This is a genomic window from Paenibacillus endoradicis (assembly GCF_024721975.1).
The window spans coordinates 115,343-173,013 of sequence record NZ_JANQBB010000010.1; the positions used below are offsets into that span (position 1 = coordinate 115,343).

Sequence of the window (57,671 nt, forward strand, 5' to 3'; positions counted from 1 at the left end):
TGCATTCTTTGAAGTTGGAGGTTGGGATGATGATATTACATTTGGTGGCGGAGGAATAGAGCTTTCCATTCGATTGAACCAAATTTATCCTCAACTCTATAATCAATTGTATTCACCCATATGTGTTTTATTGCATGACTATGTCACGAGTATGGAACATCTTGTTTCTAAAAGGGAGAAACAATTAATTTCTCATACTAGACTTAAAAATAAATACCCTGAATGGAATCGATATATAGAGAAATGGCTGGATCGCTCTAAGAATAGAGAAATGATACAAATTCGTAACGATTGGAAACCAGAAAGTGAAATAATACTTCAAAGCTTAGAAGCAGAAATTACACTGCGCAACCTCAATAAGTCTAGTAAATATACGCAGGAGAGATTATTTTTGTCTAACCCTGATCATATGGTTGAGCATTTGCAGACTAGGCAAAACGACTATCAAATTGTTATATTCGGTGCAGGCGAACTTGGACAGCGAGTATATAAATTATTCAGTAGTACGATTAATGCAAATCTGGTATTTGCAGATAATAACCAAGATTTATGGGGGAAGGAGATTAATGATATAAAAGTATTAAGTCCACATGATCTCACGACAACAAATAATTTTGTGTATATAGCATCTCAATGGAGAGAAGAAATAGGTATACAGTTAAGGGAAAAAGGATTTGTAGTTAGTTCTAATTATTCATATGTACTTATTTGAAAAATTCTGCATAATTGTTAAGCGAGGTATCGGATTATGAATGTCGTAATTGTTACAGATAATCAATATGCACAGTACGCTGCAGTAATGTTAACATCTCTGTATGAAAACACTAAACAGAGCAATCGTATTGTATTGTATGTAATATTTCATGATTTAAGTATGAGTAATCAGTCACAGTTATTAGATCTTGTGAAATATTACAAAAGTGAAATTAACTTTATAGAAGTGAAAGATAATTTTGGTGATTTTCATGAAGGAGCATATGTATCAAGGGCAGCATACTTGAAAATCAATATCCCTCAATATTTACCTCAATCAGAGCAAAAAGCACTATATTTGGATGGAGACATTATTGTTACATCGGATATCTTACAATTTAATGATATTAATCTGGGTGATCACTATTTAGCTGCTGTATCGGATGATAATATGTTCTTGGCAGATGATCTGGGGATATCAGTGGAGTCTTATTTTAATTCAGGAGTAATACTATTTAATCTCGAAAAATGGAGAGATAATGATATCTCCAGTCAAATTTATGAATATGTAATGAGTCCATATAATAAAAGAAATACTTGTGATCAGGATGCTTTCAATTTTGTGTTATGGGATAAATGGTTAAAATTAGACAGAAGGTATAATTATTTATTAACCAACCATATCGATATTGAAGAACCGATTGTTTTTCACTATGCTGCAAGAGATAAACCGTGGCATGTATTATATAGTGGGAAATATAAAGAGTTATTTCTCGATTACGAGAAAAAATGTATATGGCAAGACTATAGTAGACAAGATATGGATTTGTTAATGAATCATAAAATAGTTATTTATGGTGCATCAACTGCTGGAGTTAGTGCATATGAACAGCTTAAGGAGCATTCTCTAGAGATACAATTTTTTGTTGATGGCGACGAACAAAAACATAACACGATGAAAATGAACAAGCCGATTTATGAAATTTCTGTCTTAAAAAGTCTAGAGAATAGTTATGTTGTCATCGTTCCTTCAACTAGTTACTATGATGAAATGAGAGTAGCGCTTGAGTCATATTCATTCTATCCGCTTAGAATTTGCAATAAAATTTTTTTGAAGGATGAGTTAGGGGTCGTATAATATGGTATTCAAATTCACGGTTATAATCTCGAATTATAATTATGAGAAGTATATATCAGAGGCAATTGATTCGGTGTTACATCAAACATATCAGAATTTTGAGCTGATTATCGTCGATGATGGATCAGTAGACAATTCAAAAACTATTATAGAAGAATACCGCAGGCAACATCCTGATCAAATAAAAGCTATTTTTAAGAGTAATGGAGGGCAAGCCTCTGCATTTAATGCGGGGTTTTCCATATCAGACGGTGATATTATTACATTTTTAGATGCAGACGATTACTGGTATCCAGACAAATTGGAAACTATTGCTTACTACCATCAATTGAATAAAGGAGTACAGCATAATTTGCTCATAAATAATGAAAAGAAATTTACTTTATTAGAGGATGGAGTGACGAAGCAAAAAAAAGGTCTTGAATTGTTTGGTTTCTTGGGAACGATACCTACCTCAGGATTATCCTTTAATAGAGAAGTGTTAAAGTTGATTTTCCCTATCCCGGAAAAGGATTATAGAATATGTGCTGATTTATATGTGAAAATATTATTTCTTAATTATCATGATATCTATTCAATTGATACCCCAAAAGGTTGCTACAGAACTCACGATTCAAATCAATGGTTTATTAATCAAGCTAACGCGGAAGTATACTATAGAATAACGCTTGAAAAGCTTAACGAAGTTAGAATAAAAGAAAACAAGAGTCTCATTGAAAAAAATAGTGAAGCAGAGTCCGTGGGTCGATTTTTATTAGATGGTTTGGCACTTAATAGTGAAGAAAAATATGTAATCTATGGTACAGGTGAATTAGCAAAATACTTCTATAATGAAAAAAAACGTGACATACGAGTCAAATGTTTTTCAAGTAGCTTTGTACAGGAAGAAGGGACTTTTTTATTTGATCAAGAGGTGAAACCCTTTAATTATTTGCTTAATAATCCGAAGGAGTACGATAAAATTATCATTGCAAGTACCCAAGTAATTGAAATTAAACAATTTTTACTTGAAAATGGATTTGATGAATCAAAATTAATTATCCCTAAGTTCTGAGAGGAGTACGCAATGTTAGCATCTGTACTAATTAATAATTATAACTATGCAGATTATTTGGAAGAGTGTATTCAGTCTGTTCTCGATCAAACATATGAAGATATTGAGATTATTGTTTACGATGATGGGTCTACTGATAACTCGTTAGACGTATTATCTCAATTTAGTAATATAAAAGTTATTTTAAAAGAAAACTATGGGAAAAGTCATAACCTTAATCAAATGAACGCAGTGTATCAAGCTTATCAACAATCAAAAGGGGATTATATTTTTTTGCTTGATAGTGACGATTTGTTCAAAGAGGATAAAATAGAGAAAATAATAAGTGCTTTTAAAAGTCATCCCCATGTAGAGGCAATTCAACATTCACTTGAAGAAGTGAATAAATATAGTGAATCGCTACATTCCATTGTACCAGTATTAAAAGATGTAACGAATTACAAAGAATACATATATACCACTGAAAGTTTATTTCATTTGTTTTCTACCACAAGTGCCTTGGCGTTTAGAAGGAGTTTCTTGCAAAGGGTATTGCCTTTGAAAGAGGATGAATTATCTTATATTTGGATGGATACAAGACTTATGCAGCTGGCCACTGTCCACTCTCAGATATTTACAATTAGAGAACCGTTGACATATTATCGGAAACATGGAAAGAATGCTTGGTCTTCTTTAGGGGATCTGGATGTGCACGACAAATATACTCTTCAATTATATGAATTTTTTAATTCAGTTGCTGTAGAAAATAATCTCCCAAGGTTAAAATATTCTGTGAATAACTTTTTAGAAAATACATTTTTCTATAACAATACTGATGTGAAAAAATGTGATGAGTTTATCTCTAATAATGAGTATTGGATATGGGGAGCTGGAGAAGCGGGACAAAGTGTTTGTCATGCGTTAAGGAAGCAACAGGGGGAGCTACTTGGATTTATTGATAGTGATCTTAGAAAGCAAAATCAATTAATCATGGATCGAAAAATATATGCTCCGGAAGACGTGTATTATAAGAAAAATATTAAAATTATTGTATCTCCTTATCATGCATATGATGCCATTAAAAAAGTTCTGAAAAACAAAGAAATAAGTGAAGGGCTTCAATTTATTGATCCTTTTATAAGAAAAGAATAGGTGATAACAATGAATATTTCAGCAGTAATACCAGCGTACAATGCTGAACATTATATTGAGAAAGCTGTTCTAAGTATCGTTAATCAAACCGATCCTGTTCATGAAATTATTATTGTGGATGACGGTAGTAATGATAGGACCGTTGACATTGTGAATAGGTTACAACAACAATATAAATATATTCAGCTATTTCAGCAAACCAATGCAGGGGCTTCGGCAGCAAGAAACAATGGTATCTCAAAAGCTTCAGGTAATTGGATCTTATTGTTGGATGCTGATGATGAATGTGATGCTGACCTAATAAGAAAATACAATGAGAAAATAAACGAAGAAAAGTATGCCGCTATATATAGTGGTTTTGTTCAAATTAATGAAACTGGTGAGCAGATCTCAGATACAATTAGTGGATATGAATTATTAGGTGAGGAAGGATTTTGTCAGATGTTTCTGAGAAATCCAATTATCTCACCCTCATCAAGTGTAATTAAGAAGTCTGTTTTTTACCAACTTGAAGGATTCGACACAACGATAAAGTATGTAGAAGATGTCGATTATTGGTTGAGAATATTATTGAATGGTATGAATATAGGATATATATCACAACCTCTATCATTTATCCGTAGGCATTTAAACAATACAACGGCTAATATTAATTCTACTAGGGAAGGTGAGAAGCGATTATTAAATAAATTTGGTCTTCCCGCACTTCAGAAGGCAGTTTATGCAAGAAAATATGCTGTGGAGGATAATCATCTAGATTATATTAGTTTCTTAATGCGATATGAGAAGTGGCAGGAAGCTAAGCAATTATTAGCTACATTGAATATTGAATCATCCCATAGTAGATATGTCTCTTATTTATTTACTAAAGCACTTGTAGCATTGCACTTTGAAGAGTATCTAGTCGCTCAAGAAATCTACTTGAGTGTTATTACTCGGGATGCAACTCATGGGGCAGCCTTGAATAATATAGGGGTATTGTATGCAATGAATGGTCAGCTTGAAGATGCTAGAGAGCTATTACAACAAGCATTTCAACATTTTCCTGAATATATGGATGCCAAGCATAATATTGAGCAGTTAGATGTAGAAAATCCTATATATCGCTTCACAAAACGCGAGTTAAGAAAAAACTTGTTAAGATATTCTTAACATAGGGGAAATGTTATGAATGGATCTATAAAGCCGCCCAGTTACTAATAAAAGATCCAGGAATTATTGATGTTGGAAACCTCATAGTGGAAGATATTAATGTAACTAATACTATTCAAGTTAATTTGTTTATATCATAGTGATGAAGAAATGAGTACAATTCCATTATTTATAAAAGAACTGTTTAAAGATATTTCGTATAAATTCTATTTGGGGCACCATAATGGCAATTTATTAAAAGAAACAGTTTTATACGCTATGGCGGAATAAATATAGTAAGTAACCTATCTGTGAAGGTGTTGAACGATACCAAATGCTCACGAATAAAAAAATTTTTATTACTGGCTCTACACGCGGTATTGGTCGAGAAACAGCAATAGTGTGTGCAGCGCATGGTGCGACATTGATTTTGCATGGTCGAGATATGGTAACGCTAGAGAAATTAAAAGAAGAGATCATTAGTCAATACGGAGTCACTGTTCATATTTTAGCTTATGATGTGCGAGATACAAGTGAAATCAAAAATGCATTTGTATGGATCAAGAAAAATGTTGGTAGATTAGATGTACTCGTCAATAACGCAGGTGTCTTAGATGATGCACTTTTAGGTATGATTAATGAAGGACAAATGTCGAATACATTTGCGATTAATATCGAAGCGGTTATTTATCATATGCAGTTTGCTTCAAGATTAATGGCGAAGCAAAAGCATGGCTCAATTATTAATGTTAGCTCCATTATAGGCAAAACCGGTAATGCAGGACAAACCGTATATGGAGCAAGCAAAGCAGCAGTTATTGGCGCAACCTATTCAGCCTCCAAGGAGCTAGGATCACACAATATTCGTGTCAATGCCGTAGCACCAGGCTTTATTGATACAGATATGACAAAACAATTAACAGAAGATAAATATGCTCAGCGTATTAGTGAGATTAGAATGAATCGGATTGGAAAGCCGGAAGAAGTAGCAAATACGATTCTTTTCTTAGCCTCTGATCTATCTTCATACATAACGGGTCAAGTTATTGGCGTTGACGGTGGTATGGTTATTTAATCTATAGCTTTTGTAATGGTGGTGAAGCAATGTTGAGATTTACTAAAATCACTGAAAATGATCTAGAACAGGTGTTAGAATGGCGTACAAGTGAACATGTAACAAAGTATATGTATACTGATGTTGAAAAAAATATGGATAACCAACGAAAATGGTTTGATAGCATTTCAAAAGATAATAAGCAGTGCCATTGGATGATCCATTACAAAGAAAATGCGATTGGTATTATTTCTTTGAATAATATTGATCATAAACATCGTAAAGCAACCTTTGGCTATTATATTGGAGATTTGAATTACTCAATTATTGCGGGTCGAATTCACCCTTACTTATATAATTTTGCCTTTTTTGAATTAGACTTAAACAAATTATATGCCGAAGTTATGGATGGAAACGATGGTATGATGAAAATGCATCTCTATTATGGTTTTTCACATACAGCAACATTTAAGGAACATATTTATAAATATAATCAATATCATGATATCGAGTATTTTGAGCTACTTTCCTCAACATGGAAAGAAAAGTGTGTAAAGTTTCATAAGCATAAAGCCGAATTTATATTATAATAGAATGTAGATTAATAGAATGCTGATTTAGTATAACAATTATAGGACCATGTTAGGTAGGGATACATATGAATGAAGAGAAGCTACGCATGATTTTCGCAGAGGCATTAGAAATTGAGCTTGATCAGGTGACGGATGAGTTATCTTATAATTCCATTCCGCAATGGGATTCCCTTGCTCATATGGCATTAATCACTGAGATTGATGATCAGTTTGATACAATGCTAGATACGGATGATGTACTAGATATGAACACATTTGCCAAGGCAAAAGAAATTTTAGCAAAATACGATGTACAATTCTAATGAAGGGGGTGTGGTATTAATACCATACCCTTTTCTTATATATCGTTGAACGGAGGGCTTTTATGTTTTTCGAAAACTTCAACTATGATAACAAAGTAGCAATTATTACGAATGATACACAATATACATATGAACAATTACATCTATTAACGAAGGAATACTCATTACACTCCACGCAAAAAGAGCTCGTGCTATTACTGTGTGAAAATAATATACAATTTATCGCTGCCTATATGGCTGTATTACAAGCTGGTCATGCTGTAATGCTAATGGGAGCAAACACCAACAAGCAATTACTGGATAGTATTGTTACAACCTATCAACCGAAATGGATTATAGGATCGATTTCATTTGCAGATTATGTTCAAATGGGGAATGTTTCAGAGCGAACTTTATTTGCATCGTATGTCATACACTCAGATCTAGCATTATTATTGAGCACATCTGGCACAACGGGTAGTCAGAAGTTTGTTCGCTTATCTTATGCAAACCTACAAACAAATGCGGAATCAATTGTTACGTATTTGCAGATTGAACAAGATGAACGAGCGATTTTAAATCTACCATTATCGTATTCTTACGGGCTGTCTATATTGAACAGTCATTTACAAGCAGGGGCAACCGTATTATTAACAGAAGAAAGCGTCATGGCTAAGACTTTCTGGCAATTTGTCGAAGAACATCAAGCCACTTCTTTAGCGGGAGTACCCTTCACCTATCAGATGTTAAGTAGAATTGGTTTCTTTAAGATGGAGCTGCCTCATTTGAAGATGTTGACTCAGGCGGGGGGACATCTGGAAGAACGTTTGGTTAAGCTATTTGGAGAGTACGCGGAGCAGCATAATAAGAAGTTTTATATTATGTATGGTCAGACGGAGGCAGCTCCACGGATGTCGTATATTCCTACCGACAAGTTGTTAAGAAAAGCAGGATCTATCGGCATTGCTATTCCTGGAGGACAATTCGAGTTAGCTCCAGAAACGAATGAATTAATTTATAAAGGTGCTAACGTCATGCTAGGTTATGCTGAGACATTGGACGATTTAGCTAAAGGCGATGAGAATAAAGGAATATTACATACTGGAGATGTAGCTGAAGTAGATGCTGATGGTTATTATACAATTACTGGTCGGATGAAGCGGTTCGTAAAATTATTCGGGTTGCGTATTAATTTGGATGATGTAGAGCGAAAGTTAGTATCAATTGGAGAGCAACCAGTCGCATGCACCGGTAGCGATGATAAATTAGTAGTCATGATCGAATCTGAATTGTTATTAGCTGATGTGAAACGATGCTTGGAAAAGATGTATAAGCTGCATCATTCTGCGTATAAAATTATCGTTGCAGACGCTATTCCAAGAATGGCAAATGGTAAAACAGATTACAAAGCGATAAAGGATGAGATGTTATGATCTATCCCTATAATGACGAGCAGCAGACGAAACAGCAATTATTAGTAAACGAATTAAATAAATTAACAAGGCATCATATGAAGAATAGTGCTGCTTATAAAGCGATGATCGAGAAGACTTCAGGCTATCAAGAAGCGACATCATTAGATGAAGTACCTTATTTGCCAGTGCAATTATTTAAGCTAATGGACTTATTATCTATACCTGCTGAAGATGTTATAAAGGTGTTAACATCAAGCGGTACATCAGGACAGCAAGTTTCAAAGATTTATTTGGATAAAGAAACTTCCGTTAGTCAGACGAAATCTTTAGTTGATGTGATAAAGCCAATACTTGGCGCTAAGCGGCTACCAATGGTTATTTTGGATACTAAATCTGTACTGAAAGATCGTCGTTCATTCAGTGCTAGAGGAGCGGGTATTTTAGGCTTTGCTAATTTTGGTAGACGTCATTTTTATGCTTTGAATGATGATATGACCGTAGATTGGACTGGCTTACAAAACTTTTTGGAAGAATATAAGGGTTCCAAGCTTTTATTGTTCGGATTTACTTTTATGGTTTGGAAGCATGTTGTTCAAGAAGCAAAACTACAAAATATTAAGATAGATTTTGGAGACAGTGTACTTATACATGGTGGCGGCTGGAAAAAGCTGCAGGATGAAGCTGTTGACCCACAAACTTTCAATGATGAAATAAAACAAGTGCTTGGTATTGGGAAAGTGCACAACTATTATGGCATGGTTGAGCAGGTTGGTTCGATTTTTGTTGAGTGCGATCATGAACATCTGCATACGCCGAATTTTGCTGATGTATTAATTAGAGACCCGCTTACTTTTGACCCGCTTGCCTATGGCCAACAGGGATTAATTCAAGTGTTAAGTTTATTACCGAGAAGTTATCCTGGTCATAGCTTATTAACCGAAGATTTAGGAACGATTCATGGTGAAGATGATTGTCCGTGCGGATGGAAGGGTAAACATTTTAGTGTAGCGGGACGAATTCCAAAGTCGGAATTAAGAGGCTGTAGCGATACTTTTGCCTTTGGGATAGGAGGCGTAAAATAATGAGGTACTACTGGCCACACCATAATGGAGAAGAAGCGTTACAGCATCTACAACATCAAAGAACATTAGCTGCTTTTAATAACGATGCTCTATCTTTCATTCAAGAATTATCAAAGCGTTTTGTGAAGATGCGGAAGTTTCCAGAAATTGTTGCACTTGGATTTTGGATGCGAAAAGCTCATATGAATCAGCTGCAAACGTCATGGGAACAAGAAATCATTGGTAGTGTTGTAAAAGCAAGAGGAACGGTATTTCATTTAGCACCTTCGAATGTAGATACGATCTTTATTTACTCGTGGATTTTATCTTTATTAGCAGGTAATCGCAACATTATTAGAATTTCTAGTAAAGAGCAGCTACAAACAAATAGATTGCTTACGGAAATTTTGGCTGTGCTAGCAAAACCGGATCATGAAGAGATTGCTAAGAGAACAATCGTCTTATCTTATCCACATCATAATGCAACGACCGAAAAGCTAAGCATGCTTTGTCATACTCGTGTCGTGTGGGGCGGAGATGCTACAGTAAGCGCGATTCGCAAGCTTGCACTAGCACCGATGGCCAATGAGCTCGTATTTGCAGATCGTTTCTCAATGTCAGTCATTAATGCTGAAATTGTTAATACGCTGGATAACGAAGGTTTGCAGCAATTAGCTGAACGATTTTACAATGATTCTTTTTGGTTTGATCAGATGGCGTGCTCTTCACCGAGATTAGTGATATGGACAGGTACTCAGCACATAGTTGAACAGGCACAACGCTTGTTCTGGATGCAGGTTGCACAAGTTATCCAAGCCAAAAATTATGAACTTGCAGCCGCTACGCAAGTCCAAAAGTTAGCTACTGGATTATGGCTAGCAACGGAGCAAGAAACGATGAAAGTTGATTATCAAAACATGTACTCGCGTATTCAGCTTAAAGAATTAACTGCCAATTTGCGAGAAAGACATTGTGGTGCGGGCCTCTTTTATGAAACAAGACTTGAAAACCTATTTCATATTGCCGATATAATAATTGATAAAGATCAGACACTTTCTTACTTTGGCTATGCTAAGGAACAATTAATTGAGATGATTGATCTGTTTTCCAATAGAGGTATTGACCGTGTTGTCCCGATAGGTCAGGCCTTAGACTTTCATGCGGTTTGGGATGGTCAGTCCTTCTTGCGCTCATTTACAAGAGAAGTCGTAATTATATAAGGTATTGTTAGAGATAAGTAGAGCCTTATTCTTAATATTCATTATGTTTCGGAATGGGATGTGTGTAGATGAAAACAATTATTATTATTCAGGCACGAATGGGATCTTCTCGTCTACCTGGGAAAATTCTCAAACCACTAGGACGTGTGGATAGTTTAACTTATGTCACAGAACGTTGTCGAAAAATTCATGGTGTTGATGAAGTGATCGTTGCCACATCAAACCTACCACAGGATGATGAGGTTGAAGCATGGTGTATAGAACATAATATAGCCTATTATCGAGGTTCAGAAGACGATGTATTGGCTCGTTATATGCAATGTGCTCACCGATATAATCCTGATTATATAATGAGAGTAACATCAGACTGCCCATTTATTGATTATGAGATCGCCTCGGAAATGGTTGCACTAATGAAAGAGCATCAAGTCGATATTATAGATTTGGCGAGTGATCTGCCACGAGGGCTTGCGGTAGAAATTATTGCTTACAAAGCATTGCAATACATATATGAGCATAGTCGTGAGCAACGTCATCGTGAGCATGTCACCTATTATGCTTACGAGTATAAGGAGCAATTTACAAGAGTAGATTACATAGCTCCTACGAATCGCCACTATTCTGAACTTCGTATTACGCTAGATACAGCAGAAGATTACGCATTGCTTTCTAATGTTGCTGATTATTTTTCTGCAATAGATGTTTCTAGTAGCGATGTCATTCAATATTTATTAGCTCATCCTGAAGTTGTGCAATTGAACGCACATATTGAGCAAAAGCCGGTGACGTAATGAACATATTAATTCGTACAGATGCATCCAATGAGATTGGTAGTGGACATGTTATGCGTTGTTTAACAATAGCCTATCATCTCCAAAACTTCGGGCATCATGTTACATTCTGGATGGATCCGTTACTAGGACATATGATCGATCTTGTAGAAAAACTAGGCTATGTTGTTATTCAGAAGGAGCAATCTGTCGATATATTAATTGTAGATCATTATCAATTAGATATGACGTGGGAGCAGCAGATGAGAAAGTTCGCACGGAAAATTGTTGTTATTGATGATTTGGCCAATCGTAAGCATGATTGCGATCTGTTATTAGATCAAAATGTCATAGCCAATTATGAGCATCGTTATGATGAACTAGTTCCTATACATTGCAAAAAGCTATTAGGACCGAAATATTTGATTATGCGAGATGAATTTATTAAAGAGCGAGCAAAGCAGACGATACGTACAGGTGAAGTAAATCGTCTACTTGTATTTATGGGGGGCAGTGACCCTACCAATGAAACGATGAAAGTGTTACAAGCTTTGACAGAAACGACAACGGCTTTCCAACATGTTGATATTGTTGTTGGAATGAGCAATGTTTATCGAACAGAAATAGAAGATCTTTGTCGTCAACATCATTATAGTTATCATTGCCAAATTAACTATATGGCTAAATTAATGAGCAGCACCGACTTTTCAATAGGAGCGGGTGGCTCTACAACATGGGAAAGATGTTATGTAGGTCTTCCTTCAGCAAGTACAATTGTCGCTCATAATCAATTAGAATCAACTGAGATGGCGGAGCAGCTATCTGCCATAATCAATTTGGGATGGCATGAACAAGTGACATCTCAAACTTACGTAAAATTATTAGATTCCTTACCGAGTCAAGGCGAGAGAATTAGACATATAAGTGAGCAGGGATTGAAAATAACGGCGAGCCAAGATCAACCGAATCCTTGGTTACAAGAAATGGTGGAAAGTCATTATGATTAAAATTGGAACGAGAGAAATAGGGCATCATGCAAAACCGTTCATTATCGCAGAAATGTCGGGAAACCATAACCAGTCATTAGAAAGAGCATTGCATTTGGTAGAATTAGCTGCAGAAGCGGGGGTTGATGCCGTTAAGCTGCAAACCTATACTCCAGATACGATTACACTAGATGTTCATACCAATGAATTTTTCATTTCCAATGAGAAAGATTTATGGAAAGGACAATCGCTATATAACTTATATGAGAAAGCATATACACCTTGGGAATGGCATAAAGAAATATTCGACAAATGTAATGAACTTGGCATACTTGCCTTCAGCTCGCCATTTGACGAGACAGCAGTTGATTTCTTAGAGAACTTGAATGTACCTGCTTATAAAATAGCATCCTTCGAAAATGTAGATATTCCATTAATTCGTAAAGTTGCTAGAACAGGTAAACCGATTATTATCTCTACAGGCATGGCTACAGCAGCCGAGCTGGATGAAGCAGTAAGAACAGTACGTGCAGAAGGAAATGAGCAAATTGTGCTTCTCAAATGTACAAGTACGTACCCAGCTTCACCAGCTAATTCAAATCTAGCAACAATCCCGCATATGAAGGAGCTATTCCAAACGGAAATTGGCTTATCCGACCATACGATGGGGATAGGAGTATCGGTAGCTGCTGTAACATTAGGTGCTACTGTTATTGAGAAACATTTCACAACATCACGTGCAGAAGGCGGCGTTGATTCTACATTCTCGATGGAGCCACATGAGTTGAAATTGTTAGTGGAAGAAACAGAAAAAGCATGGCAAAGTATTGGACAAATTCAATATGGTCCAACAGAAGCAGAAAAACCTTCTGTTAACAACCGTCGTTCCTTATACGTTGGTGAGGATATGAAAGCTGGAGATTTATTTAATGAGTCCAATCTTCGTAATGTTCGTCCAGGTTTAGGTTTGGAAACGAAATATTACGATTTAATAATAGGCAAGAAGATTAAAGTTGATGCAGTTAAAGGAACGGCTGTAAGCTGGGATTTATTATTATGAGTAAGAGAGAACAATTTCTACCCTACGGGCAACAATGGATCGATAATGAAGATATAGAAGCGGTGGTTACAACATTACGTTCTCCTTATTTGACTACAGGTCCTAATATTCAACAATTCGAAGAATCAGTCGCAGCGTACGTAGGTGCAAAGTATGCGGTAGCCTTTGCGAATGGAACTGCTGCGCTACATGGAGCATGTTATGCTGCAGGTATTACCGTAGGCGATGAAGTAATAACTACGCCGATTACTTTCGCGGCTAGTAGCAATTGTGCTAAATACATGGGAGCAGATGTTGTATTTGCAGATATAAATAAGGACACGTATAATATCGATCCTGCAGATATCTCAAGAAAGATTACAAGGCGAACAAAAGCTATTATCCCTGTAGATTTCACAGGACAACCATGCGAGATTGACGTTATTATGGACATCGCGAGAGAAAATCAGCTTGTCGTCATTCAAGATGGTGCGCATTCGCTTGGTGCTGAATATAAGGGTAAGAAGATCGGCTCTCAAGCTGATATGACGATGTTCAGTTTTCATCCAGTCAAACCTGTGACTACAGCAGAAGGCGGCGTAATTGTAACAAATAATGAGCAATACTATGAGAAGTTAAAATTATTCCGTAGTCATGGTATTACGCGAACACCTTATGCAGAGGAGCAAGGCGAATGGTACTATGAAATGGTGGATTTAGGCTACAATTATCGTATGACTGATTTGCAAGCGGCACTTGGTAGCTCGCAAATGAAGAAGCTAGATTCATTTATGAAACGACGCCGGCAGTTAGCAGCACTCTATACAGAACTAATGAAGGACATTCCGGGTATTCGGGTGCCCTCTCAACTGGCAGATACTAATTCCGGCTGGCATCTCTATTCTATTCAGATTGATCAAGAAGTAACTGGAAAGAGTCGCAAACAAATATTTGAAGCAATGCGTGCTGCAAATATTGGAGTACATGTACATTATATTCCTGTATATTGGTTCCCTTTTTATAAACAACTGGGATATGAGAAGGGATTATGTCCAATAGCTGAACAATGGTATGCAGGGGCATTAACACTACCACTTTATCCGAAGATGTCAGATGAGGATGTAAAGGATGTTGTTCATACATTAAGTACGGTATTACAAGATAGGATGAATACAGATGAATGAATTACAGCAGATGGATCAATTATTTGATCGATTATTCCCGTTGTTCAGAAGCATTACTGGGGAAGGTGTTAGACAAACGCTAGGTATTCTAGGCGAATACTTACCTTTAACAGTAGAAGAAGTGCCAACGGGTACAGAAGTATTTGATTGGACAATTCCAAAGGAATGGGTCATCCGTGAGGCATGGATCAAAGATTCCGAGGGACGGGAAATTATTAATATTAAGAATAGTAATTTGCATGTTTTGAATTATAGCGAGCCTATTGATAGAATCGTATCTTTGAGCGAGCTGAAAGAACATGTGTTTACTATTCCTCATCTACCAGACGCCGTGCCCTATGTAATATCTTATTACAAAGAACGCTGGGGATTTTGTATGTCTTACGATCAGTTAACTACGCTAGAGGAAGGTCAGTATCATGTCTATATTGATAGTGAAAAAATTGATGGCGTCTTAAATTATGCAGAGTCTATATTGCCAGGAAAGTCGACAAAGGAAGTATTAATTACTTCGTATATTTGTCATCCATCAATGGCAAATAATGAATTAAGCGGCCCTATTGTTGCTGCATTTTTATATAATCGCTTGAAAAATTGGGAACAACGCGAATTTACCTATCGCTTTGTATTTCATCCTGAGACTATTGGTTCTATTGCGTATTTAGCAAAGTATGGGCAACATTTGCATGAAAATATGTACTCTGGTATGGTTCTTACCTGCTTGGGTGGTAAAGAAACACCGTTAAGTTATAAAATGGCTCGCAACGATAAAACCCCAATGAATGAATTAGTACAGTTTCTCGTGAAGCATGAGAAGCGAAAGATGACAATTCGTCCATTCACTCCGCTCCATGGATCAGATGAACGACAATTTTGCTCACCAGGTTTTAATCTACCAATGGGTCAATTTTCTCGGATGATATATGGAAATTATGCAGGATATCATAACTCTCTTGATACGAAGGAGACCATGACCATTGAAGCTTTGCTGCAAAGCGTAGATGAATTAGAAGAGATTTTGCAGCTACAGGAGCTTAATGGTTATTACCATAATCTAAAGCCATTTGGCGAACCAAAGCTTAGTAAATATGATTTGTACCCAGATATCAATTCACCACTTAGCTGGCGTGGATCTACAACTACATTAATTGATAATCGTCAACATTTGAATCAAGTATTAATGATTTTAAACTACTCGGATGGCGAACATTCTTTAGTCGATATAGCTACAAAAATGCAATATCCATTAAGTAATTACCAAGTATCTATAGATAAATTAAAGGAAGTGAAATTAATTGATGGTCCATTTTGTAACAAGGAAGGGGTTGCCTGGAGATGAAGGTAGTATTGTTGACAGGATCCCATCCAAGACATTTGCATGTCGTCAATCAATTAGTTAATACCGGTTATGTGGTGGGACATGTTATTGAACAACGTGAAGAGTTTGTTCCTCAACCACCTAGTGGTTTAGAAGAGCAGGATCGACTTAACTTTATTCGACATTTTGCTGATCGTGATTATTCCGAGCAGACATTTTTTGCAGGAAACGATTTTATACTGGAGTCCGTTCCGACGTTGAACGTAACAATGGAATCGTTGAATCATCAAGCAACAATAGATTGGGTCACATTATTAGATGCAGATCTAATGATTAGTTATGGCGTACATAAATTAAGCGATGAGTTACTGGCAGCCGGTCCAACGGATGCTTGGAATATTCACGGGGGCTTATCTCCATGGTATCGTGGTAATACGACATTATTTTGGCCTTTTTATAATTTGAAACCGAACTGGGCGGGTATGACCATTCACAAATTATCTTCTCGCTTAGATGCTGGAGATATTCTCCATCATTCCGTCCCAAAGTTAGAATATGGTGATGGAATACATGATGTAGCCAATAGAGCCGTTATGCAAGTAGCAGAGGATTTGAAAAATATATTGAAGACATTCGATTTGTCTGAATTGAAGTATAGTAAACAAAAGAGTGCAGGTAAGCTCTATGTCACGACAGATTGGCAACCACAACATTTGAGAGTTGTGTATCAATTATTTGATAACGATATTGTTGATCATTTTTTAGATGGTAAACTTGGGTATCTCGAACCACCTTTGGTTAAAGCATTTATTGATTAGTTGAAGTTACTACAAATCAATCAAAGGAGAATTAAAATATGATGATGAGTGAGAAATATGAAACACGGCTTCAAAAGTTAATAGAACAATATGATTTTAAATTTGATAAGACCTTAAATTATTATTTTCGTTTTAAAATGCAGCAATTGCTGCTTAATGAATTAAAGCATGAACGCGTGGCTATTTGGGGAGCAGGTGGTTTCACATTTAGTCTTTTTAGTAATATTAGGAAAATACCGGAATGTATTATAAGTGTAATTGATAATGATCCTGATAAAACGGATACGTATTTTATTACTCTTCCGGTAAAGAATATAGCTTCGCTATTAAAAGATCAGATTACTACCATTGTACTTTCTACTGAAATAAGTAATGGTGTCATCAAGGAACAAATAGAAAATGAATTTCCAAATCGATTTAAGATTATTGATCCTATAGAAATACTGAGATTTATTAATATTGTTGAAGAGCCTAATATATATAAACAAGAAAAGGGTTTTATAGGTATTAATGCTCTCAAAAATGATTATCTTCATAACAAAGATCATTTAGATAATGAACAGAAGGTTAATCTATTAAGAGACCTAGTAGCTTGGTATTTAGTTTACAGAGACTTTGAACATGCATTCCGCTACTTAGACGAGATGATACAACTGTCACCTTTTCATAAGTCAATAAAGGAATTTAAAAATAAGATTCAAGATATGCTTGTTGAAATTAAGCAAATCATTAAATCCTCTACAATCCAAAGAAAGTTTATGTTTATGATTGATGGTATGAGATATGAGGATATGGTATCAGATGATTTTACAGCAGTAAAGCAACTACGTGATAAAAGTGCTGTATATTCCAATCTATTTGCATCCTCCACATATACTAAGGCATGTGTCATTTCCATGTTTCAGGAGGATTATATTTTAGATACAAGCATTTTAGAGATCAATGAGTTTGATTTAGATCGTTCGAGATTTATTAATTATTTGTGGGATGAGGGTTACACGTTTGTTCATAATTTCACAGTTGAACCCTTAGTTACCCAATCTAAAAACAAACAGTTAAAATACTTTGTACACCCCGAGGAAGAATATAGATCATATCAAGAGCACTACTTGGCTACTCCTTATTATATTTGGAAGTTACTTCTTTACTTGTGTGATGAGAGATCTGATAAAGAGTTTTATTTTGTTCATTTGCACGAGGCGCATGCTCCATATATGTCAACGCATATGAATGGAGAAATTAATCCTGCATTTTTCTTTATGAAATATGATGATCCTAAAGTCAAAAAAAATCCGGAAAAGATTAAAGATCAATATACTGATTCAGTCGCCTATATTAATAGACAGCTAACCAACTTATTTGATTTTCTAGGAAACCATACGATGATTTTCTGCAGTGATCATGGAGGGAATATAAAAGCAGGACGTACGCCTGGACATACGTTGACTTATGACGAAGATGTTATCCATGTACCACTTGTCATTTGCTCAGATCAGACTTCTCCAGAAAAAAATGATGATTTATTATCTATGCACGAATTGAATGATATTTTGTTATCTCACTTAAAAAACAATAAAGTTTATCATGCTGAGCATACACATGTGGAGATACAGAGAGATCGATTAGTAGATGGTACATTTACAAATAGTGCATTAACTCCTTTTATTAAAGACTATATTCCTGCTAGTATTTGTTTGCGTACCAACCAACTGAAATATATTGTTAACGAACTTGGTGTTGAAAAATTATATGCCTTACCTGACGAGAAGACAAATGTAGTAGAAGATAATCAATACATGGAGCAATTAAACTACTTAAGACAAAGTATTAAAAGATATCAAAACTTTAAGGTCTCCTATTAGAAATATCACTGCAAATTATTTTTATTAAAATCAATGATGATTAGGAGAAATTATGTTACTATCAAAAAAATTGAATGAGAGATTAGAGAGTATAAGCATAAAGTATGGATTTACGTATAATCCCAATGGTAAAAATATTGTCATTCGAAAAATTATGACATTCTTAGAGCAAAATTTGAAACATGAAAGAGTAGCCATATGGGGAGGGGGTGCTCACACAAAAAAGTTACTATCCTACTTTGAAAATATCCCAGAACATGTGATATTTATTATTGATTCAAATCCAGAAAAGCATGGTACTGAACTGTTCGGTATCCCTGTTAGAGCAGAATCTTCGTTATTTGAAGAAAATATTACAACAATTTTTCCATCAACTTTGGAAAAAAATAATGAAATTGAGGAATATATTACTAACGTATATGGCAAAAGATTTACAATAATGAATCCATATGATCATATTTCTCTAATTAATATAAATCCAGTTACTTCGCTCAATATTTTGATGAATCCGCTTTTTAGAATGAATTTTATAGAGCTTATTAATGGGTTGAAAAATGAATTTGAAGCCACATTAGGAAATATTAATATTAGCTTGTCTCAGGAGTATGCTAGAGAATTAGTTGCGATGTATTTGTACGCTAAGGACTTTGTTAGTGCCCTTCAATATGCAGAAAAGCTTGCACAAATATCGGATACAACAGATAACTTCCATCAGTTTAAGGAAGAGATCAATCAGCTGTTTTTCGATATTAAGAAAAAAGTAAGCTCCTCTTCTGCTAATAGAACGGTCATGTTTATGCTCGATGGTTTGAGACAAGATATTGTAGCAAACAATCAGTTAGATGCAATTACAAATCTTAGGAAAAAGAGTACGTATTATAACAACGCATTTGGTGCTTCTACACATACAAAGGCATGTATGGTCTCTATGTTTACTCAAGACACCAGCTTAAATCACCAATATGACAATCTTGATAAATTAAATTTGGATCAAGGCGAATTTTTTGATACCATCCTAGATCAGGATTATCATGTTATCCATAATTTTAGAGTGACGGAATTATATAGTGAGAAGCATCCACTGAATGTGAAACAGCTACCTCAGCCGGGACAAGAGGATTTTTCTCAAGGATTCTTACCAATAGCAACTTCTTTATGGGGAATGCTAGTTCAGATGTATGAAGAAGATCATAATCAGGAATTTTATTTTATTCATACATCAGAGACACATATTCCGTTTATGTCAATAAATATGAGTGGTTTTTTTGAAATGAATAATAGCAATGTTAACTATTATACATCTGGTTACAACTTGGATCTTGAAAATATGGCAAGGCAGTATAATGATGCAGCATTATATACTGATCGACAATTAGCCTTTTATTTAGAGAGTTTGAGTGAAAAAACTAATATTGTAATTTTAAGCGACCATGGCAGTCATATTTATCCTTCAAAACCGCCGGGGCACACATTAACATGTGATGATGAAATAGTTCATGTTCCTGTGCTGGTCTATCAATTTGGAAAACAGCCTAATGAGAATAATAACTTGATAAGTTTGTTTGACTTGAATGATATACTAATCTCTCATTTTGTTGAGGAAAACGTCTATATTTCTAATCACGAAATGGTTCAAATCCATAGAGATAGATTAATAACTAAAAATTATATTGATAGTCCCATGACGCCGTTTGTTAAAGATGATATACCCGCATTTATTTGTTTACGAACTAGACAATTAAAATATATAGTGAATGAATTAGGATATGAAAAATTATATGCTCTTCCTGATGAAGAAAGGAATGTCATTGATCAGAAACAATATGTTGAACAAGTTAAATTGTTTAGATTAAATATTCATCAGTATAAATATTTCAATTTTAAATTTGATGCTTCGAAATAAACTACTTACTGGAGGAATTACCTTGAAAGCTATTAATAAGTCTGCGCAATTGAAACAAATGATTCAATCACCACAGTTAGAGTTTATTATGGAGGCACACAATGGGCTTTCTGCAAAAATAGTAGAAGAGTCTGGATTTAAAGCAATCTGGGGAAGTGGATTATCTATTTCTGCTTCACTAGGTGTCCGTGATAATAATGAAGCTTCCTGGACTCAAGTACTTGATGTACTGGAATTTATGAGTGATGCAACAACAATTCCTATTCTATTAGATGGCGATACTGGGTATGGTAACTTTAATAATATGCGTAGACTTGTTACTAAGCTAGAGCAACGTAATATTGGTGGGGTATGTATTGAAGATAAGCTGTTCCCCAAAACAAATTCCTTTATTAATGGTGAATCACAACCATTAGCAGATATTGAAGAATTCTGTGGAAAGATAAAAGCTGCTAAAGATGCTCAACTAAATGAAGATTTTGTAGTCGTTGCACGTATTGAAGCTTTCATTGCAGGATGGGGATTAGAAGAAGCATTAAAGCGAGCAGATGCTTATCGTCTTGCTGGTGCTGATGCAATTCTTGTTCATAGTAAAAAAGCTAACTGCTCAGATATAGACGCATTTATGCAAGAGTGGGACAATCGTCATCCGGTTATTATTGTTCCAACAAAATATTATTCTACACCTACTGATCATTTCCGTGATATTGGCATTAGTAGCGTCATTTGGGCTAATCATAATGTGCGTAGCGCAATCACTGCCATGCAACAAACAACAAAAACGATTTTTGAAAATGAAAGTCTAGTAAATATAGAAGGTAGAGTTGCTACAGTATCAGATATTTTTGCACTTCAAGGTGCAGATGAGTTAAAAGAAGCCGAAAAGCTTTATTTACCAGGTACAGCTAAAAACATGAACAGCATCTTACTTGCTGCATCACGTGGTGAAAACATTGATGAACTTACAGAGGAACTCCCAAAATCTCTTCTAAAAGTAAATGGAAAACCGTTGCTAAATACTCAAATTGAATACTTTAATCAAGAAGGAATTAAAGATGTTCAAGTTGTTTGTGGATACAAGCAGGAGCATATTCAAGAAGTAAACATTACTAAAATAATAAATGATGAGTATGCAAACACATATGAGGTTTATTCCTTATTCAAAGCTGTTAATCATATTAAGGAACACACTGTGATTAGCTATGGTGACATTTTATATAAATCATATATTTTACATGAGTTGCTGAATGATGACGGTGATATCACGATAGTAGTAGATGCTTCTGCAGAGTTAGAAGAGACAGAGGGATATCGTGACTATGTGACAGCAACTAAACCATATATGAAGAAGTGGTTAGATAATAGAGCTGAATTGATTGAGATGGATAATAAAGCTGCACTTCAGAGTATACATGGTGAATTTATTGGTCTATGGAAGGTTAATGAGGTAGGTGCGAAAGTATTAAAAACAACATTGTCACGCTTATCTCAAACAGATGCTATAAAAACAATGCGTATGTCAGAACTTATTAATGAGTTAGTCAAACAGACAAAAGTATCTGTGTTATATATTAACGGAGCTTGGCTTGATGTAGACGATCTTGTATCTTATCAGAAAGCAGGCGACTTATTTGACAATTAATACGTATGAATTCGGTAAAGCACTTAGTGAACTAAATTTTAATTTTTATAGTGGAGTACCCTGCTCGTATTTAAAGGATCTAATCAACTATTCTATTAATGAATGTGATTATGTCATGGCAGCTAATGAAGGAGATGCGGTAGCGATTTGTGCAGGTGCTGCAGTAGGGGGGAAAAAGTCAGTATTTCTATGTCAAAACTCAGGACTAACCAATGCTATTTCTCCATTAACTTCATTATCCTATACGTTTCAAATTCCGGTGCTTGGCTTTGTAAGTCTTCGCGGTGAAGTAGGGATACCTGATGAACCGCAGCATGAATTGATGGGGCAAGTAACGACTGAATTGCTTGATACTATGAAAATTAAATGGGAATACTTATCGCTTAATTATCATGAGGCTATAAAGCAAGTTCAACTCGCAAATCAACATATAGAGAATAATCAATCTTTCTTCTTTGTTGTAAGAAAAGACACTTTTGATAAGGTAGCTCTTCGTGAGCAGAAAGTAGATAGATCAGATGAGATTTTATCGAAGACTATTCTTGGACATAAGTTAAATCAATATATTCCAACTCGCACTGAAGCCTTACAGATTATTCAGCAAGAAGCCATAGAAAATAGTATATTAGTTGCAACGACTGGATTTACTGGTCGAGAATTATATGCTATAGATGATCTGGATAATCAGTTTTATATGGTGGGTTCGATGGGGTGTGCAAGCTCATTTAGCTTAGGATTAGCATTAGCTCGCCCTGATCAAAGGGTAATATGCATTGATGGTGATGGTGCATTAATGATGCGTATGGGATCTTTGACGACTAATGCTTACTATGGACCGTCTAATTTGCTGCATATTCTATTAGATAATCATGCTCATGAATCAACAGGTAGACAATTTACAGTAGCTAGTGTTGTCGATTTCGCTCAGGTTGCCCATCACTCAGGCTATCGTTATACTACATATATTGAACAAGAGCAGCAGCTAAGGGATGAGCTTACAAGATGGTTTAATCAGGGTCAGTTAAGCTTTTATTATATTCAAACTAAATTGGGTGTACCTGATCAACTAGGCCGACCAAAAACAAAACCGTATGAAGTGAAGGAAAGATTGATGAGACGATTGGGGACTATTACAACATGATCAAAAAAGCTGTAATCGTAGCTGCTGGTCTATCTAGTCGTTTGTATCCATTAACTAAGGATAGACCAAAGGGTTTGCTTCCTTTTCAAAACACTACAATTTTAGAACGTTCTGTTCAAATGATACGTAATCTTGGCATTTCTGAAATAGCGATAGTTGTGGGTTATTTGAAGGAGCAGATAATAGAAATTTTTGGAGATTCGGTAACTTATATTGAGAATAGCCGGTATGAACAAACAAATAATATGTATTCATTGACTCTAGCAAAGGATTTTATAAAAGAAGAGTCATTTCTGTATCTGCATGGTGATATTGTTTACTCCGAACAAGATCTAAGAGCATTTGTTAACCAACAAGAGGATTCACTATACGATGCAAGTATGCTTGTTGGTTATGGAGAAGTCGACGAGGAGAGCATGAAGGTTCGTGTTACTAACGAACAATTATTAATTGAATCGAACAAGTTGATTTCAATTCAAGAGAGTGCTGGAGAATGGATAGGCGTTGCAGCATTTTCAAATTCTGAAGCTCTATTTAGTGAGATGCAGAATTTAGTATCAGTTGGACATGAACAGGATTATGATACATTGGCACTTACTAATTTAGCTAAGGAAGCCTATACTGTGTTATGCTACCCTACAATTGGACCCTGGATTGAGATTGATTTTGCAAGTGATTATGAAAGAGCAAAGGTGATGTTTTTACATGAAGACATTTAATTATTATAACCCTGTACAGCTTCATATCACACAAAAGCCAGCTGAATTGCTGGCTTCTTTGCTTATAGGTAAGCGCATACTGTTTATGACCAGTAGTGGTTGGATGAGTAGAGGTATATTGGATACATTGAAAATTGATAATACACAAGTTGCTGCAATCATTAGTAATGTCTCAGCTAATCCAAGCCTAACTGAAGTGTGCAACCTACATCAGCAGCTAGAAGGAAAGCAATTTGATGTGATTGTTGCTGTAGGAGGAGGTAGCGTAATAGATGCAGCTAAAGTGTGCGCCGTCCAGATAGCGCATGATATTGCTGATGTTATTAAGCATCCACAATCTTTAGAACTAACCCTACCGTTTATGCCAATTATTGCTATTCCAACTACATCAGGCTCCAGTAGCGAATTAACTCCTTGGGCTACGGTGTGGGATACTGATCAAAAGATAAAATATTCATTACATCTAAGAAACTCTTGGTGCACACACGCCATATATTGTGCAGCATTAACGACGAGTTTACCTATTCATACAACATTAGTATCTTCATTAGATGCACTATCCCATGCCTTTGAGTCCATCTGGAACATTAATTATAATGAGGTTACGGTATCGTATGCATTTAACGCTATCCATCGTATTATGCAGGCTTTGCCACAAGTAATGAAAGAACCTCAGAAAGAGAATAGCAGATATGATCTGATGTTAGGTAGCATGTATGCTGGATTGGCATTTTCAAACACACAAACCTCTCTCGCTCATGCGATGTCCTACGATATGACATTGAATAACGGTGTCGAACATGGGTTTGCGACTAGCTTTACACTTTGTGCCCTATTAGAAACAGCCATTAAACATAATGAGGAGCTTCATAATTTCTTTGTTGCTCATATGGGAAAAAATGCTGTTGAAGTATTGAAAATTTGGTTTGAAGGTTTAGGTATTTCAATTCAATCAAAGGATTATGGAATCCAAGCAGCTGACTGGGAAAGAATTAAAAGTAGTTTAGCAAAAACTAGTCGTGTGAAAAATAGCCTAATCTATATAGATGATTTTTTAAAGGTGCAACTATAGTTCCATTCATACTATAGGATAATCATCTATCCTATCAAAATGTATTCGCTTACAAAAATAGATTGACAATTTGAACCATCGTATTGTATATTCAAATTGTGGTCCAAACAAGGTAACCACAAAGCATTTGAATATGAAGGGAATGTTTGCACATGCAAGGAAAAGTTAAATGGTTTAACGCAGAAAAAGGTTATGGTTTCATCGAAACAGAACAAGGTGGCGATGTATTCGTACATTTCTCAGCTATTCAAACAGAGGGTTTCAAAACTCTTGAAGAAGGTCAAGAAGTTGAATTCGATATCGTTGAAGGCGCTCGTGGACCACAAGCTGCAAACGTAAACAAACTGTAATTATAAGGCTGTATAGCCCTTTCTTATAGTGATATAAGTGCCAAAAAGGACTCCCGATGGGAGTCCTTTTTCTGTCTCATCATAATTCAATAGATAGTTGGCACTACTCTATATTTTTTTGTGTTAAGTTTGTGTATAATTGAGAATGATTATCACACAAAAGCAGGTGAAAAACATTACTAATGAATTAACTAATGAAAATCATACTCCGTTTTTTTTTTATTATCCTCGAACTGTAATAGAGTTATCCAAATGGATAGCAAGCAAATCTAATGATTATTCAATCGAAAGCAGTTTGATTTTAATTGTAACAACAGGTAAATGTATCGTATCCACATCAAGTGATCAGCTAATTGTTCAAGCTGGCAATGTGGCTCATTTTAATAACGCTGCATCCATAACCCTTGTTGAGAAATCGCAGCTTCAAGGTGTAGTAATAGAATATGTTACAGCTGGGGTAAGTAATAAGAAAGAGTCTCCTTTCCAACAAGGATTAATGATAGAACACGCGTCAACTAGATTAGTTCAATTAGCGGATCAACTATTAGAGCAATGGAATATTCAAAACTACGAAACTGCCTTCTCTATCCAGCAAGTTTTTTCAGATCTACTTGCTGAGCTATATCGTAATTCGCAGCTTAATATAAATGATAAGAGTGAGGATTGGTTGCAAAAGATACTTCTTTATATAGGGAAAAGGTATAATTCAACGATTACTAGAAGTGATATGGCCGAACTTGCTGGTGTGAGCCCAGAACATTTCTCTAGAGTATTTCACAAAGAAATTGGTCAGACGTTTAATTCTCATTTAAATTTACTTCGTATAAGAAAAGCGCAGCAGCTATTGTTGACTCAGCAGTTTAATTTGTCTCAACTGGCATTGGAAGTGGGTTATGAGGAAGGCACCTATCTTAGTAGAAAATTTAAGCAGGTAGTAGGGACTTCTCCTTCAGTATATATTCGTAAGGAAAAGAGGGTAGTTTCATTAAATTATAACTACACAGCATGCTTAAGAGCACTGGGAATTATGCCTGAGCTTGCTCCTTATTCACACTGGTTAGCGAGTCGTGAACATATTCCACAGTCCAAGCATTTATCCATCGAGCATATGAGTTTTGACACTGCATGTGAGGCGATTACAGCAGTAAGACCTGATGTTATTATCAATTACTGTATAGAACAAGAGAATGCAGCTATGCTGCCAATTGCTCCTGTTATTGCTATTCCATTTCGCCAAATGTGCTGGAGAGACCAATTTCATTTAATAAGTGAGGTGGTAAATAGGAGAAACCAAGCAGATGTTTGGCTGCAGAAATATGATGATCTCTGCTTGGATCTAAATAACGATTTAAATAGAAGAAACACGACTCGGGGCTCTGCTATCGTATGGGAATTTGGAGATCAGAAAGTGTATTGCTATGATTCTAGCTATGGTCGTGGATGTCATATTTTATATGGAGAATTGAACTACCATAGACCTGATCTTTTAATGAAAGAAAAAATTAACGAGCGAGGCTACTTGGAGAAGAATATAGAAGATATAGTATTATATCCAGCAGATGTTATTATTTTTCTTAATTTGCCTTATAGTTTGGAAGAAAAACTAAAATTCAAAAGATTAACAGCTTCTGATAATTGGCTAAAACTTGATGCGGTTCGTAACAAGCAAGTTCATTTCTTAAAGGAGTCGTCTATGTTTTACGGTTTTGATCCTCTTTCATCACTCGCACAGATTGAAAAATTAAGTGAGGTTTTGACATCATAAAAGTATATAGTGCATATCACTTTTTGACATGGTCATATTGGGGATTCCTCTGTAAAATGATTGAGAATGATAATCATTATATATTATAGGAGGAATACAATCTTGAGTAGCAATATAAAGTGGTATAGAAGGCTTGGCATGTTACTAATCGTTACAATGTTGGCGTTAACTGTGGTAGCTTGCGGGAGTAAGAATGGTGATCAATCTACAGAAGGAAATTCTAATCAACAAAATACATCTGAGGTTGTAACAGATGAGACAACCAATGATGAAGAACAGGATTTCAAAATTATTACGACTGTTAATGGTGAAATAAAAGTTCCTTCACATCCTAAGAGAATTGTCGCAGAAGAATATTTGGGAAGCTTAATCGCTCTTGACGTAATTCCAGTAGGTGCACCAGGATTGACGCTTGATAATATGTATTTTAAGGAAGCTTTAACAGGGGTAGTAGATACAGGAGCTTATGGCCAAATGTCATCTGAACAGATTTTTGAGCTACAGCCTGATCTTATTATTTCAGGAATAGCGGAAAATTATGAAGTATTAAGTAAAATCGCTCCAACCATCACAATACCGTATGGTGATTTGAAAAACGCACATGAAGAGCTTACTTATTTTGGAGAGCTACTTGGTATGGAACAAGAAGCGAAAGATTGGTTAGCTAATTATGATCAAATTATTGCTGAAGCTAAGCAAAAAGTCGATGAGGCTATTCCTGCAGATGCCTCGTTCAGCATAATTGAAAACACCGCTGGATCAACATATGCATATGGAGATAATTTTGGACGTGGCGGACAAGCTGTGTATCAGGCTTTAGGTCGCAAGCCACCTGCTGCAATTGCAGATCATATTATGGAGAAACAATGGGCTGAAATTTCTGAAGAAACGTTACCACAGTATGCGGGCGATTATATCATTTTGACCTCTAACGATAGGACGCTAGAAGATTATAAAGCTGACCCAATTTGGTCAAGTCTTCCTGCCGTTCAAAATAATCGAGTGTTCGTATGGAAAGAGGAAGTTTCTTGGTATTATGATCCAATAGCAATTTTGAGTCAAACCGAGCAATTAACGGATTGGTTGACAGGTCTTCATAAAGATAACAACTAATAGAGGTAGTTCAATTATAACAATCTTCTCATTTTCATGTTCTTTTAAGGTGAAGTGGGTATAGTCTGATTAAACCATTCAATACTTCCCTGATTTGCATGTGTTTAGCTTTGCATATAGTTAATGATTTGCCACAAGCGCAACAGTTATCAATATCGATAGCGTAAGTGGCGGATCTTAGCTACGATTAAGGGCAATGGTTTAGAACGTAATAATGTTGGAAATAAAATCGTCACAAATTATCAGAAAATTCTAAATTAACTAAAATCTATTTTGTATATGTTCTTTGCATATGATATAATAAGAACATGTAAAGGAGGAGTGCCACATGAACTACAATATCCGAGGACAACGCGTTCAAGTTACCGATGCACTAAGGGACTACACTGAGAAGAAACTCAGCAGGTTGGAGAAATATTTCGATCCTTCGATCACCTCCGAAGTAAACGTTACACTTACAGTTACAAAAGGACAACATACGGTGGAGGTTACGATACCAACATCTGGACTAATCCTTCGAGCAGAAGAAAAAAGTGAGGATATGTACTCATCCATTGATCTAGTAGTTGATAAGTTAGAGCGTCAAATCCGTAAACACAAAACTAAATTGAATCGTAAATTCCGCCAAGCTAGCGGATCGAAAGCACTATTCCGTGAAAATTCTACTTCAGTATCTGTACTGGAGGATGAGGAGGAAGATTTCGAGCTTGTCCGTACGAAGAGCTTTACATTTAAGCCAATGGACATAGAAGAAGCGATACTTCAAATGAATATGTTAGGTCACGAATTCTTCGTATTCTCTAATTCTGATAGCAAATCAGTTAACGTCGTCTATAAACGTAACGATGGAAAATACGGATTAATAGAACAAGGATAAATAATGAAATTATCAGGTATCTCTGAGTTTGCTACTACGGTAGCATTTCAGAGATACCTTTTTGGTTACAATAGATGCTCAGTAGGACTAATAATAAATTATCGTTACAACTAGTATAGATAGAAACAAGGGATTTATATTTCATTATGGTGAAAATCATATCTATCGGAATAGAAAGTATTGGAATGATACAGAACATTAGATGAAACGATATAATAGAGACAAAATAGAATATAATAACGTCAAATGATATTGGACAATTGTAGGACCTTAATCTCCATCTACCTACAATAGTTGGTAGATGGAGATTTTTTAACGTTCAACCCATCATGTGGTCATAGTATGTTACCGATTTCGTTAAAAATTATTAATCATACCGATCACTGTGTCATAGTAACTAGTAAATGCGTTATTTTTCCTTAAAATGGTTATAACAAAAAGGGGATAGATTGCGATTATAACTACAAACTGTTACAATCTTTAACATAAAGACGTACTATCGGAAGGGGAAAGCCATGCTTGGATTGGTGAAAAAAATATTTGGTGATTTTAATGAAAAAGAAGTAAAACGATTTACGAAGATCGTTGAGCAAATAAACAAAATGGAACCACAGTACTTGGCGTTATCCGATGAACAACTACAAGCGAAGACCGGCGAATTCCAAGAAAGAGTTGCCAAAGGTGAAGAACTAACAGATCTATTACCTGAAGCATTTGCAACTGTACGTGAAGCATCCAAGCGCGTATTGAATATGCGTCATTTTGACGTTCAATTAATAGGTGGTATGGTGCTTCATGAAGGTAAAATAGCAGAGATGAAAACAGGTGAAGGTAAAACGTTAGTTGCGACCCTACCCGTTTATCTAAATGCTCTTGCTGGTAAAGGTGTACACGTTATTACGGTCAATGGTTACTTGGCAGAACGTGATAGTATTTTAATGGGACAACTATATAATTTCCTTGGCTTAACAGTTGGTTGTAATTTGCATGGTTTGACGCATGCTCAGAAACAAGAAGCTTATGCATGTGATATTACTTACGGAACGAACAATGAGTTCGGTTTCGATTACTTGCGCGATAACATGGTTTTATACAAAGAGCAGATGGTACAACGTCCATTGTTCTTTGCAATCATAGATGAGGTTGACTCCATTCTAGTCGATGAAGCGCGTACGCCGCTTATTATTTCCGGACAAGCTGCTAAGTCTACAGAATTATACGATGCGGCACAACGACTTGTGTCTCGTATGGTACCTGAAGAAGACTTTACAATTGATATTAAATTAAGAAATGTCATGCTTACTGAAGCTGGTGTTACGAAAGGTGAACGTGCTTTCGGTATCGATAACTTATTCGATCACGCGAACGTTACGATCAACCATCATATCCAACAAGCTTTGAAAGCTAACAATATTATGAAACGTGATGTTGATTACGTTGTTGAGAATGATGAAGTTATTATCGTTGATGAATTCACGGGTCGTCTAATGGCTGGTCGTCGTTATAGCGATGGATTGCATCAAGCGATTGAAGCGAAAGAAAATTTGAAAGTGCAAAACGAAAGTATGACACTTGCTACGATTACTTTCCAAAACTACTTCCGTATGTATCGTAAACTAGGTGGTATGACTGGTACAGCGAAAACAGAGGAAGAAGAGTTCCGTAAAATTTATGGTCTAGACGTTATTCAAGTTCCTACTAACCGTTCTATGATTCGTAAAGATCTTCCCGATGTTGTTTACAAAACAATTAAAGGTAAGTTCAAAGCAGTTGTAGATGAAATCGTTGAACGTCATAAAACGAATCAGCCTGTACTAGTAGGTACAATTTCAATTGAAAACTCCGAAGTACTTGCAGAAATGTTGAAACGCCGCGGTGTGCAACATAAAGTATTGAATGCGAAGTTCCATGCAGAGGAAGCAGAAATCATTACTCGTGCTGGACAACCAGGTTCTGTTACGATTGCAACGAATATGGCCGGTCGTGGTACTGATATTTTGCTTGGTGACAATGTTGCTGATAACGGTGGACTACACATTATTGGTACAGAACGTCATGAAAGCCGTCGTATTGATAATCAGCTACGTGGTCGTGCTGGTCGCCAAGGTGACCCTGGTTCTTCTCAATTCTATTTATCGCTTGAAGATGAATTAATGCGTCGCTTCGGCGCTGAAAATATTATGACAATGATGGATCGTCTTGGTCTGGATGAGGATCAACCTATCGAGAGTCGTATGATTACAAGAGCTGTTGAATCTGCACAGAAACGTGTCGAGGGTAATAACTTTGATACACGTAAAGTCGTCTTGCAATATGATGACGTGATGAATCAACAACGTGAAGTTATCTACAAGCAACGCCGTGATATTTTAGAGTCTGAAAATATTCGTGAAGAAGTTATGAATATGATCAAACCAGTCATTGAACGTACTGTAGATGCTCATTGTTTAGAAGATATTCCTGAGGATTGGGATCTACAATCCATTGTAGAGTTCGTGCAAGCGAACTTGCTTGATGAAGGTGTCTTAACTCGTGAAGAGATTTGGGGCAAAGAAAAAGACGCTATTGTTGACGTTATCTACAATAAAGTAGCAGCGGCGTATGATGTTCGTGAAGAGCAATTAGGCGAAACAACAATGCGTGAATTTGAAAAAGTTGTTGTTCTTCGTGCAGTTGATTCCAAATGGATGGATCATATCGATGCGATGGATCAATTACGCCAAGGTATCCACTTGCGTGCATATGGTGGTACTGATCCACTTCGCGAGTATCAATTCGAAGGGTTTGAAATGTTCCACGGCATGGTCGAAAGCATTCAAGAAGAAGTTTCCAAGTATATTATGAAAGCACGAGTGGAAAGTAATCTTGAACGTCAAGAAGTTGTGAAAGGTCAAACCTCATCAACAAGTGGCGGTGGTGAAGATGCTACTAAAAAACCAGTTCGCCGTGATGACCGTGTAGGCCGTAACGATATATGTCCGTGTGGTAGTGGTAAGAAATATAAACAATGTCATGGTATGAGCTAATATCATACGACAAGACCAATAGTTTGAGGTGAAGGTATTTCTATGTTAGATATTACTTTAAAGCAAGATTTACGTGAAATAGCTAATCGATTACAGACGCTTAGGGGGTCTCTTTGACTTAGAGATAAAGCATGATATTATTGCTAACTTTGAGGAAAAGATGTCCATGCCCGATTTCTGGGATGACAATATGCGCGCGCAAGGCGTGATCGCTGAATTGAACGCTGTGAAATCAGTTGTTGAAGATTATAATAGCTTTGAAACTAGTCATCAAGAGTTAATGATGATACTGGAACTTGTTGAGGAAGACGAAGATGAGGATATGGTAGCCGAACTAACGCAAGGTTTAGCCACTCTTCAAGAGAAACTTTCTGCCTACGAACTACAGCTATTATTGAATCAACCTTATGATAAATTGAATGCGATATTAGAATTACATCCAGGAGCTGGTGGTACCGAGTCGCAAGATTGGGGGCTAATGCTTTATCGTATGTATACTCGTTGGGCTGAGAAACGCGGTTTCAAAGTCGAATTGCTAGACTACCTTCCAGGCGATGAAGCAGGTATTAAGAGCGTGAGTATATTAGTTAAAGGATTTAATGCCTATGGTTACTTGAAAGCAGAGAAAGGTGTTCATCGATTAGTTCGAATCTCACCGTTCGATTCTGCTGGTCGTCGCCATACGTCATTTGCATCTTGTGATGTCGTTCCAGAAATTGATGATACGATCGAAATAGATATTCGTTCGGAAGACTTGAAAGTTGATACGTACCGTGCAAGTGGTGCAGGTGGTCAGCATGTCAATAAGACCGAATCAGCTATTCGTATTACGCATATTCCTTCTGGGATTATTGTAGCTTGTCAGCAGGAACGTTCTCAAATTGCAAACCGTGATCGTGCTATGAAAACTTTACGTTCTAAGTTATATGAGCGTAAAATTGAAGAGCAAATGAAGGAGCTTGCAGAGATCCGCGGCGATCAATCTGATATTGCTTGGGGAAGTCAAATTCGCTCTTACGTGTTCCATCCTTATAGCATGGTCAAGGATCATCGTACATCTGTAGAAACAGGTAACGTTAATGCAGTAATGGATGGCGATATTGATATGTTTATAGATGGTTACTTACGTAATCAAATTCGTCATCAGTAAGAAGTTTATATGCGTGGAGAGTTTTTACACAATCGTGTAGAAACTCTCCTTTTTTACATAAGAAAGGTTGGTATACTCACCATGAAGCAACAAATTAGACATGTAGCAAAACGTTCACTGTCTCCTTCTATGCAAATTACATGGAATATCGTCCAAGTCATTATTGGATCTTTTATTTTGGCACTTAGTTTTAATTTGTTTCTGTTGCCACATGGTATAGCATCTGGAGGAGTATCAGGAATTTCGATTCTTGTTGAAAGGCAGCTACATATTCCGCCGGCGATTACGCAGTGGACGCTAAATATACCTTTATTTATTGCGGCTATTTGGCTTCTTGGCAAGAAATTCGGAGCTAAGTCTATCTTAGGTTCGATTGTATTTCCGTTGTTCGTACTTCTTACTTCCCATTTACCAGTACCTACTGATAATCCGATACTAGCATCTATTTATGGTGGTATTGGCGTAGGGATTGGTCTTGCAATCGTCTATCGCGGTGGAGGTTCAACCGGAGGGTTAGATCTTGCTGCTCAAATGTTACATAGATTAACTGGTATTCCGTATAATCTTGCGGTCGTTTGTTTTGATGGTGCAGTGATAATTGCAGCTGCGATTATCATTTCACCTGAGCTGTCTCTCTACGCGCTAATTTCACTATTTGTAACAAGTAAAAGTATTGACTTTGTTCAAAATGGACTACAGTTATCAAAGGTAGCTTTTATTATAAGCGAGCAAACGGAGCAATTAGAACAAGCAATATTGCATGAACTTAATCGTGGTTTGACAAAATTAGAAGGTACTGGCGGATATACAGGTAACCCACGTAATGTCATTATGGTGGTCGTTGCTCAGAATGAAGTGTCCAAGCTGAAAAGAACTGTAGCGAAGCTTGATCCTACAGCATTTATTATCATAAGTAATACAGGCGAAGTGCTTGGTGAGGGATTTAAATCTTACCAATAATTGAAGGAAAACAAGGCGGATATATCCATTAATGCGCGTTGTATTTTTATAAATATGGATGTATAATAATACAGTAATAAGCATATTCTCTTTCATACTTATATATTGTAAAATAAAGTGTTGGGTAAATTTAGGTAATCTCAAAGAAGTTGTACAATTGGCTTAATTTGAGGATGAAAATATAGATAAGGTCTACATAAATAATAACTAGAGGGGAAGCGATAGTATGAGTAAGAAGCTAGGTATCGCAATTGTTGGTTCTACAGGATATGGTGGAGTTGAATTAATGCGTCTGCTACATTCTCATCCCAATGTTGAAATTACATCCGTTATTTCTTCGTCCAGTGCAGGAACGAAAGTAACCGAAGGTTATCCTCATTTGCAAGCCATTCGTGAAGAACTACTTGATGATGTGAATCCAGAACTCATTAAGCAAAAAGCTGATATTGTATTTTTGGCAACACCAGCCGGAGTCGCATCTAAGCTTGCGCCGCAATATTTAGAAGTTGGTTTGAAAGTAATTGATCTATCTGGAGATTTCCGTTTGAAAGATCGTGATGTATATGAGCAATGGTATCAAAAACCTGCAGCAGAGCAAGAACATCTTGACAAAGCGGTATTTGGACTTTCAGAAATTTACGGTGAGCAAGTGAAAGATGCACCTTTTATCTCGAATCCAGGATGTTTTCCGACAGCTACATTGTTAGGACTTATTCCAGCGCTTCAAGCGAACTTAATTGATCATTCTTCTATTATTATTGATGCCAAATCTGGCGTCTCTGGTGCCGGTCGCGGTGCTTCAGTAGCGAACCACTATGCAGAATTGAATGAAAACTTTAAAGCTTATAAAGTTAATAAGCATCAACATATTCCAGAAGTCGAGATGGTCCTTAGTCAAATCGCAGAAGAACCTGTTACGGTTACGTTCACGACTCATCTCGTTCCTATGACACGTGGTATTCTGTCGACGATGTATGCGAAGCTGAAAAGCGATGTTACGGAGCAAGATCTTATTGATTTATATGAACAATATTATGAAGGTCGCCCATTCATTCGTATCCGTCCAGAAGGGAAATGGCCAGCAACGAAAGAAGTATGGGGATCTAACTATTGTGATATTGGATTCTCTATTGATAGACGTACGAATCGCGTGACGATTATCTCTGTAATTGATAACTTAGTTAAAGGTGCAGCTGGTCAAGCGATTCAAAATATGAATTTAATGATGGGGTGGGATGAGCAGCTAGGCTTACAATTCGTCCCAGTCTACCCTTAGGGGAAATTCAAAAAGCGGACTTTGATAACGATGACTAGTCTAACGAAGCTTAGTCGACATCGAATATGAAGCGAACTTGGGAAGTCTGGTACGCATGTACCAATAACGTACATTTGCGTTTCCTCCTTTCACAAGTAGCGCCTCATCTTCTCGGTTCTGAAAGCCCGCTTTTTGAACCTTTATTAGAAGAGGAAGTTCAAAAATCAAAATTTCAAAACATGCACTAATATTTTGTTTATATAGTAATACCTCATTTATAAATCAATAGTTTAATAGCATATTTAGGAGGATTAGAGCGAGATGATAGAGGAACATAACGAAGCTTTATTTACTATTATTCAAGATGGCTCAGTAACATCGCCTCAAGGCTTTGTAGCAGGCGGATTACATTGTGGTTTGAAAAAAACGGATCGTCATGATCTAGGTGCTATTGTATGTGAGGTTCCAGCAACAGCAGCGGCAGTATATACAACGAATGTTTTTCAAGCAGCACCTATTAAAGTAACTCGTGAAAGTATCGCTAGCAAAGGTACCCTTCGTGCGATGATCGTGAATAGTGGTAACGCCAACGCTTGTACGGGAGATCAAGGTGAAGCAGATGCATTTGAAATGCGTAATCGTTTTGCTGAGCAGATTGGTGTAGATGCAGATCAAGTTGCCGTTGCTTCCACTGGAGTTATTGGTGAGTTATTGAAGATGGATAAAGTGCGTTCTGGTATAGATAAACTTCCAAATTTATTAGAAAAAAGCGATAAAGGTGCTGAAGACTTCAGCCAAGCGATTCTAACAACGGATCTTGTGAAGAAAACGATTTGCGTGGAGCTTGAGGTTGATGGCAAGCTAGTGAAAATTGCTGGAGCAGCAAAAGGATCTGGTATGATTCATCCTAATATGGCAACGATGCTTGGTTTTGTAACGACGGATGCTAATATTAGTTCAACAGCTTTACATCAATTATTACGTGAAGCTACTGATTTGAGCTTCAATATGATTACGGTTGATGGTGATACTTCGACTAATGATATGTTAGTAGCAATGGCAAGTGGTCTTGCAGCTCATTCTGAACTAACTGAAGCACACCCTGCATGGGCAACGTTCAAATCAGCTCTTACTCATGTTTGTGTTGTACTAGCGAAAGCTATTGCACGTGATGGTGAAGGTGCTACAAAGTTAGTTGAGGTTCGTGTTGAAGGCGCAGTGAATGATTTCGCAGCTCAAGCTATCGCGAAAACAGTTATTGGTTCATCTTTAGTGAAATCTGCTGTATTTGGAGCAGATGCGAACTGGGGACGTATTATTGCCGCTGTAGGTCGTGCGGGTCAACCAGTTGATCCTGCTACTGTAGATATTGCGCTAGGTTCTATCGTTACATTAGAACAATCACGACCTGTAGCATTCGACGAGGATGCTGCTTTAGAATATCTTAAAGGAGACACCGTTGTGATCTCTGTTAATTTAAATATGGAAAACGGTACAGCAGTAGCATGGGGTTGCGACTTGACGTACGATTATGTACGTATTAATGCTGCTTACCGCACATAGATGTAGTTCAAAAAGCAGGCTTTGATAACGATGAGTATACTAACGCAGAATACTCGACGTCGAAGATGCCATTCATCGCTAGCTGTGGTGCTCGTGTACCAAGTACGTACACTCCGCTCCTCGCGTCACTAGCTTCATGGAATCTTCTTGGTTCTTAAAGCCCACTTTTTGGAACCTTATTGGAAGAGGAAGTTTAAAATGCTCAATTTTGATAACGATGTATCGCGCTGTAGCATATTCGGCGTCGAATATTGAACGTTAGCGAAATTTCCGGTGCTCACGTAGTAAGTCCCTACGTTGCGCTCCTCAATTTCTACTAACATCCAATCTTCTCGGAACTGAAAGCCGAGCATTTGAACCTTGATTGGAAGATGCAGTTAATAATGTGGAGGAAAAGGATATGACTAAGCAACGTTTTGTAATGAAATGCGGTGGTAGTACGTTAGCGGCTCTACCAAATAGTTTTTTTGAAGAATTACGTGAACTACAAGCTTCTGGAGTAGCACCGGTTATTGTTCATGGTGGTGGCCCAGCAATTTCAGAAACACTAGAAAAGCTTGGGATTGAAACAGAGTTTGTCCAAGGGTTACGCAAAACCAGTGATGAAGTACTTGATGTTGTAGAAATGGTACTTGCAGGGCGCATTAACAAAGAAATAGTTCGTAAGATGGAAATGAATGGGGCAAGAACATTAGGACTTTCTGGTGTAGATGGCATGCTCATTCAAGCAAAGCCAGTTGCCAATAGTGCAGAGATCGGATTCGTTGGCGATGTAACGGAAGTAAACGCCACTCTAATCGAAGGTGTTATGGCGATGGGATATATTCCTGTTATTGCACCGATCGGTATCGATCGAAGTGGTCAACGTTACAATATTAATGCTGATACAGCAGCTGGAGCAGTTGCTTCTCATCTAGGTGTGGAGCGAATGATCGTAGTTACTGATGTGCCAGGTATTATGAAAACTGTTGATGGACAGAAAGTTACTTTGCCTTCTGTAACGGTTGCAGAAATAGAAGAAATGATTACTAGTGGTGAAATATATGGTGGCATGATTCCAAAAGTACGTGCTGCGATTCAATGTATACAAGGTAAGGTACAAGAAGTCGTTATTGTAAGTGGGCAAATTGAAGGAGTACTTACCGAGGCCGTAACGACTGGCGGAGTAGGAACTGTCATTAAGCAATAGGGGAGTGTTTAATATGAGTCAAAGTACGATAGAAGTAGCGGGTGGATCATTATTTCCAACGTATGCAAGATATCCACTTGCCATTGTTAAAGGCGAAGGTAGCTGGCTGTGGGATAGTGAAGGTAATAAATATTTAGACTTTATGAGTGGAATTGCTGTTACGAATCTAGGTCACGTGCCGCAACGTGTAAAGGAAGCATTAGTAGCGCAGTTAGATCAACTATGGCATATTTCGAATTTGTTTCAAATTCCTAATCAGGCAGATGCTGCAAAGCTTATTACCGATAATAGCTGTGGTGATGCTGTATTCTTCTGTAATTCTGGTGCTGAGGCGAATGAAGCAGCTATTAAGTTAGCTCGTCGTTATCAACAACTAGTTGCTCGTAATGGTCGTTATGAAGTCATTTCATTCACACAATCTTTCCATGGTCGTACACTTGCAACATTAACAGCGACTGGGCAAGATAAGGTGAAGGAAGGATTTTTACCATTACCTGAAGGCTTTACTCATATTGCACTAAATGATATTGAGCTACTGAAAGCAACAATCACTGACAAAACAGCAGCTGTTATGCTAGAGATGGTTCAAGCTGAGGGTGGTATACTGCTTGTTGATCCAACGTATATTAAGCAAGTTGCTGAGCTTTGTAAGTCTGAGGGAATTTTATTAATCATAGATGAAATCCAAACGGGAATGGGTAGAACTGGTAAATTGTTCGCTTATGAGCATTTTGGTATTGAACCTGATATATTTACATTAGCAAAAGGTTTAGGTAGCGGATTCCCTGTAGGCGCTATGGTCGCTAAGGAAGCGTTAAGAGAAGGGTTTACAGCAGGTAGTCATGGTTCTACATTCGGTGGAACACCGATTGCGACAGCTGCAGTGAAAGCGACGATTGAAACGATCGTTGAAGAAAAGGTAGTTGATCATGCAGCGAAGCAAGGTGAATATCTAATCACGCAATTACGTGAGAAACTTAGTGGCTGCTCATTCGTAAATGAAGTACGTGGGTTAGGGCTAATTATCGGTATTGAATGTAAAGAGCCGATAGCTAGTGTCATCGTAGAAGCACAAAGTGAGGGCTTGCTAGTCATTTCTGCTGGTCCAAACGTGATTCGTTTGCTACCTAATTTGCTAGTGTCTAATGAAGAAATCGATCAAGCGGTACAAATACTAACGAAGTTGCTAAGCAATCGATAGGAAACTCTAAACGTCCGACTGTTATCACGATGTAATACTTTGTTGCTTAATGGACTTCGAATATGTCATTCATTCGAAGTCTCCAGTTAATGAAAAGTTAAGATTAAGCTTCCGAAGTAACTTTTCGTTACAGGAAGTTATTACAGGAAGTCCACGAAAAGCTTTTAGGAGGTTTTAAACATGGTAAGATCCAAAGAAGAAATCGCTCAAAGTATGAAGGGCCGCGATTTTCTAATGTTAGTTGATTTTGCACAAGAAGAAATTATGTATTTGATTGAGCTAGCTATTGATTTGAAACAAAAACAAAAAGCTGGCATTGAACATAAAGTATTGCAAGGTAAAACAGTAGGTTTAATTTTTGAGAAATCTTCTACACGTACGCGTGTTTCTTTTGAAGTTGGTATTTACCAACTAGGTGGTCAAGGTCTATTCTTGAGCGGTAATGATCTTCAAATCGGTCGTGGTGAGACGATTCTTGATACAGCACAAACATTATCTCGTTATCTAGATGGAATTATGATTCGTACATTCGAACATCGTAAAGTAGTTGAGTTAGCTCGTGGAGCAACTATTCCAGTTATTAATGGATTGACGGATCTATCTCACCCATGCCAAGCACTTGCTGACTTCCAAACGATCTACGAGCAAACAGGTACGTTTGAAAATGTGAAACTTGCATATATCGGTGACGGTAACAATATGGTACACTCTCTAATGATGGGTGCTGCTAAACTAGGCGTTCATATGTCAATTGCAACACCTGTAGGTTATGAACCAGACGCAGATATTATTGCTCAAACTATGGCTATCGCAGAAGATACTGGTGCGAAAATTGTAGTTTGTCATGATCCAAAAGAAGCAATGGAAGGTGCAGACTTTGTGTATACTGATGTATGGGCAAGTATGGGCCAAGAACAAGAGCAAAAAGAACGTGAACTTGCATTTGCTGACTATCAGATCGATGATAATCTTGTTCAATTTGCTAAGCCAGAATTTAAATTCATGCACTGCCTACCTGCACATCGCGGTGAGGAAGTAACAGAGAGCGTAATTGATGGCGAACACTCTATTATTTTTGATCAGGCTGAAAATCGTCTACATGCTCAAAAGGCGATTATGGCTGCAATCATGTCATAATAAATGAAATATGAAGGGAATCAATAACATGGCAAAGGATAAAATTGTACTGGCTTATTCTGGTGGTTTGGATACTTCAATCATCTTGAAATGGCTAAAAGAAACATATGACGCGGAAATCATCGCATTTACTGCTGATATCGGTCAGAAGGAAGAACTAGATGGTCTAGAAGAAAAAGCTTTAAAAACAGGTGCTTCTAAAGTATACATCGATGATCTTACTGAAGAATTCGCTCAAGATTTCATCTTCCCAATGTTCCAAGCTGGAACAATGTATGAAGGTCAATACTTACTAGGAACATCTATTGCACGTCCGCTTATTGCGAAACGTATGGTAGAAATTGCTCGTGCTGAAGGTGCGAAATATATTGCACATGGTGCAACGGGTAAAGGTAATGACCAAGTTCGTTTTGAGCTAGGTGTAGCTGCACTAGCACCAGAAATCGAAATTATTGCTCCTTGGCGTTCTGAGCAATTCCGTAACGATTTCCCAGGTCGTGCAGAGATGATCGCTTTTGCAGAGAAACATGATATTCCAGTATCAGCATCTGCTGCAAAACCTTATTCTACAGACCGCAACTTGCTACATATTAGCTTCGAAAGCGGTGTGTTAGAAGACCCTTGGTTCGATCCAAGTTCTGAAGAAAATGAACCAATGTATGTACTAAGCGTGTCTCCTGAGCGTGCTCCGGATCAAGCTGAATACGTTGAACTGTCATTCGAACAAGGTAATTGTACAGCTATTAATGGCGAAGCAATGTCTCCACTTGCTATTATGGAGAAATTGAATGAGCTTGGTGGGAAACATGGTATCGGTCGTGTTGATATGGTCGAAAACCGCTTCGTAGGTATGAAGAGCCGTGGTGTATATGAAACTCCAGGCGGAACAATTCTATTTACAGCACATCGTAAGATGGAATCTCTAACAATGGATCGTGAAGTTATGCATCTTCGTGACTCTCTGATCTCTAAATATAGTGAGCTAGTATACAATGGTTTCTGGTTCGCTCCTGAACGTCTTGCTTTGCAAGCGCTGGTGACGGAATCTCAGAAAAATGTATCTGGTGTCGTTCGTTTGAAATTGTATAAAGGTAATGTTATCGGAGCTGGCGTTCAAAGCCCAGTAAGCTTGTACAACCCTGATATCGCTACAATGGAAGCTGATCCATCACAAGCATATGATCAAGGTGATGCAACTGGATTTATCCGTTTGAATGCATTGCGTTTGAAAGTTTCTGCTGGTGTAACTCAGAACAAGTAATAATTCAAAGATCATGGGCGGAAGAATCATATACGACATGTTGGAAGTCTTATAAGACAACCATTTCGTATAGGGCTCTTCCGTTTCCCTGTATCAATAAGAAGGAGTGCTGAAGAAGTGAGTAAGCTTTGGGGTGGCCGTTTCACGAAGAAAACGGATCAATTAGTTGAAGAATATACAGCGTCGATTACATTTGATAAGGCGCTTGCTGAAGAAGATATTCAAGGTAGTCTAGCGCATGTAACAATGCTAGGCAAGCAAGGTATTGTACCACAAGACGATGTTGAAACGATTAAAGCAGGTCTATTGCGCGTATTAGATCGTATCAAAAACGGAGAGCAAGAGTTCACTATTGGTGATGAAGATATTCATATGAATATTGAAAAAGCATTAATCGATGATATTGGTGCTGTAGGTGGTAAACTTCATACAGGACGTAGTCGTAATGACCAAGTTGCTACGGATATGCATCTTTGGCTTCGTAAGCGCGTAGTTGAGTTCGTTGAATTGCTTCGCAAGTTACAAGAAGCTTTGATCGGACAAGCTAAAGCGAACATCGATACGATTGTCCCTGGATATACCCATTTGCAACGTGCTCAACCTATTTTATTTGCACATCATATGATGGCTTATGTATCAATGTTCGGTCGTGATATCGAGCGTCTACAAGATAGTTACAAACGTATCAATGTTCTTCCACTAGGTGCTGGCGCACTCGCTGGTACTACATTCCCAATTGATCGTCACTTTGTTGCAAGCCAATTGCATTTTGATCGTGTATATGAGAACAGTCTTGATGCGGTAAGTGACCGTGACTTTATTTTAGAGTTTCTAGCAGATGCATCAATCGTTATGATGCACTTATCTCGTCTCAGTGAAGAATTAATTATGTGGTCAAGCACCGAATTCAACTTTGTTGAACTTGATGACGCCTTCTGCACCGGTAGTAGTATTATGCCACAGAAGAAAAATCCTGACGTACCAGAACTAGTTCGTGGTAAAACAGGACGTGTGTACGGTAACCTTATGGGCTTGCTAACAGTCGTGAAATCTTTACCTCTAGCGTATAACAAAGATATGCAAGAAGATAAAGAAGGCATGTTTGATACCGTTACAACGATGCAAGGTGCTCTTCAATTGTTCGCGCCAATGATCGCAACAATGACAGTCAATAAAGATCGTATGCGTCAAGCAGTGAATCAAGATTTCTCTAATGCTACGGATATCGCTGACTTCTTAGTTAATAAAGGTCTGCCGTTCCGCCAAGCTCACGAAGTAATCGGGAAAACGGTGCTATACTGCATTGAAAACAATAAATACTTACTTGATCTAAGTATGGAAGAATTTATTAAGTTCTCTGATTTGTTCGACGAGCGTATATATGATGTGTTACAGCCTGAGCAGGTTGTAAATGCTCGTAATGTATATGGTGGTACTGCTAAACCTCAAGTTGAAGCAGCTATTGCACGTGCTGAAGAAGTTATGAATACTACATCTATTTGGGTAACTGAATATTTAGAACGCAGCCAATAGAATACGCTATTGGACACAAAAAGGTCTTTAGAGCTATCAATCCACATGGATCGAAAGCGCTAAAGACCTTTTATACATTTCTCTATTTATTGAGAAAGCTACGGGGTAGCGAAAAAATATCACTACCAGAACTAGTAGATCATCTTAAATCTCATACCACTTGATCTCATTGGCTTCCAACTTGAGTGAGAAGCTAGAACCATCTCCGCGATAAACGACAGTTTCTTGTGATTCATATGTGTTGTTAACAACACAGTATTTACCGTTCTTTACATAGGCATGAACTTCGACGTTGTAGTTGTCACTGAACCAGCGGTGAAGCTCGTGGTCGCTGTGCGTGCTCCACATAATCGCTCGATAGAGAAGACGACTGTTCTCGAAGCTATATGGCAATCCACTAATATAGACGGCACGTCCACTACCGAATTCATTCACTGCAAGTTGTACTTCTTTATCCACCTGACGGAGGATGGTTGTACCTTCAAGCGCGAATATATTTTTCTTACCTTCTCCAAAATCGATGATCTTGTTTCCGTCTGCATCTACACGACAATCTTCCGTTATAAAGTGTGCTTTTTCTTCCCAGTTATACTTATCATAGCCGAGAGTGAAGCCTCGTTCCTGCTCTACACCAAGGATATTTGCTAGCTGGAAGTATCGTCCGTTTGCTTGATGAGCCGCAGGCTCACCGACACCGATGAATCCACCACCTTCATGAATAAATTGCTTCACAGATGTTACGATGTCAGTGTCTAGCCACCAATCCCCCCCTGTATAAGCTGTATCACCATCACCTACATTCAAGATGACATCAATTCCTTGTAGAATGGAAGGATCGTTCTTTATATCATCGAAGCTAATGAATTTAACATCAAATGGAGCACCCGATAATGTCTCTATAATCCCTGCATAGCTATAATTTTGCTTTTGATAGAGTGCATGATGGACCATATGATTGCCCCATGCACGCATTTTACCCCAACAGTTCAGTACGGCTACAGTCTTAACATTATAGGGAGTTGTTTGTTGGACATTATCGTACAACGTACGGAACTCATCGCAAACACTTTCAATGTATTCCATGAAATCCGGGAAATCTAGTGCTAGTTTCAAATAGCCACCATAACCAATTCGATCGATTGGCTTGCGCAGAATGGCACGTCTAGCCGTAACCCAGTTTACTTTCGCTTCACGTACTGGATCTCCACCCTCATGGAATGTATCAGGGAAGAAATAAGGTAGAAAACGGCCCTCTGTATAGTTCACTCCAGGGATATCACTAATTAGACGAAGTGTGGAACCATTACCTACACTACCAACGACAGCATCTACCCCAATCGTTGAGAACTCATCCATAAATGGTTCAGTTCCAATCCAGTGGTCACCAAGGAACATCATAGCTTCTTTCCCATATTCATGTGTAATGTCAACTAATTCTTTGGCTAGTAGGGCAACCTCGCGACGTTGGAATGCTTGGAATTGCTGAAATTCTTTCGTTGGTATGCGATAGTTGTTATTATAGTAACCTTGATCAATAATATATTCGGCTCTGAACGGATAGCCAACCTCTTGTTCGAATTGCTCAAGAATATAAGGACTAACAGAGGCTGAATATCCATACCAATCGACATATTTCTCACGTGCCAGCTCATCGAAGATAAGTGTGAACTGGTGGAAGAAAGTCGTAAAGCGAATGACGTTAACATAGGAATGTTCTTCAATGAATTGACGTAGACGTTGCATCGTGAACTCACGTGTCTTCGGTTGGCGAACATCAAACGTAATCTGCGGCTCAACATCTTTCCAATCATTCGTAACGGCATTGTACATATGTACAGGATCCCACATAATATAGGCTAAGAAACTAACGGTATAATCATGGAAGGGGGTTGCATCGATCACGACACTGCCTGTTTCTTCGTTATAACTCCATTGATCTTTGGATACAACTGATCCTGTGGTACGGTCGATGACTTCCCACCATCGCTTAATATCGTCATAACTATTGATCTTCAGCATATCTGGATATAGACCCTTCATTAAGGGAATCGAGAGGGTAGATTGCTCGGCTGTATAGAAGGCTGTCATAATATACATTTGCTGAATCTCTTCTGGATTTGCTAGCGCCCATCCATTTTCTTTACGAGTCGTATAGTAAGTGGAATACACCTTAGCATCAATATCCCGAAGTTCTGCGGGGAAGTCAGTACCATCGCAATCACGTATAGCATCTGCTCCCCAACGCTTCATCACTTCTTTTGTTTGAGGAATAATATCTAGATCCGTTGGGATCGTGACCCGTCCTATGTTCATCTTAAGTAACTCTCCTTTTATTTGAATTTACGATTGTAGAACCAGAGAAGACCTATGAGAAGTGCTAATCCCAGAAGCATCAGGCCTAGTCCAGATGGGCCAATATTTTTTTGCCCAATAATAACGAGAACGACAGCGATAATGAATACAATCAGCATTAAATAATTGCGTAACAGATTCCGCACGGATTCACTCATAGCAGCACCTTAACCTTTCAGCCCGCCCATGGTCATGCCTTGGGTAAGCTTCTTTTGTACTAAAATATATAGAATAAGTGTTGGCAGCATGACAATTACGAGTCCTGCATACATTTGACCATATTGGACAGCTGACTTTTGAGCTGCCATAAGATTCATTAGTCCAACTGGTAACGTCCGAAGTCCTGGCGTCGTCAACAAAGTCATCGAAATAATATATTCGTTCCAGAAGGAAAGGAAATTGAACAAGATAACAGTTACAATGCTGGGCTTAGCCATAGGCATAATAATTTGCACCATTGTTCGGAAATAGCCTGCGCCATCAACAGAAGCTGCCTCTTCAAACTCTTTAGGCAATGACTTGAAATAGCCCGACAGCAAATAGATGGTGAAAGGAAGTGCCATTGCAGCGTAGACAAGTGCCAATACAAATAAATTATTTAGAAATATCGGATGTCCGAGAAAACCACGAACGGCTTTATCACCACTATTAAGCATGAGAAAGATAGGAACGACAATGTAATTCACATTAATAAATAACCCTGCCATAAACATCGTATTCCAGAAGACGCTACCTCTAAATTTGAATCTTGAAAGGACATAAGCGGCTGGTAATGCAATGACAAGTAGAAGTCCAAGTGCAATTGCTGTAACGATGAGGGAGTTAAGCATGTAACTGCCCATCTTAGCTTTTTCCCAAGCATCAGCAAAGTTTTGTAGATAGAACCCTTGTGGGAGAACCCAAGGATTACCGTAAAACTCAACATCCTGCTTGATGGACGCAATGAATGCCCAGGCTACTGGGACGATAATAATAATTGCAAGTAAAATTAACACAATATAGTTGAAGCCCTTATAAATCTTGTCACTAAAACCAGGCTTGGTGAGTTTATTATTGTTCAAGTTGTTGCCTCCTTAATACTCCAAATGGTCACGTGTGGTGACTGCATTCAGGATAGCAGCTAGTGCAAATGAGAACAGGAATACAATAACACCGATTGCCATACCATAGCCGTAAGAAGAGTTGGTATAAGCTTCTTTGTACATATAGCTAAGGAATACTTCTGTTGAACCATCGGGACCGCCTTCAGTCATCGCTACAACGAATAAGAAACTCATGTTGATCGTACTAATGATGAAGAAGGTTAGAGTGGTACGAATATTCGTCCAGATTAACGGGATTGTAATACTGAAAAATTTCTCCATCCGACTTGCACCTTCAAGCTCAGCGGATTCATATAAGCTTTCGGGAACGTTCGCCATACTCGCCATATACATCACCATATAATAACCAATGGCCTGCCAGATCATTGCACCTGAGAGAGAGAAAATAACGATCTTCTGATCACCCAGCCAAAGGGTAGGCGCTGACTCTGCTCCACGGAATAAATTCAAAATTGCATTCAGAAGTCCACTATTCGGGTCATATATTGCAGAGAAAATAGCACTAATAACGACAACCGATAGGATGTTCGGAATATAGAAAATAACTCGCAATAAATTTTGCCCTTTTAGTTTCTCACGGGAAAGTATGGATGCGAATACAAGTGCCAAAGCAAAAGTAATAATGGTCACGACTACGATTAGTAGAAGACTATTTTGGAAAGCTTGATAAAATTTATCACTTTGAAACAGCTTAGTGAAATTTTGCAGGCCTACGAAGGTTTTTTCATCTGTATAGCCGCCCCATTTGTAGGTGGACATACGAAATACATTTATTGTAGGTATAATTAGAAAAACAATGAATAGGATTACGGCGGGAGTAAGACAGAAGAAAATAAATCGTCGTTGTCCCTTCTTGATATCCATGTGCCCATCTCCTTCCCAAGGTGAAAACAAAGGTGGCAGCTTTCGCATGCCACCTTTGTTCAAAGATTTAATTCGAATTTACTATTACATTGATTTATTTAAGTGCCCCACGTAATGCATCGCTTGCTTTCGTAATAGCTTCAACCCATTGCTCTTTTGTTTTAGCTTTAGTTACAAGGGAATCCACTGTACCAAATACCGTATCAGAAATACTTACACCTTCAACGGGATCAGTTGTAGCAAATGCACCCATAGCTGCTTTAGTACCATTGTCGTAGATACTATAGAATAGTTTATTGTCACCTTCTAATTTGTCGGACAACCCTTTAATCGGTTGAATTGCGCCAGCTTCAGCAAAAATAGCAGCTGCTTCGTCTGAGTAAAGATAAGCAATAAATTGTTTAGCTAGATCTGGATGTTCTGCTTTAGCTGGAACCCAAATTTGCTCAAAGAATGTATAGGAGTAGCGGTCACCGCCATCTTTTACAGCTGGTAGAGAAGTGAAGCCCCATTTGAATCCTTCTGCACGAGGTGCATTACCCATTTCACCAACGATCCAAGTGCCGTTTGGCATAAATAGAGCTTTATTGTCTAGAATAAGCTGTTGGTTTTTAACAAAGTTATCTTTATTAGCATTAGCTGGAACAGTTTGCTCAGTGTAGCTAGCAAGCTTACTAATAATATCGAATGCTTGTGTTGCTTCTGGAGTTTGCCATACACCTTCGGAATATTTCATTGCATCATCGAAGAATGTAGGACCACCAACTTCGTTTAGCAATGCATAAAATAATGAATCAAAGTATCCTGTCGTTGGGTAGGCGAATAGTGCAATTCCTTCAGCTTTAGCTTTGTCGCCTAATGCCCACATTTCATCCCAAGTTGTAGGAACTGTCCAACCTTTTGCTTCAAACAAGCCAGCATTGAAGAATAGACCAGTTGGGCTATAGAACATCGGCATCAGATAGGTCTTACCATCGCTATAAGGATTCGTAATCGACGTATCCGTAAAACCAGGAATAATTTTGTCTTTTACAGTAACGCTTTCACCAGGAACAGTCATTGAAAGTACATCTGTAAGATCAAGGACGTTATTATCTTTAACGAATGTTTCTGTCATACCTTTAGGTTGACCTACAGAAATATGAATCACATCTGGGAAATCTCCTGATTTCATACTAGGTCCGATTACATCTTCAAGGCTTTTGTCGATCGTTGTTTCGATTTTTACGTTAGGATTCGCATTCTCGAAACCAGCAGCGACTTTCTTCCAAATATCAGCACCGTAAGCGGTTTCCAACGCGGCAAACTTTAAGACTTGAGTCTCAGCTGGTTCAGTAGCTGCTGTTGGAGTAGGTGTTGGAGTAGCTGAATCACTAGGGGTAGTATTAGCGCCGTTGTTAGTATTACTACCACAAGCAACAAGGCTAAGTGTTAAAAATGCTGTTAATGCTAGACTAATAATTTTTTTCATGTTAACCCTCCTATAAATCGTTTATTTGTCTTTTCGTAAATTTAGATTAGTGCTTAGAATTATGTATTTCAATAGGTTTTGGGCATGTAGATAGAATCGTACATAGACATGCAAAAATTTTCGATAAGTTGCAAACAACAAGTGATAGCGTTTACTAAACTGCTATAATAATGATAGTTAATAACGATTAGTCACTCATAATAAAGCTAATATTGTACATAGATTAGTCTAATTTATTCATGTATGGTTAAGAGGCGAATACGTATAGTTGAGGTGTTATTATGATAGAAAAGAATCTAGGAGGGCTCAATGAAGAAAGTTGCTAGCCTACTTATACTTGCAGTAATAGTCATAGTAAGTTTGATTGCATTAAATAGGGATACGCCTTCAAACAATGCGCTAAACCAAATTTCGACTACAGATACTTTGCACGATTTTAAAAATAAAGAGTTGAATATTGCAGTCTTTCAAGGTGGTTATGGGCCTGAATATTGGAATGAAATCGTGAGTGAGTTTGAGTCTGCATATCCAGGTGTAAAGATCAATATGACTAACAGTCCTAGAATAGGAGATGTTGTTAGACCCCAAATTGTAGCTGGTAATCCACCAGATGTTCTAGTTGTAACGGACACCGAGCAAAGTGGACTAATTACGTCATTAGTTAAGGAAAAAGCCTTGTTAGATATTAGCGATGTGTTTGAAAGCAAGGCATTAGATAACGATCAATTGCTGAAGGATAGGATTCTCCCAGGCATGCTAGAAAGTACAAGATTCTCTCCATATCAAGATGGGAAGGTATACCTAGCCCCACTTAATACGGGACCTATGGGGTTGATTTACAATAAGAAGTTATTTCGAGATAAAGGATGGAAGTTGCCAGAAACATGGGATGATTTTTTTGCTTTAGGTGAGGAACTGAAGAAAGAAGAGAATTATCTAGTCGACAGCAATGGTAACAAGACGCAACGAGCTTTATTTACTTACCAAGGAATCTATCCTGACTATTTGGAAGAGATTATGTACCCTTCATTGGCAAATGCAGCTGGTATTGATAATCTAAAAAGAATTTTTGCTTACGAACCAGGTTCATTTTCTACGGATATGGTGAAGAAGGTGCTAGATACATTTGCGAGGATTGGTACGGAAGGGTATTTAATGAACGGTACCGTTGCATTAAATCATACGCAATCGCAAACGGATATGATGCTTGGTAAAGCAATATTTATCGTGAATGGAACATGGATGGAGAATGAAATGAAGAATGCACCTAGAGAAGAGAATTTCGAATTTGGTATGATTCCTGTTCCAGTATTCAACAAAGGCGATCAACGCTTTATTCTTATGAGCTACGAACAATTTTCGATTCCTGTGAGAGCTAGCAATCCAGAGCTTGCGAAGGAATTTCTAAAGTTTCTTTACACTGATCAATCTGTCAAATTATTCGCAGAGAAATCTAATGGTATATTTGCACTAAAAGGTGCTAGTGAGCTTTCAAAGCCGTACTTAACAAAAGGAGTCTATGAAATGTTCAGTGCATATGATGGAGCAACAACCATTTTGCAAGAATGGAAGGCTCTCTCTAAAGGGTCTAGAATCGACATTAAGACTGAATTATTTAGAAATACGATGACTCCCATTATGACCGGGAAAATGACAACAGATCAATGGATGGACAAGGTTGAGCAATCATTCGCTCAAATTCAATCTGAACAGGTAGCTAATTAATATTGAATTAGACAATAGAAACAGGGCTGTGTGGAAAGTCGCTTAAGACTTTTCACACAGCCCTGTTTCTATTTATCATCCTTATTAAGCTTGTAATTGTTGAGACTTATACTCAGTAGGTGACATCCCGAAATATTTCTTGAACAATCTATTAAAGTAGAATTGATCATTAATACCGACTGCAGAAGATACCTCCTTGATATAGTTACAGCCATTCCGCATTAATTCCGCTGCTTTGTTCATTCTTACATTGTTGATATAGCTAAACAAACTTGTTCCAACCTGTTCTTTAAACATACGACATAAGTAATTTTCGCTGAAGTTGGTATGGCTCGAGATCATTTCTAGCGTGATCTTACCTTGGTAATGTGTCTCTATAAAGTGGATGACATCTAGCACTTCTTTCTTATACACGGGAGCGGTAGAAACATCCGTTAGTAAGCTGAAATGTTCAAAAGCTTGTATACAGTTTTCGGCGAACACTTCTATGTTGTCGCAATCAAGTAAACTCTTCTTAAGGAGCTCGTATTGCTTTGGCTCATCGATGTGTATTTTATTATCATATAACGGAATGTAGTCTAGACATTTAATAATAAAGGATTTAACAATATCCGGATGTGTGTTGTTTTGTTTGCATTCCATAAAGAGTGTTTTCAACTTATCTTTGATCGAATCGTTATCATATTGCCGCCAATGTTTGATGATGGAGATGGAATAATCAACAAAGTTTGTACAAATGGAATCATCATTGAACTTCACTTCATTCATGTAAATGACTGGGTGATATTTATAAAAGTTTATATTTAGTGCGTCTTTACATGCTCCAAATGCCTCTCTTGCCTTCACGTAGCCAATCACTTCATTGGAGTATACAATGGTAGGTTCTATTGAAATATACATGCTAATTAATGAACGGATTTTATTAATAAAGTCCAACGGTTCGATCTGCTGGTTGTTCAGCTGCTCTGTTGAGATCAGTGCAATAATACCTTGAGTTTCCACTTGGAACACTTCAATACGATGGACATCGCCTATGAGATCTAGAATAATATTTTCAATAAAGGCAACCGAGACATCTGGCTTCCTACCATGTTCTTCTGAAATATCTCGATTAAAAGTAATATAGAATAAATAACTAGGAGTATCCGTTAAGTGTAAGACAATCGGTTTACTTTGGAGAAAGTGAATGAATTCATGAGAAGTATCAGTGAAGTATTCTTTAAGAATGGCTCCTTTTACACTCTTAAGATTACTTCGTATAAATTGCTCTTTAGCTTCCTGTTCTTGTAATGTATGCTGTTGTTCTTCGATGAGGGTAGCTATCTTACGAAGCTGGGCAATAAGTTCGTCGGTCTTGATACTAATTTTCAACATATAGTCAACAGCACCAAGTAACAATGCTTCACGTACAAGCTCGTAATCTCCAAAGTTGCTAGCGACAATAATCTTTCCGGTGTAGTTACGTTCGTTGAGTTCTTTCAGGAGTTGAAGCCCATCCATATTGGGCATCTTCAAATCTGTAATGATAATATCTGGTTGTAATGTTTCAACTAAAGCTAATGCCTCGACTCCATCGGAGGCAGTACCGCAGATAGGAAATCCGAGTTCATCCCAAGCTATCATCGTACGAAGTGCGATTTTCACAATTGGTTCATCATCTACAAGTAGTACATTAAACATTAAGATTGCCCCCCTGTCTAAATTGACTTTCGTATGGAATGATGATTGTGCAACATGTACCTTCTCCAATAACACTAGTAATGAATAAACCATATTCTTCTCCGTAATACAGTTTAATTCGTTCATCTACATTCGTTATGCCGATGCCAGATAACTTTTTGTTATTATCAGAACTTTTAAAACTATTTGTATCAAATCCTTTGCCATCATCCATAATTTCTATATGGATAAATTGGTCTTTTCGCTCCACTTTAATTGTTATTTTAATAGATTTTCCGTGCTCCGATAAGCCATGAATGATGGCATTCTCAGCAACGGGTTGCAAGATGAATTTAGGTATAGGGCAATGGATTAATTCATCATTGATAGCGTATTCAACTTGAAAACTATCAGCATAGCGAATTTTTTGTATTTCAAAATAGTTGGATAAATTAAGCAGTTCTTGTTCAATTGTAATTTCTTCATTACTGTCTAAAATTGTGCTGCGAAGCAGTTCTGATAATGAGGTAATACCGTTGCTTAATACGGGAACTTGATTAATAATGGCAAGCCATCGCAATGTGTTCAGCGTATTGAATAGAAAGTGCGGATTAATCTGAGACTGAAGCATTTGCAATTCTAACTCTCGCTTACGCTTTTGATCCAGTTTCTGATTTTGCATTAGATGTTCAATCTCACTAACCATATTATTCATTTTGCGAGAAAGAACACCCATTTCATCGTCATGATCATCTTGAATACGATTGGAGAATTCTCCATTTGATATTTGATTGCTGAAGGTGATGATTTTCTTTATAGGCTTCACAATACTTTTGTTCATTACAGAAATGATCACGATACAGCATATAACGATGAAAGCTATAATAATGGCCATACTGCCTGTAATTTTGCTTGTCTCTGAATTAATGTAGGAAAAAGGCATCGTAGAAATGAGATACCAGCCCATTTGTTCATTATATATATAAGAAATTTGCTGATGTGTATTATTAACCTGTCCGGAGAAAGATTGTTTTCCTCGCTCTTGTTGCATCTTAATTTGATTGATAAGCTCCGCGTCTTTATACGGTGTTCCTAAAGGGATCAGTTTATCGTTCGCTGATAACACAGTGCCATCTCGCCCCATAATCATAAGCTTAGAACCAGTTCCTAGATCAACGGTGGATAAGATGTTCTTTGAGAATAAATCATCGCTAATGAATACAAAAGTATAACCAATCTGTTTAGAACTGTCGTTTACAGCATGTATTTTCCGGCCAAGAGCAAGCGTATCGTAAGATCGAACCGTTTTGACATAAGTAAGGCCATCGTACGGTGCATTCGCATCAACATCTCTCATAGCTTTATCGAGTGCTTGAGTATCGATAGTCTCAAATCCAAGTTCATAAAATTGATTGCGATCAGTATCAAATACACTTACGGTTACAGCATGTGATGGGAAGATAGTTCTAAAAATACTATCCATAGCAGCTTCTTTGGCATTTTCTTGATCCTCTTGCTCAGTAATTTTTTTTGACAGATTCTCTTGTACAAATTCATTCGTGGATATAGATCCAATGAGATATTGATAATTTTGAAGTTCGGCAAGTAAATTTATATTTATTAACGTTAAGGCCTGATAAGTAGAATTACTAAGTTTGTGGCTGATCGATCCTGAATAAAGATGATAGGCATAATATCCAAGAAAGCAGATAGGAAGAATAGAGACAATTAAGAAGGTTCCAATCAATCGATGTTGTATTTTAAACTTACGTAACATAGAATGACCTCCTCCAATTGTTAAGTTTATATTATCATAGGGCGATAAAACAGCCTCTGTCTTAATACACTTGGATAAAATAATCCATAAAGATCATAAAATCGTCTAGTTGCTTGTGTAGTCAAAGAAAATAATAGTAACTTGGAAGTACGAAATCATGTTACATATCATGAAAAGTTAAAATAATTCATAAATATGTTTGTTTAATTTAATGTATTACAAAAGTAAAACTTTGTATAGTTATTGCATTAAATGGTTTATTAACGGAGGTAATCTGTTTATGCGCGAGGTCAAAAAACTGCGTATAGTAAAGAAGAGAATAAAAGGGTAGTTCATATCATGTGTCAGCATCCGACAGCATGCTACGTTTTTGAAAAATGAGAAAAGTGAAAATTGCCTAATAATAGCATTACATTGAAGGAATTAGATGTATACTGTCGAATTCATAGTATTGAACTTTCTACAGGATGTGATAACGTGATTGAAATGGAAAAGATCAGAAAAACGTATACCGATGGAACGATAGCACTCGATGGAGTATCAGTTAAAATAGATCGAAATGAGTTTGTCTATTTAGTTGGTCCATCAGGAGCAGGTAAGTCTACATTTATGAAGCTGATATATCGCGAAGAGATTCCTACTGAAGGTCAGATTTTCGTGAATGGCTTTAATATTGGTAAGTTGAAACAACGTAAGATCCCGTATGTTCGTCGTAATATCGGGGTTATTTTTCAAGACTTTAGATTACTTCCAAAACTAACAATTTTCGAAAATATTGCATTTGCAATGGAAGCAATTGAAGCACCGCGCAAAGTAATTAAGAAACGTACAATGGAAGTGTTAGAACTTGTTGGATTGAAACACAAGTATAAAAACTTTCCATCGCAATTATCAGGCGGCGAACAGCAACGAGTGTCAATTGCTAGGGCAATTGTGAATAATCCATCAGTTATTGTAGCAGATGAGCCGACAGGAAACTTGGATCCCGATACATCGTTAGATATTATGCATTTGCTCGAAGAAATTAATTTCCGTGGTACTACAATTGTTATGGCAACTCACAATAAGGATATTGTGAACTCGATGCGAAAACGTGTCATTGCTATTGAAAATGGCAATATTGTGCGTGATGAGCAAAGAGGGGAGTACGGTTATGAAGCTTAGTACGGCAACTCGACATATACGTGAAGGATTCAAAAGCATTATTCGTAATGGTTGGATGTCTTTCGCGTCTATTAGTTCTATTTTTATTTCTTTATTTATTTTAGGTGTATTTATTTTATTAGCATTAAATATGAACTACATGGCTTCTCAAATCGAGAGTCAAGTACAGATTCGCGTATATTTTGAAACAGATGCATCAGAAGAAGTTGTTACTGAGTTGCAAAATAAAATTGGCAATATTAGCGAAGTCAGTAAGCTTACATATGTATCGAAAGAAGATGGACTCGCAATTTTGCGAGATAAAATGGGTGAAGATAACAGCGATTGGTTAGAAGGATACGATGATGAAAATAATCCATTACCAATCTCATTTACAATAGAAGTATTTAACCCACAGCTTGTTGATACGGTAGCACAACAGATTAATATTATTAACAATGCATTTGATCCGAAGCCAATTAAAGAAGTGAAGTATGGTCAAGATACGGTGGAAACATTATTCAAAATTACTAATGCAATTCGAAATGCTGGTTTTGCCATCGTTATTGCACTTGCAGTAACTGCCATGCTGCTTATTTCTAATACAATTAAGATGACAATTGTAGCAAGAAGAAGAGAGATTGAGATTATGAAACTAGTAGGTGCGACAAATGCATTTATTAGATGGCCATTCTTTATTGAAGGTGCTCTTATAGGAATTATAAGTTCAATCGTTACAACGATAATTATACTTCTTGGTTACGATCAAGTTGTTCATGCGTTCCAATATGATCTATCACTTATGTTGATACAATTATTGCCACTTGAAAAAGTAATCACATTAACTGCGACGACAATGATTACACTGGGTTCTCTTATTGGGATTTGGGGTAGCGTTATGTCAGTACGTAAGTATTTGAAAGTGTAGGTGAGTGTAGTAATGAAAAGACTTGTCTTATACCTAACTTCATTAGCGCTACTTGCAACGATAGTAATAGGATCTCCAAGTAGTAGTGCATCAAAACTTTCGCAAATTGAACAAGATATTAAAGCCGCTAATGAACAAAAAAAGGCAGCTGAGCAAAAGGCAGCTGAAGCTGCTAGTGAAGCACAAAAAGCGGAAGAAGAGAAAAATGCCATTGCGAAAAAGGTTGAGGATTTAGAAGCTGAACTTAAAAAGTTAATGTCGGAAATCGAAAAAGTAGCACAAGATAAAAATAAGACTGAAAAAGAAAAAGACGATAAAGAAGCAGAAATGGTTGTGACTAATCAGGAACTAGAAGCGGCAATCGCGCAAGTAGAAAAGCGTGATGAGTTACTTCAGAAACGTACTAGACTTATGTATTCAAATGGTGCAGTTTCTTATCTTGATGTATTACTAAGTTCTACAAGCTTCACAGATTTCTTAGACCGTTTTGATGCATTGCAGATGATTCTAGAGTCAGATCGTGATGCATTGGATCAATATAAGGTAGATCAAGCACTAGTTGAACAGAAGAAAATCGAAGTAGAAGAGCAACTTGGTGCACTTAAAGTTTTATATGCCAAGCTAGAAGCGGAGCAAGCTTCACTTGCTGCCAAGGAATCTGAAAAGGAAACTCTTGTTGCTAAATATAACGCACAATCGTCCGAGTTAGATGCACATATTGAAGAATTGGAAGTAATCAGTGAAGAACAGGAGCAATTGCTAGTAGGATTGGCTTCCGAAATTTCCAAGCTGAATGCGGAGAAAAAACGTATTTCTAATCCATACACTGGTGGAAAATTAGGCATACCAATCGCCGATGGATACCGCCTGTCATCTAACTTCGGTGTTCGTATTCACCCTATAACTGGAGTGAAAAAAGCACATAACGGAATAGACTTTGCTGCACCGTCAGGAACTTCCATTTATGCAGCTGAAGCTGGCGTAGTGCTAATCTCTAAATATTGGAGTGGATATGGTAACTGTATCATTATCGACCACGGAAAT

General features: G+C 37.3%; 48 protein-coding genes (2 of these 48 running past the window's edge). 41 read left to right on the forward strand and 7 right to left on the reverse strand.

Going from position 1 to position 57,671, the window contains the following annotated elements; all coding sequences use genetic code 11:
• The 37 genes from NV377_RS24575 to argH all read left to right on the forward strand — a co-directional run.
• Positions 1-712: the 3' portion of a glycosyltransferase gene (locus NV377_RS24575; protein ID WP_258203471.1), read on the forward strand. Its footprint begins 554 nt before the window's first position; 712 of the gene's 1,266 nt are visible here — the last part of the coding sequence; the start codon falls outside the window, past its left edge; the stop codon is at positions 710-712.
• 36 nt (positions 713-748) lie between these two features.
• Positions 749-1,831 (forward strand): glycosyltransferase family 8 protein, encoded by a 1,083-nt coding sequence (locus tag NV377_RS24580; RefSeq protein WP_258203472.1) that lies wholly within the window; start codon positions 749-751, stop codon positions 1,829-1,831.
• A gap of 1 nt (position 1,832) precedes the next feature.
• Positions 1,833-2,885: a glycosyltransferase family 2 protein gene (locus NV377_RS24585; protein ID WP_258203473.1), complete on the forward strand. Its 1,053-nt coding sequence runs from the start codon at positions 1,833-1,835 to the stop codon at positions 2,883-2,885.
• Positions 2,886-2,897: 12 nt separating this feature from the next.
• On the forward strand, positions 2,898-4,016 hold the full coding sequence (locus tag NV377_RS24590; protein WP_258203474.1) for a glycosyltransferase: 1,119 nt from the start codon (positions 2,898-2,900) through the stop codon (positions 4,014-4,016).
• 9 nt (positions 4,017-4,025) lie between these two features.
• On the forward strand, positions 4,026-5,168 hold the full coding sequence (locus tag NV377_RS24595; protein ID WP_258203475.1) for a glycosyltransferase family 2 protein: 1,143 nt from the start codon (positions 4,026-4,028) through the stop codon (positions 5,166-5,168).
• A 313-nt stretch (positions 5,169-5,481) separates the two neighbouring features.
• A complete protein-coding gene (locus tag NV377_RS24600; protein ID WP_258203476.1) occupies positions 5,482-6,222 on the forward strand; it encodes an SDR family NAD(P)-dependent oxidoreductase in 741 nt (246 codons plus the stop codon).
• Between the two features lie 29 nt (positions 6,223-6,251).
• A complete protein-coding gene (gene pseH / locus NV377_RS24605) occupies positions 6,252-6,791 on the forward strand; it encodes a UDP-4-amino-4,6-dideoxy-N-acetyl-beta-L-altrosamine N-acetyltransferase (RefSeq protein ID WP_258203477.1) in 540 nt (179 codons plus the stop codon).
• Between the two features lie 68 nt (positions 6,792-6,859).
• A complete protein-coding gene (locus NV377_RS24610; protein WP_258203478.1) occupies positions 6,860-7,096 on the forward strand; it encodes an acyl carrier protein in 237 nt (78 codons plus the stop codon).
• A gap of 62 nt (positions 7,097-7,158) precedes the next feature.
• Entirely contained in the window at positions 7,159-8,508 is a 1,350-nt protein-coding gene (locus NV377_RS24615) for an AMP-binding protein (RefSeq protein ID WP_258203479.1), read from the forward strand.
• Positions 8,505-9,572: a LuxE/PaaK family acyltransferase gene (locus NV377_RS24620; protein ID WP_258203480.1), complete on the forward strand. Its 1,068-nt coding sequence runs from the start codon at positions 8,505-8,507 to the stop codon at positions 9,570-9,572. Before NV377_RS24615 ends, NV377_RS24620 begins: the two co-directional genes overlap by 4 nt.
• Positions 9,572-10,771, forward strand: coding sequence for an acyl-CoA reductase (locus tag NV377_RS24625; RefSeq protein WP_258203481.1), 1,200 nt, complete (start codon positions 9,572-9,574; stop codon positions 10,769-10,771). The genes NV377_RS24620 and NV377_RS24625 overlap by 1 nt, the downstream gene beginning before the upstream one ends.
• A 68-nt stretch (positions 10,772-10,839) precedes the next feature.
• The gene (locus tag NV377_RS24630) at positions 10,840-11,562 is read left to right on the forward strand and encodes a cytidylyltransferase domain-containing protein (protein WP_258203482.1); all 723 of its coding nucleotides are present in this window, start codon (positions 10,840-10,842) and stop codon (positions 11,560-11,562) included.
• Positions 11,562-12,548: a UDP-2,4-diacetamido-2,4,6-trideoxy-beta-L-altropyranose hydrolase gene (gene pseG, locus NV377_RS24635; protein ID WP_258203483.1), complete on the forward strand. Its 987-nt coding sequence runs from the start codon at positions 11,562-11,564 to the stop codon at positions 12,546-12,548. The genes NV377_RS24630 and pseG overlap by 1 nt, the downstream gene beginning before the upstream one ends.
• Complete coding sequence (gene pseI / locus NV377_RS24640) at positions 12,541-13,587, forward strand: pseudaminic acid synthase (RefSeq protein ID WP_258203484.1); 1,047 nt, start codon at positions 12,541-12,543, stop codon at positions 13,585-13,587. The genes pseG and pseI overlap by 8 nt, the downstream gene beginning before the upstream one ends.
• The gene (gene pseC, locus NV377_RS24645; protein WP_258203485.1) at positions 13,584-14,750 is read left to right on the forward strand and encodes a UDP-4-amino-4,6-dideoxy-N-acetyl-beta-L-altrosamine transaminase; all 1,167 of its coding nucleotides are present in this window, start codon (positions 13,584-13,586) and stop codon (positions 14,748-14,750) included. The genes pseI and pseC overlap by 4 nt, the downstream gene beginning before the upstream one ends.
• Positions 14,743-16,089 (forward strand): DUF4910 domain-containing protein, encoded by a 1,347-nt coding sequence (locus NV377_RS24650; RefSeq protein WP_258203486.1) that lies wholly within the window; start codon positions 14,743-14,745, stop codon positions 16,087-16,089. The genes pseC and NV377_RS24650 overlap by 8 nt, the downstream gene beginning before the upstream one ends.
• Entirely contained in the window at positions 16,086-16,886 is an 801-nt protein-coding gene (locus NV377_RS24655; RefSeq protein WP_258203487.1) for a formyltransferase family protein, read from the forward strand. The genes NV377_RS24650 and NV377_RS24655 overlap by 4 nt, the downstream gene beginning before the upstream one ends.
• Positions 16,887-16,924: 38 nt before the next feature.
• Positions 16,925-18,748, forward strand: coding sequence for a sulfatase-like hydrolase/transferase (locus tag NV377_RS24660; protein WP_258203488.1), 1,824 nt, complete (start codon positions 16,925-16,927; stop codon positions 18,746-18,748).
• 52 nt (positions 18,749-18,800) lie between these two features.
• Positions 18,801-20,651: a sulfatase-like hydrolase/transferase gene (locus NV377_RS24665; RefSeq protein WP_258203489.1), complete on the forward strand. Its 1,851-nt coding sequence runs from the start codon at positions 18,801-18,803 to the stop codon at positions 20,649-20,651.
• A 22-nt stretch (positions 20,652-20,673) separates the two neighbouring features.
• The gene (gene aepX, locus NV377_RS24670) at positions 20,674-22,293 is read left to right on the forward strand and encodes a phosphoenolpyruvate mutase (RefSeq protein ID WP_258203490.1); all 1,620 of its coding nucleotides are present in this window, start codon (positions 20,674-20,676) and stop codon (positions 22,291-22,293) included.
• Positions 22,289-23,434, forward strand: a complete 1,146-nt coding sequence (aepY, locus tag NV377_RS24675) for a phosphonopyruvate decarboxylase (protein ID WP_258203531.1) — start codon at positions 22,289-22,291, stop codon at positions 23,432-23,434. The genes aepX and aepY overlap by 5 nt, the downstream gene beginning before the upstream one ends.
• Positions 23,431-24,153 carry a phosphocholine cytidylyltransferase family protein gene (locus NV377_RS24680; RefSeq protein ID WP_258203491.1) on the forward strand — a complete coding sequence of 241 codons (723 nt, stop codon included), beginning with the start codon at positions 23,431-23,433 and terminating at the stop codon, positions 24,151-24,153. The genes aepY and NV377_RS24680 overlap by 4 nt, the downstream gene beginning before the upstream one ends.
• Positions 24,140-25,225, forward strand: a complete 1,086-nt coding sequence (locus tag NV377_RS24685; protein WP_258203492.1) for a phosphonoacetaldehyde reductase — start codon at positions 24,140-24,142, stop codon at positions 25,223-25,225. The genes NV377_RS24680 and NV377_RS24685 overlap by 14 nt, the downstream gene beginning before the upstream one ends.
• A gap of 152 nt (positions 25,226-25,377) precedes the next feature.
• Positions 25,378-25,575 carry a cold shock domain-containing protein gene (locus NV377_RS24690; RefSeq protein ID WP_258203493.1) on the forward strand — a complete coding sequence of 66 codons (198 nt, stop codon included), beginning with the start codon at positions 25,378-25,380 and terminating at the stop codon, positions 25,573-25,575.
• Positions 25,576-25,720: 145 nt separating this feature from the next.
• The gene (locus NV377_RS24695; RefSeq protein ID WP_258203494.1) at positions 25,721-27,340 is read left to right on the forward strand and encodes a helix-turn-helix domain-containing protein; all 1,620 of its coding nucleotides are present in this window, start codon (positions 25,721-25,723) and stop codon (positions 27,338-27,340) included.
• A gap of 102 nt (positions 27,341-27,442) precedes the next feature.
• Complete coding sequence (locus tag NV377_RS24700; protein WP_258203495.1) at positions 27,443-28,453, forward strand: ABC transporter substrate-binding protein; 1,011 nt, start codon at positions 27,443-27,445, stop codon at positions 28,451-28,453.
• Positions 28,454-28,781: 328 nt separating this feature from the next.
• On the forward strand, positions 28,782-29,330 hold the full coding sequence (gene hpf / locus NV377_RS24705) for a ribosome hibernation-promoting factor, HPF/YfiA family (RefSeq protein WP_258203496.1): 549 nt from the start codon (positions 28,782-28,784) through the stop codon (positions 29,328-29,330).
• Between the two features lie 515 nt (positions 29,331-29,845).
• Positions 29,846-32,356 (forward strand): preprotein translocase subunit SecA, encoded by a 2,511-nt coding sequence (gene secA, locus NV377_RS24710; RefSeq protein ID WP_258203497.1) that lies wholly within the window; start codon positions 29,846-29,848, stop codon positions 32,354-32,356.
• A gap of 42 nt (positions 32,357-32,398) precedes the next feature.
• A protein-coding gene (prfB, locus tag NV377_RS24715; RefSeq protein WP_258203498.1) for a peptide chain release factor 2 occupies positions 32,399-33,506 on the forward strand; the annotation gives its coding sequence in 2 pieces (ribosomal slippage) (positions 32,399-32,470 and positions 32,472-33,506; 1,107 coding nt in all).
• Positions 33,507-33,587: 81 nt separating this feature from the next.
• Positions 33,588-34,466 (forward strand): YitT family protein, encoded by an 879-nt coding sequence (locus tag NV377_RS24720; protein WP_373425852.1) that lies wholly within the window; start codon positions 33,588-33,590, stop codon positions 34,464-34,466.
• Positions 34,467-34,692: 226 nt separating this feature from the next.
• The gene (gene argC, locus NV377_RS24725; protein ID WP_258203499.1) at positions 34,693-35,742 is read left to right on the forward strand and encodes an N-acetyl-gamma-glutamyl-phosphate reductase; all 1,050 of its coding nucleotides are present in this window, start codon (positions 34,693-34,695) and stop codon (positions 35,740-35,742) included.
• Positions 35,743-36,042: 300 nt separating this feature from the next.
• Positions 36,043-37,284 (forward strand): bifunctional ornithine acetyltransferase/N-acetylglutamate synthase, encoded by a 1,242-nt coding sequence (argJ, locus tag NV377_RS24730; RefSeq protein WP_258203500.1) that lies wholly within the window; start codon positions 36,043-36,045, stop codon positions 37,282-37,284.
• 400 nt (positions 37,285-37,684) lie between these two features.
• The gene (argB, locus tag NV377_RS24735; RefSeq protein WP_258203501.1) at positions 37,685-38,473 is read left to right on the forward strand and encodes an acetylglutamate kinase; all 789 of its coding nucleotides are present in this window, start codon (positions 37,685-37,687) and stop codon (positions 38,471-38,473) included.
• 13 nt (positions 38,474-38,486) lie between these two features.
• A complete protein-coding gene (gene argD / locus NV377_RS24740) occupies positions 38,487-39,674 on the forward strand; it encodes an acetylornithine transaminase (protein ID WP_258203502.1) in 1,188 nt (395 codons plus the stop codon).
• Positions 39,675-39,854: 180 nt separating this feature from the next.
• Positions 39,855-40,811, forward strand: a complete 957-nt coding sequence (argF, locus tag NV377_RS24745) for an ornithine carbamoyltransferase (RefSeq protein WP_258203503.1) — start codon at positions 39,855-39,857, stop codon at positions 40,809-40,811.
• 28 nt (positions 40,812-40,839) lie between these two features.
• Positions 40,840-42,072, forward strand: coding sequence for an argininosuccinate synthase (locus NV377_RS24750; RefSeq protein WP_258203504.1), 1,233 nt, complete (start codon positions 40,840-40,842; stop codon positions 42,070-42,072).
• A 117-nt stretch (positions 42,073-42,189) separates the two neighbouring features.
• Positions 42,190-43,605 (forward strand): argininosuccinate lyase, encoded by a 1,416-nt coding sequence (gene argH / locus NV377_RS24755; RefSeq protein ID WP_258203505.1) that lies wholly within the window; start codon positions 42,190-42,192, stop codon positions 43,603-43,605.
• 144 nt (positions 43,606-43,749) lie between these two features.
• Here argH and gnpA read toward each other — a convergent pair whose 3' ends face one another.
• The 5 genes from gnpA to NV377_RS24780 all read right to left on the reverse strand — a co-directional run bounded on the left by gnpA (position 43,750) and on the right by NV377_RS24780 (position 49,395).
• A complete protein-coding gene (gene gnpA, locus NV377_RS24760) occupies positions 43,750-45,918 on the reverse strand; it encodes a 1,3-beta-galactosyl-N-acetylhexosamine phosphorylase (protein WP_258203506.1) in 2,169 nt (722 codons plus the stop codon).
• Positions 45,919-45,935: 17 nt separating this feature from the next.
• Complete coding sequence (locus tag NV377_RS24765; protein WP_258203507.1) at positions 45,936-46,115, reverse strand: DUF6903 family protein; 180 nt, start codon at positions 46,113-46,115, stop codon at positions 45,936-45,938.
• A 9-nt stretch (positions 46,116-46,124) separates the two neighbouring features.
• Positions 46,125-47,018, reverse strand: a complete 894-nt coding sequence (locus NV377_RS24770; RefSeq protein ID WP_258203508.1) for a carbohydrate ABC transporter permease — start codon at positions 47,016-47,018, stop codon at positions 46,125-46,127.
• Positions 47,019-47,030: 12 nt separating this feature from the next.
• Positions 47,031-47,924 carry a carbohydrate ABC transporter permease gene (locus tag NV377_RS24775; RefSeq protein WP_258203509.1) on the reverse strand — a complete coding sequence of 298 codons (894 nt, stop codon included), beginning with the start codon at positions 47,922-47,924 and terminating at the stop codon, positions 47,031-47,033.
• Between the two features lie 94 nt (positions 47,925-48,018).
• On the reverse strand, positions 48,019-49,395 hold the full coding sequence (locus NV377_RS24780) for a carbohydrate ABC transporter substrate-binding protein (RefSeq protein ID WP_258203510.1): 1,377 nt from the start codon (positions 49,393-49,395) through the stop codon (positions 48,019-48,021).
• Between the two features lie 309 nt (positions 49,396-49,704).
• Here NV377_RS24780 and NV377_RS24785 point away from each other — a divergent pair, with 309 nt between their 5' ends.
• Positions 49,705-51,120: a carbohydrate ABC transporter substrate-binding protein gene (locus NV377_RS24785; RefSeq protein WP_258203511.1), complete on the forward strand. Its 1,416-nt coding sequence runs from the start codon at positions 49,705-49,707 to the stop codon at positions 51,118-51,120.
• 84 nt (positions 51,121-51,204) lie between these two features.
• On the opposite strand, the gene NV377_RS24790 is transcribed toward NV377_RS24785, so the two are convergent.
• Entirely contained in the window at positions 51,205-52,800 is a 1,596-nt protein-coding gene (locus NV377_RS24790) for a response regulator (protein ID WP_258203512.1), read from the reverse strand.
• On the reverse strand, positions 52,793-54,556 hold the full coding sequence (locus NV377_RS24795; protein WP_258203513.1) for a cache domain-containing sensor histidine kinase: 1,764 nt from the start codon (positions 54,554-54,556) through the stop codon (positions 52,793-52,795). Before NV377_RS24795 ends, NV377_RS24790 begins: the two co-directional genes overlap by 8 nt.
• Before the next feature lie 477 nt (positions 54,557-55,033).
• On the opposite strand from NV377_RS24795, the gene ftsE reads away from it, so the two are divergent.
• The 3 genes in view from ftsE to NV377_RS24810 are tightly spaced (at most 12 nt apart) and all read left to right on the forward strand, a layout consistent with a single transcriptional unit that may run on beyond the window.
• The gene (gene ftsE / locus NV377_RS24800) at positions 55,034-55,720 is read left to right on the forward strand and encodes a cell division ATP-binding protein FtsE (protein WP_258203514.1); all 687 of its coding nucleotides are present in this window, start codon (positions 55,034-55,036) and stop codon (positions 55,718-55,720) included.
• Positions 55,710-56,627, forward strand: coding sequence for a permease-like cell division protein FtsX (gene ftsX, locus NV377_RS24805; RefSeq protein ID WP_258203515.1), 918 nt, complete (start codon positions 55,710-55,712; stop codon positions 56,625-56,627). Before ftsE ends, ftsX begins: the two co-directional genes overlap by 11 nt.
• Before the next feature lie 12 nt (positions 56,628-56,639).
• On the forward strand, positions 56,640-57,671 hold the 5' portion of the coding sequence (locus NV377_RS24810) for a murein hydrolase activator EnvC family protein (protein ID WP_258203516.1). It continues 183 nt past the right edge of the window; the window shows 1,032 of its 1,215 coding nt (coding positions 1-1,032); it begins with the start codon at positions 56,640-56,642; the stop codon falls past the right edge of the window.

What these genes read in the sequence shown, in the direction of transcription:
- NV377_RS24580 (WP_258203472.1), top strand. Translation starts at nt 749, where the DNA reads ATGAATGTCGTAATTGTTACAGATAATCAATATGCACAGTACGCTGCA.
- NV377_RS24585 (WP_258203473.1), top strand. Translation starts at nt 1,833, where the DNA reads ATGGTATTCAAATTCACGGTTATAATCTCGAATTATAATTATGAGAAG.
- NV377_RS24590 (WP_258203474.1), top strand. Translation starts at nt 2,898, where the DNA reads ATGTTAGCATCTGTACTAATTAATAATTATAACTATGCAGATTATTTG.
- NV377_RS24595 (WP_258203475.1), top strand. Translation starts at nt 4,026, where the DNA reads ATGAATATTTCAGCAGTAATACCAGCGTACAATGCTGAACATTATATT.
- NV377_RS24600 (WP_258203476.1), top strand. Translation starts at nt 5,482, where the DNA reads ATGCTCACGAATAAAAAAATTTTTATTACTGGCTCTACACGCGGTATT.
- pseH (WP_258203477.1), top strand. Translation starts at nt 6,252, where the DNA reads ATGTTGAGATTTACTAAAATCACTGAAAATGATCTAGAACAGGTGTTA.
- NV377_RS24610 (WP_258203478.1), top strand. Translation starts at nt 6,860, where the DNA reads ATGAATGAAGAGAAGCTACGCATGATTTTCGCAGAGGCATTAGAAATT.
- NV377_RS24615 (WP_258203479.1), top strand. Translation starts at nt 7,159, where the DNA reads ATGTTTTTCGAAAACTTCAACTATGATAACAAAGTAGCAATTATTACG.
- NV377_RS24620 (WP_258203480.1), top strand. Translation starts at nt 8,505, where the DNA reads ATGATCTATCCCTATAATGACGAGCAGCAGACGAAACAGCAATTATTA.
- NV377_RS24625 (WP_258203481.1), top strand. Translation starts at nt 9,572, where the DNA reads ATGAGGTACTACTGGCCACACCATAATGGAGAAGAAGCGTTACAGCAT.
- NV377_RS24630 (WP_258203482.1), top strand. Translation starts at nt 10,840, where the DNA reads ATGAAAACAATTATTATTATTCAGGCACGAATGGGATCTTCTCGTCTA.
- pseG (WP_258203483.1), top strand. Translation starts at nt 11,562, where the DNA reads ATGAACATATTAATTCGTACAGATGCATCCAATGAGATTGGTAGTGGA.
- pseI (WP_258203484.1), top strand. Translation starts at nt 12,541, where the DNA reads ATGATTAAAATTGGAACGAGAGAAATAGGGCATCATGCAAAACCGTTC.
- pseC (WP_258203485.1), top strand. Translation starts at nt 13,584, where the DNA reads ATGAGTAAGAGAGAACAATTTCTACCCTACGGGCAACAATGGATCGAT.
- NV377_RS24650 (WP_258203486.1), top strand. Translation starts at nt 14,743, where the DNA reads ATGAATGAATTACAGCAGATGGATCAATTATTTGATCGATTATTCCCG.
- NV377_RS24655 (WP_258203487.1), top strand. Translation starts at nt 16,086, where the DNA reads ATGAAGGTAGTATTGTTGACAGGATCCCATCCAAGACATTTGCATGTC.
- NV377_RS24660 (WP_258203488.1), top strand. Translation starts at nt 16,925, where the DNA reads ATGATGATGAGTGAGAAATATGAAACACGGCTTCAAAAGTTAATAGAA.
- NV377_RS24665 (WP_258203489.1), top strand. Translation starts at nt 18,801, where the DNA reads ATGTTACTATCAAAAAAATTGAATGAGAGATTAGAGAGTATAAGCATA.
- NV377_RS24680 (WP_258203491.1), top strand. Translation starts at nt 23,431, where the DNA reads ATGATCAAAAAAGCTGTAATCGTAGCTGCTGGTCTATCTAGTCGTTTG.
- NV377_RS24685 (WP_258203492.1), top strand. Translation starts at nt 24,140, where the DNA reads ATGAAGACATTTAATTATTATAACCCTGTACAGCTTCATATCACACAA.
- NV377_RS24690 (WP_258203493.1), top strand. Translation starts at nt 25,378, where the DNA reads ATGCAAGGAAAAGTTAAATGGTTTAACGCAGAAAAAGGTTATGGTTTC.
- NV377_RS24695 (WP_258203494.1), top strand. Translation starts at nt 25,721, where the DNA reads ATGATTATCACACAAAAGCAGGTGAAAAACATTACTAATGAATTAACT.
- hpf (WP_258203496.1), top strand. Translation starts at nt 28,782, where the DNA reads ATGAACTACAATATCCGAGGACAACGCGTTCAAGTTACCGATGCACTA.
- secA (WP_258203497.1), top strand. Translation starts at nt 29,846, where the DNA reads ATGCTTGGATTGGTGAAAAAAATATTTGGTGATTTTAATGAAAAAGAA.
- NV377_RS24720 (WP_373425852.1), top strand. Translation starts at nt 33,588, where the DNA reads ATGAAGCAACAAATTAGACATGTAGCAAAACGTTCACTGTCTCCTTCT.
- argC (WP_258203499.1), top strand. Translation starts at nt 34,693, where the DNA reads ATGAGTAAGAAGCTAGGTATCGCAATTGTTGGTTCTACAGGATATGGT.
- argJ (WP_258203500.1), top strand. Translation starts at nt 36,043, where the DNA reads ATGATAGAGGAACATAACGAAGCTTTATTTACTATTATTCAAGATGGC.
- argB (WP_258203501.1), top strand. Translation starts at nt 37,685, where the DNA reads ATGACTAAGCAACGTTTTGTAATGAAATGCGGTGGTAGTACGTTAGCG.
- argD (WP_258203502.1), top strand. Translation starts at nt 38,487, where the DNA reads ATGAGTCAAAGTACGATAGAAGTAGCGGGTGGATCATTATTTCCAACG.
- argF (WP_258203503.1), top strand. Translation starts at nt 39,855, where the DNA reads ATGGTAAGATCCAAAGAAGAAATCGCTCAAAGTATGAAGGGCCGCGAT.
- NV377_RS24750 (WP_258203504.1), top strand. Translation starts at nt 40,840, where the DNA reads ATGGCAAAGGATAAAATTGTACTGGCTTATTCTGGTGGTTTGGATACT.
- gnpA (WP_258203506.1), bottom strand. Translation starts at nt 45,918, where the DNA reads ATGAACATAGGACGGGTCACGATCCCAACGGATCTAGATATTATTCCT.
- NV377_RS24765 (WP_258203507.1), bottom strand. Translation starts at nt 46,115, where the DNA reads ATGAGTGAATCCGTGCGGAATCTGTTACGCAATTATTTAATGCTGATT.
- NV377_RS24775 (WP_258203509.1), bottom strand. Translation starts at nt 47,924, where the DNA reads ATGGATATCAAGAAGGGACAACGACGATTTATTTTCTTCTGTCTTACT.
- NV377_RS24780 (WP_258203510.1), bottom strand. Translation starts at nt 49,395, where the DNA reads ATGAAAAAAATTATTAGTCTAGCATTAACAGCATTTTTAACACTTAGC.
- NV377_RS24785 (WP_258203511.1), top strand. Translation starts at nt 49,705, where the DNA reads ATGAAGAAAGTTGCTAGCCTACTTATACTTGCAGTAATAGTCATAGTA.
- NV377_RS24790 (WP_258203512.1), bottom strand. Translation starts at nt 52,800, where the DNA reads ATGTTTAATGTACTACTTGTAGATGATGAACCAATTGTGAAAATCGCA.
- NV377_RS24795 (WP_258203513.1), bottom strand. Translation starts at nt 54,556, where the DNA reads ATGTTACGTAAGTTTAAAATACAACATCGATTGATTGGAACCTTCTTA.
- ftsX (WP_258203515.1), top strand. Translation starts at nt 55,710, where the DNA reads ATGAAGCTTAGTACGGCAACTCGACATATACGTGAAGGATTCAAAAGC.